At 63.0% G+C, this 57671-nt stretch carries 51 protein-coding genes and 2 pseudogenes (1 of these 53 only partly in view); 11 read left to right on the top strand and 42 right to left on the bottom strand.

Annotated elements, in window-relative coordinates:
* Window positions 1–119: 119 nt before the first annotated feature.
* The 4 genes from AUR_RS19210 to AUR_RS19225 are packed head-to-tail and all read right to left on the bottom strand — an operon-like array spanning window position 120 to window position 4892.
* Window positions 120–1001 (bottom strand): carbohydrate ABC transporter permease, encoded by an 882-nt coding sequence (locus AUR_RS19210; RefSeq protein ID WP_082694591.1) that lies wholly within the window; start codon window positions 999–1001, stop codon window positions 120–122.
* Window positions 991–1947: a carbohydrate ABC transporter permease gene (locus AUR_RS19215; protein WP_062096594.1), complete on the bottom strand. Its 957-nt coding sequence runs from the start codon at window positions 1945–1947 to the stop codon at window positions 991–993. The genes AUR_RS19210 and AUR_RS19215 overlap by 11 nt, the downstream gene beginning before the upstream one ends.
* A gap of 10 nt (window positions 1948–1957) precedes the next feature.
* A complete protein-coding gene (locus AUR_RS19220; protein ID WP_062096596.1) occupies window positions 1958–3256 on the bottom strand; it encodes an ABC transporter substrate-binding protein in 1299 nt (432 codons plus the stop codon).
* Between the two features lie 16 nt (window positions 3257–3272).
* Window positions 3273–4892: an FAD-dependent oxidoreductase gene (locus AUR_RS19225; RefSeq protein ID WP_062096598.1), complete on the bottom strand. Its 1620-nt coding sequence runs from the start codon at window positions 4890–4892 to the stop codon at window positions 3273–3275.
* A 487-nt stretch (window positions 4893–5379) separates the two neighbouring features.
* Here AUR_RS19225 and AUR_RS19230 point away from each other — a divergent pair, with 487 nt between their 5' ends.
* The gene (locus AUR_RS19230; protein WP_164888710.1) at window positions 5380–6231 is read left to right on the top strand and encodes a helix-turn-helix domain-containing protein; all 852 of its coding nucleotides are present in this window, start codon (window positions 5380–5382) and stop codon (window positions 6229–6231) included.
* A gap of 26 nt (window positions 6232–6257) precedes the next feature.
* Here AUR_RS19230 and AUR_RS19235 read toward each other — a convergent pair whose 3' ends face one another.
* The gene (locus AUR_RS19235; RefSeq protein ID WP_128397285.1) at window positions 6258–7397 is read right to left on the bottom strand and encodes an FG-GAP-like repeat-containing protein; all 1140 of its coding nucleotides are present in this window, start codon (window positions 7395–7397) and stop codon (window positions 6258–6260) included.
* 187 nt (window positions 7398–7584) lie between these two features.
* Between AUR_RS19235 and AUR_RS19240 the strand changes: the two genes are divergently transcribed.
* A complete protein-coding gene (locus tag AUR_RS19240) occupies window positions 7585–7749 on the top strand; it encodes a hypothetical protein (protein WP_241650981.1) in 165 nt (54 codons plus the stop codon).
* Window positions 7750–8215: 466 nt separating this feature from the next.
* Here AUR_RS19240 and AUR_RS19245 read toward each other — a convergent pair whose 3' ends face one another.
* The 3 genes from AUR_RS19245 to AUR_RS19255 form a co-directional block, all read right to left on the bottom strand.
* The gene (locus tag AUR_RS19245; protein WP_062096605.1) at window positions 8216–8620 is read right to left on the bottom strand and encodes a hypothetical protein; all 405 of its coding nucleotides are present in this window, start codon (window positions 8618–8620) and stop codon (window positions 8216–8218) included.
* 103 nt (window positions 8621–8723) lie between these two features.
* Window positions 8724–9977, bottom strand: a complete 1254-nt coding sequence (locus AUR_RS19250; protein WP_062096607.1) for an allantoate amidohydrolase — start codon at window positions 9975–9977, stop codon at window positions 8724–8726.
* Window positions 9977–11125 carry an FAD-dependent oxidoreductase gene (locus tag AUR_RS19255; RefSeq protein WP_128397286.1) on the bottom strand — a complete coding sequence of 383 codons (1149 nt, stop codon included), beginning with the start codon at window positions 11123–11125 and terminating at the stop codon, window positions 9977–9979. The genes AUR_RS19250 and AUR_RS19255 overlap by 1 nt, the downstream gene beginning before the upstream one ends.
* 108 nt (window positions 11126–11233) lie before the next feature.
* Between AUR_RS19255 and AUR_RS19260 the strand changes: the two genes are divergently transcribed.
* Window positions 11234–12133, top strand: a complete 900-nt coding sequence (locus AUR_RS19260) for a LysR family transcriptional regulator (protein ID WP_241650982.1) — start codon at window positions 11234–11236, stop codon at window positions 12131–12133.
* Window positions 12134–12315: 182 nt separating this feature from the next.
* Window positions 12316–13185 (top strand): annotated as a pseudogene (locus tag AUR_RS20650) (NAD(P)/FAD-dependent oxidoreductase).
* A gap of 102 nt (window positions 13186–13287) precedes the next feature.
* Here AUR_RS20650 and AUR_RS19275 read toward each other — a convergent pair.
* Window positions 13288–14019 carry a GntR family transcriptional regulator gene (locus tag AUR_RS19275; RefSeq protein WP_062096615.1) on the bottom strand — a complete coding sequence of 244 codons (732 nt, stop codon included), beginning with the start codon at window positions 14017–14019 and terminating at the stop codon, window positions 13288–13290.
* A 146-nt stretch (window positions 14020–14165) separates the two neighbouring features.
* On the opposite strand from AUR_RS19275, the gene AUR_RS19280 reads away from it, so the two are divergent.
* The 4 genes from AUR_RS19280 to AUR_RS19295 all read left to right on the top strand — a co-directional run bounded on the left by AUR_RS19280 (window position 14166) and on the right by AUR_RS19295 (window position 19632).
* Window positions 14166–15440 carry an MFS transporter gene (locus AUR_RS19280; RefSeq protein ID WP_206616290.1) on the top strand — a complete coding sequence of 425 codons (1275 nt, stop codon included), beginning with the start codon at window positions 14166–14168 and terminating at the stop codon, window positions 15438–15440.
* 18 nt (window positions 15441–15458) lie between these two features.
* Window positions 15459–17483: a hydantoinase/oxoprolinase family protein gene (locus tag AUR_RS19285; RefSeq protein WP_062096617.1), complete on the top strand. Its 2025-nt coding sequence runs from the start codon at window positions 15459–15461 to the stop codon at window positions 17481–17483.
* Window positions 17480–19087: a hydantoinase B/oxoprolinase family protein gene (locus AUR_RS19290; RefSeq protein ID WP_062096620.1), complete on the top strand. Its 1608-nt coding sequence runs from the start codon at window positions 17480–17482 to the stop codon at window positions 19085–19087. The genes AUR_RS19285 and AUR_RS19290 overlap by 4 nt, the downstream gene beginning before the upstream one ends.
* A gap of 182 nt (window positions 19088–19269) precedes the next feature.
* On the top strand, window positions 19270–19632 hold the full coding sequence (locus AUR_RS19295; RefSeq protein WP_128397288.1) for a DUF3592 domain-containing protein: 363 nt from the start codon (window positions 19270–19272) through the stop codon (window positions 19630–19632).
* A 165-nt stretch (window positions 19633–19797) separates the two neighbouring features.
* On the opposite strand, the gene AUR_RS19300 is transcribed toward AUR_RS19295, so the two are convergent.
* The 16 genes from AUR_RS19300 to AUR_RS19370 form a co-directional block, all read right to left on the bottom strand.
* Window positions 19798–20745, bottom strand: a complete 948-nt coding sequence (locus tag AUR_RS19300; RefSeq protein WP_128397289.1) for a hypothetical protein — start codon at window positions 20743–20745, stop codon at window positions 19798–19800.
* Between the two features lie 378 nt (window positions 20746–21123).
* On the bottom strand, window positions 21124–22005 hold the full coding sequence (locus AUR_RS19305) for a F510_1955 family glycosylhydrolase (RefSeq protein ID WP_062096628.1): 882 nt from the start codon (window positions 22003–22005) through the stop codon (window positions 21124–21126).
* Between the two features lie 103 nt (window positions 22006–22108).
* The gene (locus AUR_RS19310) at window positions 22109–22735 is read right to left on the bottom strand and encodes a DUF305 domain-containing protein (RefSeq protein ID WP_225740039.1); all 627 of its coding nucleotides are present in this window, start codon (window positions 22733–22735) and stop codon (window positions 22109–22111) included.
* Window positions 22736–22883: 148 nt separating this feature from the next.
* Complete coding sequence (locus AUR_RS20655; protein ID WP_062096630.1) at window positions 22884–23369, bottom strand: hypothetical protein; 486 nt, start codon at window positions 23367–23369, stop codon at window positions 22884–22886.
* Between the two features lie 108 nt (window positions 23370–23477).
* Window positions 23478–25619, bottom strand: a complete 2142-nt coding sequence (locus AUR_RS19315; protein ID WP_062096632.1) for a copper-translocating P-type ATPase — start codon at window positions 25617–25619, stop codon at window positions 23478–23480.
* A gap of 179 nt (window positions 25620–25798) precedes the next feature.
* Window positions 25799–27253: a multicopper oxidase family protein gene (locus tag AUR_RS19320; RefSeq protein ID WP_062096634.1), complete on the bottom strand. Its 1455-nt coding sequence runs from the start codon at window positions 27251–27253 to the stop codon at window positions 25799–25801.
* Window positions 27253–27510: an SHOCT domain-containing protein gene (locus tag AUR_RS19325; RefSeq protein WP_062096635.1), complete on the bottom strand. Its 258-nt coding sequence runs from the start codon at window positions 27508–27510 to the stop codon at window positions 27253–27255. Before AUR_RS19325 ends, AUR_RS19320 begins: the two co-directional genes overlap by 1 nt.
* 124 nt (window positions 27511–27634) lie before the next feature.
* Window positions 27635–29029, bottom strand: coding sequence for a phosphomannomutase/phosphoglucomutase (locus AUR_RS19330; RefSeq protein WP_062096637.1), 1395 nt, complete (start codon window positions 29027–29029; stop codon window positions 27635–27637).
* A gap of 47 nt (window positions 29030–29076) precedes the next feature.
* The gene (locus AUR_RS19335) at window positions 29077–29262 is read right to left on the bottom strand and encodes a hypothetical protein (protein WP_062096639.1); all 186 of its coding nucleotides are present in this window, start codon (window positions 29260–29262) and stop codon (window positions 29077–29079) included.
* A 64-nt stretch (window positions 29263–29326) separates the two neighbouring features.
* On the bottom strand, window positions 29327–30070 hold the full coding sequence (locus tag AUR_RS19340) for a sulfite exporter TauE/SafE family protein (protein WP_062096641.1): 744 nt from the start codon (window positions 30068–30070) through the stop codon (window positions 29327–29329).
* Window positions 30071–31510, bottom strand: a complete 1440-nt coding sequence (locus tag AUR_RS19345) for an NAD-dependent succinate-semialdehyde dehydrogenase (protein ID WP_128397290.1) — start codon at window positions 31508–31510, stop codon at window positions 30071–30073. It abuts the gene before it with no gap.
* 19 nt (window positions 31511–31529) lie between these two features.
* Window positions 31530–32345: a carbohydrate ABC transporter permease gene (locus AUR_RS19350; protein ID WP_062096644.1), complete on the bottom strand. Its 816-nt coding sequence runs from the start codon at window positions 32343–32345 to the stop codon at window positions 31530–31532.
* Window positions 32346–32349: 4 nt separating this feature from the next.
* Window positions 32350–33306, bottom strand: a complete 957-nt coding sequence (locus tag AUR_RS19355) for a carbohydrate ABC transporter permease (RefSeq protein ID WP_021472106.1) — start codon at window positions 33304–33306, stop codon at window positions 32350–32352.
* Window positions 33303–34592, bottom strand: a complete 1290-nt coding sequence (locus tag AUR_RS19360) for an ABC transporter substrate-binding protein (protein WP_062096646.1) — start codon at window positions 34590–34592, stop codon at window positions 33303–33305. Before AUR_RS19360 ends, AUR_RS19355 begins: the two co-directional genes overlap by 4 nt.
* Window positions 34593–34650: 58 nt before the next feature.
* A complete protein-coding gene (locus AUR_RS19365; protein ID WP_021472108.1) occupies window positions 34651–35535 on the bottom strand; it encodes an aldolase in 885 nt (294 codons plus the stop codon).
* A gap of 30 nt (window positions 35536–35565) precedes the next feature.
* On the bottom strand, window positions 35566–36450 hold the full coding sequence (locus tag AUR_RS19370; protein WP_062096648.1) for a PfkB family carbohydrate kinase: 885 nt from the start codon (window positions 36448–36450) through the stop codon (window positions 35566–35568).
* A gap of 139 nt (window positions 36451–36589) precedes the next feature.
* On the opposite strand from AUR_RS19370, the gene AUR_RS19375 reads away from it, so the two are divergent.
* From AUR_RS19375 to AUR_RS19385, 3 genes are all read left to right on the top strand, one after another.
* Window positions 36590–37732, top strand: a complete 1143-nt coding sequence (locus AUR_RS19375; protein WP_062096650.1) for a Gfo/Idh/MocA family protein — start codon at window positions 36590–36592, stop codon at window positions 37730–37732.
* 71 nt (window positions 37733–37803) lie between these two features.
* Window positions 37804–38586 carry a DeoR/GlpR family DNA-binding transcription regulator gene (locus tag AUR_RS19380; RefSeq protein WP_062096653.1) on the top strand — a complete coding sequence of 261 codons (783 nt, stop codon included), beginning with the start codon at window positions 37804–37806 and terminating at the stop codon, window positions 38584–38586.
* Window positions 38587–38817: 231 nt separating this feature from the next.
* Entirely contained in the window at window positions 38818–40077 is a 1260-nt protein-coding gene (locus AUR_RS19385) for an AGE family epimerase/isomerase (RefSeq protein ID WP_062096655.1), read from the top strand.
* A 184-nt stretch (window positions 40078–40261) separates the two neighbouring features.
* Here AUR_RS19385 and AUR_RS19390 read toward each other — a convergent pair whose 3' ends face one another.
* The 17 genes and pseudogenes from AUR_RS19390 to AUR_RS19470 form a co-directional block, all read right to left on the bottom strand.
* The gene (locus AUR_RS19390; RefSeq protein WP_062096657.1) at window positions 40262–40537 is read right to left on the bottom strand and encodes an HPr family phosphocarrier protein; all 276 of its coding nucleotides are present in this window, start codon (window positions 40535–40537) and stop codon (window positions 40262–40264) included.
* Window positions 40538–40579: 42 nt separating this feature from the next.
* Window positions 40580–42283 (bottom strand): annotated as a pseudogene (locus AUR_RS19395) (putative PEP-binding protein).
* 59 nt (window positions 42284–42342) lie between these two features.
* Window positions 42343–43458, bottom strand: a complete 1116-nt coding sequence (gene tal, locus AUR_RS19400; protein ID WP_062096659.1) for a transaldolase — start codon at window positions 43456–43458, stop codon at window positions 42343–42345.
* A gap of 53 nt (window positions 43459–43511) precedes the next feature.
* Window positions 43512–44987, bottom strand: a complete 1476-nt coding sequence (locus AUR_RS19405; protein ID WP_128397291.1) for a PTS ascorbate transporter subunit IIC — start codon at window positions 44985–44987, stop codon at window positions 43512–43514.
* A 32-nt stretch (window positions 44988–45019) separates the two neighbouring features.
* On the bottom strand, window positions 45020–45292 hold the full coding sequence (locus AUR_RS20660; RefSeq protein ID WP_062096663.1) for a PTS sugar transporter subunit IIB: 273 nt from the start codon (window positions 45290–45292) through the stop codon (window positions 45020–45022).
* Between the two features lie 42 nt (window positions 45293–45334).
* Window positions 45335–45787 carry a PTS sugar transporter subunit IIA gene (locus AUR_RS20665; protein WP_062096665.1) on the bottom strand — a complete coding sequence of 151 codons (453 nt, stop codon included), beginning with the start codon at window positions 45785–45787 and terminating at the stop codon, window positions 45335–45337.
* A gap of 108 nt (window positions 45788–45895) precedes the next feature.
* Window positions 45896–46873 (bottom strand): IS481 family transposase, encoded by a 978-nt coding sequence (locus tag AUR_RS19420; RefSeq protein WP_062096667.1) that lies wholly within the window; start codon window positions 46871–46873, stop codon window positions 45896–45898.
* Window positions 46874–47001: 128 nt separating this feature from the next.
* On the bottom strand, window positions 47002–48015 hold the full coding sequence (locus tag AUR_RS19425) for a LacI family DNA-binding transcriptional regulator (RefSeq protein WP_062099159.1): 1014 nt from the start codon (window positions 48013–48015) through the stop codon (window positions 47002–47004).
* A 71-nt stretch (window positions 48016–48086) separates the two neighbouring features.
* Window positions 48087–48746 (bottom strand): nucleoside/nucleotide kinase family protein, encoded by a 660-nt coding sequence (locus AUR_RS19430; protein ID WP_062096669.1) that lies wholly within the window; start codon window positions 48744–48746, stop codon window positions 48087–48089.
* A 60-nt stretch (window positions 48747–48806) separates the two neighbouring features.
* A complete protein-coding gene (locus AUR_RS19435) occupies window positions 48807–49853 on the bottom strand; it encodes a rhamnose ABC transporter substrate-binding protein (protein WP_082694392.1) in 1047 nt (348 codons plus the stop codon).
* Between the two features lie 38 nt (window positions 49854–49891).
* Entirely contained in the window at window positions 49892–50953 is a 1062-nt protein-coding gene (locus tag AUR_RS19440; protein ID WP_062096671.1) for an ABC transporter permease, read from the bottom strand.
* Between the two features lies 1 nt (window position 50954).
* Window positions 50955–53612, bottom strand: a complete 2658-nt coding sequence (locus tag AUR_RS19445) for an ATP-binding cassette domain-containing protein (RefSeq protein ID WP_206616291.1) — start codon at window positions 53610–53612, stop codon at window positions 50955–50957.
* Window positions 53613–53918: 306 nt separating this feature from the next.
* Window positions 53919–55007, bottom strand: coding sequence for a TerC family protein (locus tag AUR_RS19450; RefSeq protein WP_082694474.1), 1089 nt, complete (start codon window positions 55005–55007; stop codon window positions 53919–53921).
* 205 nt (window positions 55008–55212) lie between these two features.
* Entirely contained in the window at window positions 55213–55560 is a 348-nt protein-coding gene (locus AUR_RS19455; protein WP_021472114.1) for a CU044_2847 family protein, read from the bottom strand.
* 91 nt (window positions 55561–55651) lie between these two features.
* Window positions 55652–56521, bottom strand: coding sequence for a universal stress protein (locus AUR_RS19460; protein ID WP_062096673.1), 870 nt, complete (start codon window positions 56519–56521; stop codon window positions 55652–55654).
* A 77-nt stretch (window positions 56522–56598) separates the two neighbouring features.
* Window positions 56599–57102, bottom strand: coding sequence for a GyrI-like domain-containing protein (locus AUR_RS19465; RefSeq protein ID WP_021472116.1), 504 nt, complete (start codon window positions 57100–57102; stop codon window positions 56599–56601).
* Between the two features lie 90 nt (window positions 57103–57192).
* Window positions 57193–57671: the end of an ABC transporter permease gene (locus tag AUR_RS19470; RefSeq protein ID WP_062096675.1), read on the bottom strand. The gene runs 688 nt beyond the window's last position; only the last 479 of its 1167 coding nucleotides appear in the window; its start codon lies beyond the right edge, outside the window — the gene reads right to left on this strand; its stop codon occupies window positions 57193–57195.

A 57671-nucleotide genomic window follows, 5' to 3' on the forward strand; every position in this document is an offset into this window, starting at 1 on the left:
GCGCATCCCGGAAAAGCCGTCAACGGCTGCCGGCTCCGTCTCCTCCTGAGGCGCCTGGGGCCACGGTGACGTGGGAATCTACCGTCCACACTGACACGCGTGGCCCCCGGCAGGCATCGTTAACCTTTGAGGCCGGATTGGGCGAGGCCTTCGACAAATTGGCGCTGGGCGAAGACGAAGACGATGAGAACCGGGACGGCGGTCATTGTCGCCGCTGCCATTTGCACGTTCCACATGGGTCCGCTGTACGCGTCGGTGAATCTTGTCAGTGCTTGGGGGAGCGTGAAGAGTTCCGGCGATGAGAGGTAAACGGTGGGCTCGAGATAGAGGTTCCAGACGTGGAGGAACGTGAAGATTGCGACGGCGGCAAGGGCAGATTTGGCGAGGGGCATTGCGATTTTCCACCAGATGGCTGTCCGTCCAAGTCCGTCGAGCCTGGCGGCTTCTTCCAGTTCTACGGGCAGGGCAATGAAGAACTGGCGCATGATGAAAGTTGCCAGCACGCTTGGGGCTCCGATCGCGGTGACGAGGATCAGGGGCCAGTGCGTATTGATAAGCCCCAGTGAGTTGAACATCTGGAACAGCGGAATGATGGTCACTTCGGTGGGGACGAGCATTCCAGTGAGGACGATGAGGAAGAGTACGTTTTGGCCCCGGAACCGGATTCTTGCGAAGGCGTAGCCCGCCAGCGACGAGGTGATCATCGTGGTTATCGTTACGATGGCGGCGATGTAGAGACTATTGAAGTATTGGCGCGCGAACGGCTGGAACGTAAAGGCCTGGATGTAGGCCTCGATGGTGGGTGTGTTCGGCCATATGGTGGGTGGGAAAGCCAGCAGTTCGTTGACTGTTTTGAATGACGAAATCATCATCCACCAGGTCGGCATAACGAATGGCAGGGCCATGATGGCAAGCCCGGCATATAGGGCGATGCGACTCCACCGCAGTTTCTTGCCGGCTTGCCGGAAGAGGAGACGCGGTACCGTCGGTTTAGTTCTCATGGAAGACCCATTTCTTGCGCATTTGCCACTGGACGACGGTGAGGACAAGGACAATCACGAAGAGGAGGAGTGAAAGTGTTGAACCATATCCAAAATGGTGGAATTCGAATGCCTGCTGGAACACGTAGTAGACCAAGACTGTTGTGGACAATCCTGGCCCGCCCTGAGTGAGCACGGCGATCTGGGCGAAAGCCTGCAGGGAGCCCACGATCGTGATGATGATTGTGAGCAGGAGAGTGGGCGAAATCAGGGGAAGCGTGATGCGGCGTAACAGGACCCATCGTGTCGCGCCGTCGACCTTCGCGGCCTCATATAGCTCGGAGGGAACCCCTTGGAGAGCGGCAAGGAACAGCACCATGTTGAGGCCGACGTTCTTGAAGACGTAGGTGGTGACGACGGCGGCCATTGCGGTTGGGCCGGTGCGCAGCCAGTTCGGTCCCGTGATCCCGAAAGTCTGGAGAATACCGTTGATCCCGCCGTTGTCTTGGAGCATGAAGCCCCAAACGAGGGTCCACGCCACCACTGAGACGACCACGGGGGAGAAGAAGATAGTACGGAAAACCGTAATTCCCTTGCCCTGACGGTTGAGCAGGACGGCCAGCAGAAGGGCCAGAGGGATGTTTATGCCAACGAGGCAGATCGAGAACACCGTGGTGGCCGCAAGGACGGAGGGAAGCTGTGGGTCTGCGAGGAGCTTTTCATAGTTCGCGCCTCCCACGGATTTGAAGGTTCCGGCCAGGACGTTCCACTCGTTGAAGCTGTAGTAGAAGACCAAAGCCAGGGGAAACAGCACGAAGCCAACGATGCCCAGCAGCTGCGGCGTGATGAAGGCGTAACCGGTCAGTGCATCCCGCCGCCTGGAGGTCAGGAAGGGAGCCCGCTTGGGGCCCCTCTCCCCGGCGCGGGTGGTTTCCCGCGCCGGGGAGACTTTATCGATAAGGGACATGGCTTTGGTCCTAGACAGCCAGAATCGGATCGATGGCCGTGCAAACGCTCTTCAGCACGCCGGGGACGTCGGCATTTTCCTGCCACATGGGATCAAGGGCCACCTTGATCTTGCTCGCGAGATCTGCCGAACTCGTGTGCTGGGGTTTGGGCGGCACGTTTTCCAGAGACTTGATCACTGTGTTCTGGATCTGGTCCTTGCTCAGCAGTGGGTTGGTGGCTGTCAGCGTCTCAGCATTCAGCAGCGAGGTCCGCGGCGGCGGGAAGTACTGGGCCAGCTGCCTCGAATTGTCCGGGTTGGTGAAGTAAGCCAGGAACTGCTTCGCTGCCTCGGGATTCTTGCTGTTCTGCAGCGCAGCCATTGCAGCCTGGCCGATCACGGAATAGTCGCCCTTCGGTCCGGACGGCAAAGGCAGCACGTTCCAGCCAAATTGAGCGTTCTTCAACAGCGAAGCCCGGGAAATTTGTGACACGGTTAAGGCCGATCCCCCGGCGAAGAAGTCGGGGCTGGTCCCCGGCCCGGGAAACGCCTTGCTCCCGAAGATCCCTTCGTGCAGGTACTCAAAGGCGCCGGTCATTTCGGGGGAAGCAAACGTGCATTTCTTGCCGTCCTCACTCCATGGAGAAGCACCCCAGCCCTTCCACAGCGATAGAAGCAGCAATGGTTGAGCGTAATTGAAATCGCGGATGATGATGCCGTCTTTGCCGGTCTTTTCATGGACTTGGGCACCGACCTTGGACAGGTCGTTCCAGTTCCATTTGCCCTGGGCTTTGAGTTCTGCGGAGCTGGGCAGGCCTGCGTTCTTGAGGATGTCGTCGTTGGCAAACATGACGAAGGGTGAGGTGGAGAACGGGTATGCGTAGAGCTCGCCATCCCGGGTCCAGAGTTTCGCGAAGTCAGTTTTGAGGTCGTCGTAGTTGTAGCCGGGAGTGGCCTTGAAAGTGTCAGTGAGCGGAGCCAGTGCCCCCGACTCCACGAAGTCCGGTGCGTCGCTTTCCGGAACCCAGGCCAAGTCCGGACCGTTTCCTCCAGCGATCTGGGTGGTCAACGTCTTTGTGTAGTCCGCCGAGGGGAGGGAATCGAAAGTGATGTCCTTGATTTCCGGGTGGGTCGTTTTGTATTCGTCTGCGATGGACTTGAACAGAGCGAGCTGGTTCGCGTCAGCCGTCCAAGTGGTCAAGCGCAGCGACACACTGCCGGGAGCTGCGGACGTTGGGGCTGCTGCGGGGCCGGGACCGCCGCAGGCGGAGAGCGCAAGCGACACCGCTGCCAGCAGTGTTACTCCTGTCAGCGTCTTTGCTGGTTTCATGATCGTGCTCCTCGTTTCAGTAGCCGGTGACGTCGGGCCAGTGCAGCTCGACGCCTTCCCGGGTTAGCAGGTTCTGGAATTCCTCCAGGAGGTGGGGTGTGTTGCGGACGGTGCGGGGGTCAGTGGAATTTGCGAGGCAGAAGGATGCCAGCCAACCGGCAACTTCACCGATGTTCCATTCGACGGGGTGAAGTCGGAAAGCGCCGTTGGTGATGTGGGTCGTGCCAATGTTCTTACCGGCTGGAAGGAGGTTCTCCAGACGGACGGGAATGAATGATCCGAGGGGAATTTCAAAGGGCGCCGAGGCGACGTCTACGTAGTTGTCCCCACCGGTGGAGGGATGCAAATCGATCCGGTACATCCCCACGCCCACACTGTCAGGGAAAGTGGTGGGCGCGCCGTGCCCCCGGACAGCCAGGGAGAGATCGCCTTCCACCACGGTGTACTCGGCCTTGATGCGCCGGGATTCGCGGATATAGGGCGCTTGGGCCAGCCCGTCCCGGGTTCCGGTGATGTCGCCCCGCAGACGCAGTCCTGGCCAGCCCTTCCCCCCATCGGGACGGGGTGCTTCGGTTTGGAGCCAGTAGAACATCGAATACGAGAGCTGACGTGCGGCTTCGAGGTGCTTTTCCGCACCGGGATTATCGATGATCGAACCATCGAGGTAATCGATCATGGGCCAGTTGACCAACACAAGGTCACTGTCGAAGTGCCCTTCCCGGAACAGCTTCCTGGCAAGGATGCGCCGGAAAGTCCATAGCTCACGATCGCCCGGGGGTCTCCCGCTGTTTCCCGGTCCGTGGCAGCCGATTGTTTCCAAGGGCTCGTCGTCGATGTCCGGTGTGAAAGTCCTCGTGAGCGTTTCAAGGGTCTGGGGTCGTGGTCCGGTGAGGGACAGCATTGGTGCGCCCCAGAACTCCGGCTGGTATTTGCGCCAGTACTCGTAATCGCGGGGCTTGTCGATGACGTGGTTTCCCTCGACGTGATCGATGACGAAACACCAGGACAGTGCCTGGACATTGTCAGGATCCGGCGTTTCCGGGGCGCTAGGCTCTCCCGTCTGGTGCCGGGACTCGGCGCCAACGACGTATTCAGCGCCGACGAACGGAAGCAGGTCCCCGGTTTCCGTTGCGTCCAGCACATAGTGCGCGCTGATCACGGTTTCCTCGGATGTGCCCTCGCTGCGGACAGTGACCCGCTTGATCCGGTTCCCGTCCATCTCGGCACCTACCGGCACCGCCGGCTGAATCACCGTCAGCCGGCCCGTCCCCGTAAAGGGTGAGAGCATTGCATCAATCACGGCGACAGCGACGCGCGGTTCTGCACACACGGCGCTTACAGTTCCGGCGCCCGGGTTCAGGTCTTCTCTTCCCCGGGCCTCTTCAGTCAGCGGATACCAGTTCCGGTAATAATCGCGAATCCCATTGCGGAGTTTTCGGTAGGAGGCGGTTACACCAAACTGCTCGACCCAGCGGTGCTCGTCCATCGGCACCGCCTGACTGGTGAGCTGACCACCCAGCCACGGGTACTGCTCCGTGAGGACGACGTGCCGGCCAGCCTTGAGGGCCGCAAGGGCGGCTGCGACACCGCCCAGACCGCCGCCGACAATCAGGACATCGGTTTGAACATCAGTCATTAACATTCTTTCAATCGGCGAGCCGAACGGTTCGGCTCGTAATGGTTCGTGCGCTGCGCGGATGGGCGGAGGCGCAGATTAGCGACTGGCATCCGGGCAGGGGTGATCGGCAGGGCTGGCCTTGCTCCGATTCCCGGGGTAAAGGCATGCTTCCCTGCAGCATCATTGAATGAACTCTGACGGGCTGACGGCGCGAGAATTTCTTTCGTCCAACCCTGGCGATGCTTCCTGGAGAAGCAACCGGTCGCTTACCGCCGCCCAGCAACAACATGGAGTGATCCTGAGACCGTCCAGTCGTTTGGACGTGGATTGGCCTCCGAAGGTCAAGGAACATTCCAAGACGATCTCCGGCGTCGTGGCCTTAAGAGGCGTTTCTAACCTGAATCGTAGGGCCGGCAATCCTCTCTAAGGGATTTACCTGCCATCACAACTGTGACTTTCACCCCTCTAGCCAATCATTGATGCCGCATGACATACCATGGACGAGATGAGCCAGATTGTGTCTGAGATTGATATTGAGTCCAGGCGTCTTCGCATCATCAACGCGGTTGTCGCAAGCGTTGACCAGCCGCCTGGCTCACAAGTCGGTCCCCGACTTCAGCGGCATGTTCAGATGCTTCTCATCCACTCGGGTTCAATGAAGGTGGTCATCGACGAACGTCCGCCCTACGAGGTGCACGCGGGGCACATGTGCATTCTCCTGCCAGGGCACCGTGAAGAAATTTCGTTCCCGCATAAGATGACCCGGCAAACGCTCCTGCGGGGCGACTTCCTCGGACTGACTGCCGGCATGGCAGAGTGGCTGGAGAGTGTTCCACCAGTCCGAAAGCTCTCGTCAGCGCTCACGTACCTTGCACGGGAGGCGCTGACGAGTGAACAGACGCGTTTGACGGCTCAGGGAGCCCTGGTGGACGCCCTTTCCACGGCGCTGTTATGGAGGTTCATCGCGGAGCTTGAAAATTCTCCTGCTGCCCTGCCGGAGCCAATCGAAGCGGCGCGCCTGTTCATCCATCAACTCCTCAGCGAAGAGTTGACCTTGAGTGCGATCGCCAGCGCCGCTAACGTCACGCCCGCATATCTCGTCCGACTTTTCAGGGAACACATGGGCACCACCCCCATTCACTACCTGTGGGAACGACGAGTGACGCATGGGATCGTCCTGTTGACCAGCACTGGCCTTCCGATCGGGACGGTGGCCGCAATGAGCGGTTTCAAGACGAGCTTTCACTTTGCTCGAAAGGTCAAGGAATCCACCGGAATGGCGCCCTCAGAGCTTCGCAGGTCCAACTGGGGAGAATTGTCCGCTCACAGCAGTAGTGACGCCAACCGGAGAATCTGAATGTTTTGCTTGTGGAAACCTAGGCTTCAGATGATGGCGTTCATGACGTTCCAGCCGGTCCCGACCTGAACTCTGGGAAGCCAGCCCAGTTTGCCGTTCCCGGGGTAGAGCCACAGTGTTCCCGCTGAATCACGCGCCAGAAGATCGACGTTGCCGTCGCCATTGAAGTCGCCGGGGGTAGCGATGGCTGTCATGACGTTCCAACCCCACCCAATGGCAGGGCCGTTTCCGATGGTGCCGCTTCCGCCCCAACACAGCCAGAGCGTCCCCACGGCATCCCGGCCAACGAAGTCCTGCGTGCCGTTTCCATTGATATCGCCGATTCCGCCGAGGTAATTCAGGGATTCGAAGCTGTAACCTACGTGCAATTGTCCTGCCCACCCGCCCCTGCCGTTACCCCGGTAGTGGATCAAGGAGCAGTAGCGGTTGGTACGGCCTATGATGTCCGCATTTCCATCAAGGTCAAGGTCACCGATGGGGAACATGGTATCCACAGCGCCCCACCCCCATCCGATTGCGCTGCGCGGGAGCCAGCCGCCTCGCCCGTCTCCGGGATAGAGCCACAGCGTGTCACTGCTGTCGCGGGCCAGAAGGTCATCCCTGCCGTCCCCGGTGAAGTCACCGGGCGCCGCGATTTCGGTCATCACATTCCAGCCTTGACCAACCTGGGCTCGGCTTAACCACCCTCCGCTGCCATTTCCGGGGTACAGCCAAAGTTTTCCCTCGGTGTCGCGCGCCAGCACGTCAGGCTTGCCGTCGCTGTTGTAGTCGCCACGTATGTCTTTTGGGTCGATCGTGATGGTGACAATCGGAGTTATCGCGTCGGGGCTGATGCCGTTCGTAGCTGATACACGAAAACTGTAGACGCCCGCGGCCGTCGGTATGCCGCTGAGTGCGCCGTTAACCAGTGTCACGCCCGGGGGTAGCGATCCGGAGGCAACCTGGATTTTCGGGGTGAGGGATCCAGAAAAATCAAAGCTGCCTGTGTAGAGCGATCCGACACGCCCCTTCGGGGGTATCGGCGGACTGATGAGCTGCGGCGCTTTGTCGGTTCCGTCGATGACGGTGGCGCTGTATCCATTAGTCGCGTAGAGCCTGTTGGTCTTCTCATTAATGGCCAGTTCGTGGAAGCTGGTCGACATCGTCCTCACGAGATCGGAAGTCAAAGCGGTAGGTTTGTAGACACTGATCCCGTCTGACGATGCAACGTACACCTTGTTGGTAGTTGAATTCACCGCAATGTCCCTGGCAGTGTCTTTGGATGGGAAGCTCTTCTGTGCCTCGGTTATTCCATCGACCTGAACCAGCGATTGGCTGTTTGGGTGAAGGGCAAAGATTGTATTGGTTTTTCGTTTGGAGAAGTTGGCGGCCGAGAAGCACACGTCTAAATCCGAGCTGTTGTTGCAGGGGGCAGAGTTGATACTGCAGCGCTATGCCCGGCAGCGGGAGATCTGTGAGGATTTGGATTTCGTCATGAGTCACGACGCTGAACTGCTGACCCGCCTTGAGGGCGCGTGAGCATAGATCTGGATAGCGCGGGCACGGCGTGACGTCTACATAGGGGGCTGCTGAACGCCCGGCGTCAGTGCCCTTCGAGCCGCTTTTCCAGGCGCTTTGCGGGCGCTGGCCAGGGACTGTTTGGTGAGCTTGGTGACGTCCTTGGCCCGCGCTGCTTCCAGAATGGCGGGTTGCGGCGTCCAAAGGCTTTCATCGTTGTGATCGATGGCTTCGGTGGCGCCGATGACCTTGTAGGGGCGGCACTGGAGCTAGAGGTTCTCAATAACTTCCACGAGGACGGGATTTCCACCTGCTGTATAGAGGGTTCGGAGCAATACCTCGTCCTCGTCCAAGGCGTCCCAGACCCTGCGCTCTGCCACTGCTTAGCTGGGAACAATGTTCACGTCGTAAATAAAGGGATCCTGGGCGCGCCTTTGCGCCAGCATGGCCTGGATGAACGACGCCCCGTCTTCAGCAGTGCAGTCATCTACAAGCAGCACCTCAAAATGCGGGCGCCCAACGGTGGACGGGTGTTCAACCGATGCGGAAGCTGGTGCCGGCGCTGGGTCTTGGCGTCGCCGTCGTCGTTTGATGGCGGCGAGTGCTTCACCCAACCCGGCATAGTCCCGTTCATCGGCGAGTAGCCGCAATCCATCGATGGGGCCATACCGGGATGCGCCCAGTAGCCTTCCACTGTCTGGAGTTGGTCCAAGACCCTGACAATGTCCGAGGCCAGGTGCTCGCCGGCGTCGGCTGATAGCTCGTGACCCATCTTTTCAACGGTGTAGGTCAGGTACTCCCACAGGTCCTCTCGGATTCTCCAGACATTGGTGTGGGCGGCAGTTTCGTTGCCGTCTTGGATGGAGTACAGTTCGGGGGCGGCCGGATTCAATGTATTTCCTCTGCTGGATGGGGAATCCCGGGCATCGTCATTGCTGCCCGGGGCGATAGGAAAGCACCCGCGCCTATGGTGGCGCGGGTGCTTGGTTGACGATTCAGTTCAGGAGGCCGGCGAGGGCGTCTGCCAGGGCCTGTGCCCCGGTTTCCGCGTCTTCGTCCACCACGTGTTCTTCGGGGGAGTGGGAGACGCCGCTGGGGTTGCGCACAAACACCATGGCGGTAGGGACAAACGGGGACAGCACGCCCGCGTCGTGACCGGCCCCTGTGTCGAGGATGGGGGCGCCGGGAAGGGAGCGCTGCAGTTGTGCTTGCAGGCCACCATCGAAGTGGACGGTGGGGCTCAGTGATTCTTCGGTCAGGGTCACGGTGCAGCCTTCTTCGGCGGCGATGTACCGGGCTTGCTGGTGGATGGTCTCTACCACCGCGGCGGTGACAGCGTCGTCGGGGTGCCGGACGTCGAGCCAGAAGTCCACGCGGGAGGCGATGACGTTGGTGCCGCCGGGTACGGGTTGGAGCCTGCCGACGGTTGCCCTTGCGTGGGGTTGTTCGCGGGCGGTGTCGCGGATGGCCACCACGGTGCGGGAGGCGGCAACCATGGGGTCGTGCCGGTCTGCCATGAGGGTGGTGCCGGCGTGGTTGCCCTGGCCGTTGATGCTCAGCCGCCAGCGGCCGTGGCCGAGGATGGAGGAGGCGATGGCGATGGGCTGGTTCAGGTCGATCAAGCCGCGGCCTTGCTCGACGTGCAGTTCCACGAACGCGCCGATCTGGCCCAGCAGTTTCTCGTCCTTGCCCACAATGCGCGGGTCCAGGCCGTTGGCGCGGGCTACGTCGGCGAAGGTATTGCCGTCGGGGTCGCGGAGGTTGCGGGCTCTGTCGGGGTCGATGGCACCGGTCATCAGGCGGGAGCCGAGGCACGCGACACCGAAGCGGGAGCCTTCTTCTTCAGGGAAAACCACGACGGCGAGTGGCCGGGTTGGGTTGGTCCCGCGCGCCTTAAGGATGTCCACGGCCACCAGCGCGGAGGCGACGCCGAGGGGTCCGTCGAAGGGGCCACCGCCGGGGACGGAGTCGAGGTGGCTTCCGGTGACCAGGGCATTGGCTCGGTTCCAGCCCGGAGTGTCCCACCAGGCCCAGATGGCGCCGTTGCGGTCGGTTTCCACGGCCAGGCCACGCTGGGTGGCTTGGTCGATAAACCAGCTTCGGAGGTCCAGTTCAGCGGTGGAGTACACGGGGCGTGTGTAGCCGCCGCGGATCGGGTCGGTGCCCAAGGCGGCGATGTCGGACATCAGTCCGGTCACCGTTGCCGGCGTCGTGCTGGTCTGGTTGGTGAGGCTGCCGGTGTTTGGCATTAGTGCGCTCCTGCTGCCGTTGCCTGGGGGGCGAGGCGGAACTGCTCCGGGACGGTTCCGCTGCCGGTGGCGAGGTCGGCACCCAACTGCCCGATGAGCGGGGCGAACTTAGCGCCATGGCCGGAGCAGGGAGAGAGGACTGTGATGCCGCCGGCGCGGTCAATGATGAAGTCCTCGGTGGGGGTGTTCGTGAAGAGGCAGGTGGTCTCGGCGTAGGGTTCAGGCACGAGGCCCGGGAGGTACTTTTCCACGTAGTCAATGACACGGCGGCGGTTGGCGGGGTCGATCAGCCCGTCCTGGTCAGCAGCCGAGGGCAGGATCTTGCCGCCGTTGTACTCGGCCACTTTCTGGCCGCGGAACCCGGCGTCGCGGCCCCCCGGCAACCCATAGGCCTGCCAGCCTTCACGCTTGTGGATGAACGTCGGCCACGTCTCGATTGCCGCTTGGTCGGCGTAGGGGAAGTGGTAGGCCTGTTCCTGCCGGACCTCGATGCGGGGCATGCCCGCCAGGAAGCCGGCGGGCAGGGACAGGGAACCGAGGAGCTGGGGGAGCCAGCCGCCGGCAGCGACAACGACATTGGCGGCCTTGAACGCACGGGCGTCCTCTGAAGTCAGAATGTAGTCACCGGCGGTTCCCTTGATGGAAGCGACGGCCCAGTTGGTGTGCAGTGCCGCGCCGTGGGTCACCGCTTGGTCCACCATCGCCGCGACGGACTCATACGCGTCGATGACGCCGGCTCCGGGGTGCCACAGAACGTCGGTGTCGAAGGCGATCTGGCCCCACCGGTCCTGGGCTTCCTTTGCGGTGACGAGTTCGTGCTCGATCCCATGAGTGGACAGGGCCGCTGCGAGACGCTCAGGCTGGCGGACGGCGCCGTAATCCACGGCTCCGGTCGGGGTGATGAGCTGCTTGCCGGACAGGCGGGCGAGTTCGTCCCAGCCGGCCTTCGCTTCCAAGACCAAGCCGGTGTAGAAGGCGTCCGGATAGGCGTAGCGGAAAATCCGGGCAGAACCGTGGGAGCTTCCGGCGTCATTTGCCGGGGTAGTGCGTTCCAGCAGGGCTACATCATGGCCGCGGGCGGCCAGTTGCCAGGCGGTGGCTGCGCCGGAGAGCCCGGCTCCGACAACGACGTATTCGAACGATTCCATGGGTGGTGCTCCTCTGGAGGGTTGGTTTTTGCTGCGGGTTTGTTCGCTGAATCCAGTTACTCACCCGCGAATGGTCTGCGTCCAATATCATTTATGAACAGATTGTTAATGCTCGTCGAAAGAATCGTCATGGAACTCAGGCAGCTGCGGTATTTCCTCGTCGTCGCGGACGAACTTCACTTTGGCCGGGCTGCCGAGCGGTTGCACCTGACCCAGCCACCCTTGACGGTAGCGATCCGCAGGCTGGAGAAAGAACTTGGCGTCCAGCTGTTTGACCGCACCACCCGGAAGGTCACGCTGACCGCGGCAGGGGAAGCCTTCAAGGGCCGGATCCGAGGCGCGGTGACTGAACTCGACGAGGCCGCAGGCGACGTCGCCAGTGTGGCCGCCGGGCTCAGCGGCCGGCTGCGGGTGGGGTTCGTCAGTTCCGCCAGCTACACCACCATCCCCGAAGCCATCGGCGCTTTCCGGAAACGCCGGCCCCGGGTGGAGTTGGTCCTGAGCCCGCTCACCAGCGGGGAACAGATCGAACAACTGCTCGACGGCGAACTGGACCTTGGCCTCGTTCGCGACCCGGGCGACGTGCCCGGCTTGACCATGGAGTTGGTCGCTGCCGAGGACCTCGTTGCCGTCCTGCCCGAAGCCCACCCCTTGGCAACACGTACCGAAATCCGCCCGCAGGACCTGAAAGGAGAGCCGATGATCCTTTTTCCCTACCGGCTCATGCCGGGCTTCGTCGCCCGCGTCCTGGGTCTGTTCGACCAAGTGGGAACGCCTCCGCGGGTAGTGCAGCAGGCCATCCACCAGGAAACAGTCCTCGGCTTGGTCGCGGCCGGACTCGGACTTTCGATCCTGCCCTCATCCGTCCGCCGCTTCCAGATGCCCGGCCTCATGACCAGGCCCATCACGGGACACCCGCAGACCGCCCTCTACACTGTACGGGGCGGCAGCCCATCACCCGCCGCATACGAATTCCTTGCCTGCCTGCGGGGGCCTGATCGCGGCTAAGTCCGCGAAAGTTATCCAGCAGGCGTCATAAAAAACTTGCCTAGGATTCAGCCTACGTGCGCGGAACCCGACCAGCACAGGCCAAAAAGACTTTCACATCATTCCGGCGGCGCGCTCCGCGCCGCCGGAATTACGACCATTTGACCGGCATCATTGACGAGACGGTGTGCAAGGGAGAACACGTGGGGAACACCCGACTTGGTGCAGACACACGGATCCTCATCATCGGCGCAGGAGTAGTCGGCGCCGCCTTGGCGGACGACCTGACCCGGCACGGCATGAACTCCGTGACAGTCGTTGACCAAGGACCCCTGTACGAAACGGGCGGCTCTTCGTCGCACGCTCCGGGATTTGCTTTCCAGACCACAGGATCGTCGGTCATGACGGAACTCGCCCGTCGCACCTCGGACAAACTGGATGGCCTTGAGCTCGATGGGGAATGGATCCTCAAACGCGTCGGCGGCCTCGAATTGGCATGCGATGACGAGCGCATGGAGTACCTGCACCGCCGCCATAACCTTGCACAGTCCTGGGGGCGTACCCTCCCGCATGGTCACCCCCGGGGAATGTAGTGAGCTGTTCCCGGCGTTGGATCCCAGCTCGATCATGGCGGCCTCCACACTCCGACGGACGGCGTCGTAAAGGCCGTTCGGGCAGTGGAATGGCAGGCCCGTCGCGCGATCGAAAACGGCGCGCTGTTCTATGGACACACCGAAGTGACGGGCTTCCGGACCGAGGCCGGCCGCGTCAGCGGGGTGGACGTACGCACCACTCCTCCCGTCCCCGGCAACCAATCGAAGGGACATTTGCTCCCCGAGGGCACCGACTTCACCGCAGCCGACATCGTCGTGGTCTGTGCCGGGTTGTGGGGGCCGGGCTTGGGCAAGCAGGGGCACGCCTTTCCTGGGCGGCCATGCTGTTCCTTCGTAGCCATCTCAGTCCCGACCATCTCAAATCGCAGATCTTCACTGTCGGCGCCGGCCTCCGCACCACGGCAACTGCCGCCGGTGCGGCCCTTGCCGCCTCGGCTTCCGGCCTCGGGGGTGCGCTGACAGTGGGGTTGATAGGCGTTATTTGGGTCCTGTCGGCCGCCTGGATGACCGCGTTTCCACGGAGCGCGGCAGGTTCTTGAACGACGTTCGAGGGTGTGATTGCTAGCGAACGGCGTTGGAGTCCTCGGAGATCAGGCCCGAAAAGTTCATTTCTGCCAGATCATTTTGGGTGAAGAAGGAAACGATCCGTGACTGGAACAAATGGACATGGCGCGTGGCGACGTCTTCCGCTGCCTTCAGGTCACGGGCTTCTACTGCTTTGAGGTAGTCCCAGTGATCGGCGCACACGTTGCGGTAGTGGTCCGCCAAATGTGCTGAGGGTTCCCCTTCCCCCCTGAAACTCATGTAGGCGAGCCGCTGGGAGTGGGTATAGATCTGCTCAGAGAGCCCGGTGACGTAGCGGTTGCCGCCTAAACGGCTTTCCAAAGTATGAAGCTCGGCGTTCCGTCTTGCGATCAATGCCGGGTCGCCGATATGGACCGCATTGTCGACTGCCTCCGTCGCCTCCCTGAGTAGCCCAAGGCCGGCTTGATCAATGCGGGCGATCAGCAGGTGTGTTGATGCGCGGGCCACCATCATCTGTGCTTCCAGCATCTCCCTGCATGCGGTGAGATCGATGTTGCTGACGTGGTACCCGCCACGCTCGCCTGAGTCGATGAGACCTTCGATCGCAAGTTGTGCCAACGCTTCCCGCACCGGCGTCCGACTGGCTCCGATTTCGGCAGCCAGCGTTTGTTCGTCAACCTTGCTTCCTGGAGCCAGGACCATGGTAAGGATCTGCTCGCGCAGCAATTCGTAGGCGCCGTCACGGGCACTTCTATCGCGCTTGCCCACGGTTTTCCCCTTTGGTTCGGTATGCGTCGCTCCTAGTATTCCACTTGAATTCAAAAAAGTGGGCCAAACCACTGGCCATGGAGATCCGTGCCACATACGATGTATTCGAGTCGAATACAAAGACCAAACCAATAGGAGGTGTTCCCTTGGGAAACGACAATGGCGTTGAAGAGTCCTCGGCGCTTCGGAGCAATCGGCGCAAGGCAATAGGGGCGGCAGGCATCGGGTGGGGATTGGACGGGTTCACCTGGACGATGTACGGGTTTGCCTTGACCGCAGCCCTTCCGGCTCTTGGAATTACGGCCGGGATGTCCGGATGGATCACTGCAGTGAGCATCGTTGCCTCTGCCTTGGGCGGATTGATTTTTGGCAACCTTGCAGACAGGTATGGGCGGGTGCGCGTGCTCTGCTGGGTGATTGTCGGTTACAGCGTGTTCACTGCGCTGACGGCCACTTCACAGGATGGAGTCCAGTTCATGATCTGGCGCATCCTTGAGGGATTGACCTTCGGCGGGGAATGGGCAGTTGGTGCAGCCCTTGTCGCGGAGTATGCCCGTCCTGAACGCCGGGGGCGCGCGTTGGCGTTCGTGCAGAGCTGCTACGCAATCGGTTGGGCACTGTCGACTGTCGGGTACCTCGTGATCTTCTCGGTCGCACCGGCCGAGCTGGCGTGGAGGTTCTTGTTCCTTGTCGGCATCTTGCCTGCCCTCTTCGCGTTTGTGATTCGCCGTACCACCCACGATGCCGTACCGGTGACAGCGAAGACTGTCCAGGAACGCCCAAGGGTGTCCGAACTCTTCGCCCCCGGACAGGTCAAGCTGACGGTATTCGCAACACTATTGGGTGTTGGAGTGCAGGCCATCTACTACTCGGTCTTTATCTTCCTGCCCACCTATCTGCGGGATGAACGGGGACTGAGCGTTGTGGGTACGGCCACGTACACCTGGATTGCCATTGTTGGCTCGTTCCTTGGCTACCTCGCCTCCGGCGTGCTGCTGGACTGGTGGGGCCGGCGTCCCACCTTCCTGTTCTTCTTCCTGGGCTCGGCGGGCAGTGTCGCAATCTTTGTGCTGACGCCCTTGGCCGGCCCCGAAATCGGGGTCCCCGTCATCTTCTTGCTGGGCTTTTTTGCCTCTGGCCAGGCAGGCGGGACCGGAGCATACCTTTCGGAACTTTTCCCAACCCGTATCCGGGCTACCGGGCAGGCATTCTCCTACAACCTGGGTCGGGCCTTGGCTGCCTTCGGCCCCCTGACCGTCGGTATTGCCGCGGCATCCATTGGCTGGGGCAACGCCATCTTGCTGATCGCTTCCTGCGGTGTGGTCATCGGGTGCATTGCCTTGGCGGTATTGCCCGAAACCAAAAACCGAAAGCTCGTAAATCTCGATAACGAAAAAACGCCGCACACCGTTCGCGGCTAGGAAAGGCAAGACACAGTCATGACGACAGGTTTACAGTCGGATCTCCAGGTCGCGGTCGACACGGGAGGAACTTTCACCGACGTAGCGGTGCGCAGGAGCGACGGGTCCCTCTTCGTGTGGAAAGTGCCCTCCACGCCGGATTCCCCGGACGAGGCAGTGGTTCACGGAATCACCAGCGCGATCCAGGAGATACACGCCGACGAATCCTCAATCACGCGCTTTGTGCACGGAACAACAGTCGCAACCAACACCGTCATCACGCGCACCGGCGCAAAGGTGGGGCTGGTGACAACACGCGGATTCCGGGACCTGCTGGCCATCGGGCATCAATCACGTCCGCTCCTTTACGATCAGCATGTACACCGGGCAACATCGTTGGTCCCCACAGAGTTCATTGCCGAGGTTGACGAACGCATTGACTTCACGGGCGCGATCCTGTCCCCGCTCAAGGAAGAGGATCTGCGCGCTGCAGCAGACAAATTGAAGGCTGCGGACTTGGATGTCGTGGTCGTCTCCTTCCTGAGTTCCTACGTCAATTCCGAGCACGAGCAACGTGCGGTGCAATTCCTGCTGGACGCAAAGGCGGCGCCCGCGATTTTTGCAGCATCGGCCGTTTCCGCGGAAATCCGTGAGTATGAACGAACCTCAACCGCCGTCATCAATGGATACGTGCAACCTAAAATTTCCGGGTACGTCAAGCGACTGGAGAAGAGCGTCGCCGCTGCCGGGGTTCCCGCGAAGATGTGGATCATGCAGTCCAACGGAGGATTGCTCAGTCCGCAAACAGCGGCAGAACACAGCGCGCGTACCGTGCTATCAGGACTTGCAGGCGGTGTGGTGGGGGCGGCCAACTGGGCCCGACAGCTCGGTCTTGACCGTGTGGTGAGCTTCGATATCGGAGGGACCAGCACTGATATTGCTCTGATCCGGGACGGCAAACCCGACGAGACTTTCGCTGGCGAAATTGATTCGATGCCCTTGCGGTTGCCCTCGGTGGACGTCCATACCATTGGCGCCGGCGGCGGTTCGATCGCCTGGCTGGATTCCGGCGGGGGACTGCGCGTAGGTCCGCAGAGTGCAGGCGCTGTTCCCGGCCCCATATGCTACAGCCGCGGTGGCACCGAACTAACGGTTACTGACGCCCACGTAGTGCTCGGCAGGCTTGGTACCTCCTTGCTCGGAGGACGGTTCGCCATGGATATCGAGGCGGCTCGGAAACGGATGGAGTCCTGGGGAGAGGCGGTTGGCCTGAGCGCCGAAGATACGGCGGAAGGCATCATCCGCGTCATCAATACCACGATGGCACGCGGTGTGCGCAAGGTGAGCGTTGAACGGGGAGTTGACGTCCGTTCCTGTCACCTCATGGCATTCGGAGGTGCAGGCCCACTGCACGGTACTGACCTGCTGCGTGAACTGGGCATGACATCGGCCGTCATTCCGCCGATCGCCGGGATTGCCTCGGCCGTGGGCATGCTGGATGCTCCCGAAAGACACGATTACTCCGTTGCTGTCCATCTTGACGAATCCGATTCAATGGACTCGGTCGATAGAGCCTTCTCGAAACTCGAGGAACAGGCCCTCTCCGTATCCCCTCAGGCGGATTGCCGACGTTGGGTTGACGCCCGCTACGTAGGGCAGAGCTACGAATTGACCATCCCGTACGTCGGGGACTGGGCCGGACAACGCGCTGCCTTCGACCACGCTCACGCCGAGCGTTACGGCTTCAGTGACGTCGGGGCGGCAGTGGAACTCGTGGTGGCCCGTGTTGTCTCCACCAATGGTGCTCCAACCCCAAGTGTTTCCGCCCAGTCATTGAACCGGGCAGCCGGCATTCCGCAGCCTGTAGAACACCGCGACGTCTACATAGACGGTGCCTGGCGTCGCACGCCGATCTATGAGCGCGCCGACTTCGGCCCAGGCGCTACGCTCGATGGCCCACTGATCATCAACCAATTCGATACCACGGTCTTCGTTCGCCCCGATCAAACATGCACGAGCGACGAGTTTGGATTCCTCCACTTGATCATGAAAGGACAGCAATGAGTATCCAGACATTGAGAGAGCTCAACGCCGTAGAACTGGAGATTGCCCGCAATCGGTTGGAGTCGATTTCCGAAGAAGTGGGCATGGGACTGATTCGAACCTCCTACTCACCGAATATCAAGGATCGCCGGGACTGCTCCGCTGGCATCTATGGGCCCGACGGGGAACTGATCTCCCAAGCTGAGCACATCCCGCTGCACTTGGGCCTTATGCCCACTCTCATCCGGCGTGCGCTGGAAGAATACGGTCGTGAGCGACTTGTACCCGGGGATGTCCTGATCACCAACAACCCGTACCTTGGCGGATCCCATCTGCCCGACATCTGCGTGATCACGCCGATCTTCCGTGCGGGGGAGGTAGTTGCCCACGTCGCCAACATGGCGCACCACGTGGACGTTGGCGGAGCAACTCCTGGGTCCATGTCCACCCATTCGACGGAGATCTTCCAGGAGGGCATCAGGATTCCGCCGATGCGCCTCTTCGCCGCCGGCACTCTGCAGGAAGAGGTACTCGCTCTTCTGCTGATGAACATGCGCACTGCGGATAAGACGCGGGGGGACCTCATGGCGCAGGTCGCTGCCAACCGTCTGGGTGAACGCCGTGTGGGTGAGCTGGTTGACGAATGGGGTGTCGAAGGGTTCCGCGACTCTTGGACCGCACTCATTGACTATTCCGAACGCCGGACACGGGCCGCCATTGCCAATCTTCCTGACGGTACGGGCCGTTTCACCGATTACCTTGAACATAATGGCGTACGTCCGGACCGGTTGCCGATCGTGGCTGAGGTGACCGTATCAGGTGATGAGATCACGGTGGATTTCTCGGAATCTGCCGATCACGCCGCAGGAGCGGTGAACTGTTCCTACGCTGTTGCCGAGGCATGCGTGGCTTATGCGGTGAAGCTGTTGGCCGATCCGACGCTGCCCTCAAACGCCGGCCTTATGGCACCCATCACCGTCAATACCCGTCCCGGCAGCCTCGTCGCTGCAGAGTTCCCGGCACCGGTCGCCAACGGCAACACCCAGACTTCGCAACGCATAGTAGATGCCGTGCTTGGCGCCTTCCATACGTTCTCTCACGGCATCGTGCCCGCAGCCTCGAGCGGCAGCATGAGCATTGTGACCATCGGCGGAATTGACCACCGCACAGGAGGCTACTTCTCTTATGTGGAGACCTACGGCGGCGGACAAGGGGCCATGCCGGACATGGATGGCGCATCGGCCGTGCATACGCACATGACCAACACCCGGAACACGCCTTGTGAAGTGATTGAACGTGAATACCCGCTGCGGGTCCTCACGTACGAAATCGCGCACGGCACCGGTGGCGCCGGGCGCTTCACCGGCGGTAACGGTTTGGTCCGCCAACTCGCCCTGACCGGCGGATCGGCCTCGGTGGTTGCGGCCACCGCGCGCGTGGCCGAAGGGCCGTGGGGGCTTGAAGGAGGTTCCGCTGGCCACCCGGCACGCGTGGTACGCCACGATGAGAATGGCTCCCATGAGCTGGAAGCAATGAGTCGTTTTGAGCTGACCGCAGGGCAGAGCATTCTCATCCAGACGGCTGGCGGTGGGGGTTACGGTCTGCCAGGCTCACCGGCCGCTTGAATGGCGGGCCACCGAAGTGGCTGCCGACGGTAACCTGTGCAGGCCGCCACAAGGCACCGTGAGGGCGCAGATTAGTCATTGATTGTAGGACGCCGGGACCCGTGCCTCCACCTGTGGTTGGGGCACGGGTTCGGTGGCGTTCGTTCCCGGGCTTTCACGGGAAATAGTGGAGAATAGGCGCAGTGACCAGTACGCGAGCCATGTTCAAAAAGCCCAAGTCCGTCCTGCGCCGCGTAGTGAATGTGTTGCTCGCCGCCGTGCTGATGCTGGCGGGGCCCGCCGTGATGATCACCAGCTATCAGCAAGTCCACGCCGACGAAGAGCTCGCCCGCACCGGCGTCCACGTCACCGGGACCATCACCTATTTCAGCGACGCCAGGAAGGCGTCGAACCGGGACATCACGGTGGAATTCGTGGCGGCCGACGGCGTGAACCGCTACGCCCATGCCCCCTTGGATCATGAGCAGCACCCGTACATTGGCGAGCAGGTTACCGTCTCCTATCGCGAACAACAACCAGATCAGGCAGTTGTGCTCGGCTATTGAAGCACCAACAAATTCCTCGGTGGCGTCGGCCTGATCCTGACGGCAGTTCTTACAACGCCTGGCGTCGTCCTGATCCCTTCGAAGGTGTGGAGGAGGCAGCGGGACAAGCCCCGCAGCGGCTCCGGGACTCGACCCTGACCAAGCCTCCCAAAGGCCTGCCGGCAACTATTTGGTTGCGGCCGCGTGTTTCGCCTTGTAGCGGTTCCGTCGTGCCCGGAGGTATAGCGCTCCGATGGCAGCAACGATGACGGGAACTGTAATGCCCAGAGGAGCAGCCCAGTCCTTGGTGACGTCGCTGACGACTTTGAGGATGCTGACGTTGACGTTGATGTTGCGTGTGTAGGTTTCAACTTCGAATTCGCCGTCGACGTTCGGAATGGGGGCGATCAGCCGGAGGGTCAGCGTTTGCGTGCCGGGTTTGTTGGGTGTGATGTACCAGCCCCATTCGCCAACCTCGTCGCTTGGCAAGGCGATAACGCCTGAGGAATCGCCACGCCGTTCGATGTCGAAGCCTTCACCGGTGAGGTCGGCGCGCATGAGGGCGCAGATCCGCGGGTGTTCGGTGGCTACCGGACTGCCGCTGGGGAAGCCTGTGGCCGGGTTCTCTTCCGCGCCGTGCAGGGCGACCCGAAGGATGAATTCTTCGCGGCTCCCCAGTTCCATGGCTGCCGGAGGTGAGTAGGCAACTGTGCCCTTGAGGCATTTCTCCAGATATTCCTGGACATCACTTCCGGGCTCTGCGGAGGACGTTGCCGTGGGGTCCGGCGTCCCGGTGTCGCTGGGGACGGGGCTGCCGGAATTGCTGCCGCTGGCTGTTGGAGTCGTGGAAGGAACAACAGGGGTTCCTGTTGGCTTTGGCGTGCCGGTTTCTGTTGGCGGCGGTTGTGCCTGCTTTATCTGGAGCTCGATGGCTTGTGACTCGCCCTGGGCGTTCGTGATTCGGGCGGTGTAGGCTCCGGGGGCCGGATAGGTGTGGTTCGTGCCGGCGCCGCAGGGGAATGTGATGGGGGCCGTTCCGTCTCCGGCGTCAAATGAGCAAACCGCCGACGGCGGATACGTCACCTTTGGTTTGAAGGTGCATGACGACGTGTTGCACGCGGCCGAGTAACTCACTGACAGCACCCCCGCATTCGTCGGTGCGGGTTTGTCTGGGCCGAAATCCGGACCCACTCCTCCCAGGGCGGACGCCAAGCCAAGCAGCAATGCGCCGGCCCCCCGACTCCAGCGACTTATTCCGCTCCGGCGCTTCGGCAAGTAGAGCATGGCATACCGAACCCATTGAGTATCCGCGACGATGCACGTCCTTTAGGGGCAGTTTGCGCCCTCACGTGGCCGGATTCAACCATCGATTTTATTGTGGGATGAAGTGGGAGAACGCCATCAGCGGGGGCTTTCCAGAGCGCCGGTGATGCCGCAATTCCCGGGATAAGATCCAGCACCCGGAGCGCGGCCCGGACGAAGTCATTCCCGCTCCGGCCTGAACCAACGTGGTCAGTGCGTGTTGGCGGGGCCGAATGTTGCACCGGCGTCGGTGGACACCACGACCTCATCAACGGTGGCCACCCACAGGGACGGACTCCCGCCGGATCCGTTTCCTGCCGCGATGGCCTGGACCTCGGATGCGACGCGGCCTTTCCTGGTCCAGGTAACACCGGCGTCGGCGGAGTGGTACGTGGTCCCGTCCGGAGCCACGCCGAAGGCTTCGGTGGGGTCCGCGAACGCGGCGAACTGGATCACTGGTCCGTCGGGGACCGCTTTCCAGGTCTTCCCGCCGTCGGTGGAGCGCTGGATCCCGTTCTCTGTGGTGGCCAGCACCGTGTCAGAGTCGGCATGTCCGGCCAGGACGGCAGGGGCGAAACCGGCAGCAGCGACCTCCCAGGCTTTCCCGTCAGCACTTCCGCGCAACTGGCCGTCGTAGCCGACAATTCCGGACTTGGTGACTGTCAGGGCGTGGAAGTCTGATTCGCCTTGCCGGGAGAGCGGTTCCCAAGTCTTCCCGCCGTCGGTGGATTTCATCAATCCCAGCGGGTCGGGCAAGGACGATCCGGGCCCGGGATGGCCGGAGGTGTAGAAGACGTTACCGGCGCCAACGGTGAAACCCATGAGGTCGTTCGTGTCACCGATCTTGGTCGCGGGGGTAACAGTAACGTCAAACAAACCCTCGTGGGTGGCGAGCAGGACCTGGCCGGACTCACTGTTGACGGCCAGCGCGTGCACGTGGTTGCCGGGCAGCGCGTTGTCCGTCATCCCATGTGAAGACTCTGCAGGGCCGGAAGACGGAGAGGGCTGGGTGCAGGCAGCCATGGCAGGAAGGAAGGCGAGGAGTGCGGCGACTCCTGCGGCCCGGTATAACGACGGTTTGGCTAAAGGCATGGGAAGCTCCAGGGCTCGATGGCGGGGATGAGTCAAAGACGAAGGGAGTGCCGGCCCTTCCAAGGCCGGCACTCCGCTTGCTGCTAAAGGACGGCGCCGGCCGCTAGAGGCCGGCCAGCAGTTGCTCCATCTCCTTGATCTCTGCCTCCTGCGCGGTGATGATCTCCTTGGCCAACTTCACGGCATCGGTGTTCTTGCCGTCGCGGGTTTCCGTCTCCGCCATCGCCACGGCACCGCGGTGGTGGGCAATCATCTGCGACAGGAACAGTTTGGCAGCCTCGGTACCCTGGGCTGCGTCGAGTTTGGCCATGTCATCGTCACTCATCATGCCGTCCATGCTGTGGCCCGAGGGCATCATCGTGGACTCGTTCCAGCCTTTCAACCAACCGGTCATTGTCTCGATTTCCGGGCCTTGGGCATCCTTGATACGGGTTGCCAACGCGCTCACCTGGGCAGGGATGTCCTGCTTGGCGAGGATCATCCCGCTCATCTCCACGGCTTGGGCATGGTGGGGGATCATTGCCTGCGCGAACATCGCGTCGGCCGCGTTATGGTCCCCCGCGCTCGCGGGCGCAGATGGCGCGGGGGCGCTGGAGGAGCCCATATTTCCGTGGTCCATCCCGGGCATGGACGTCCCCGACGAACCGGGGGTTCCGGTGCTGCATCCTGCGAGTGCCAGGGAAGCGACAAGGGCAACAGCGGAGAGGGGCAAAAGCTTTTTGGTTTTCACAGAACAGTCCTTCAAACGGGTACTCGTGAACGCCAAGGCGCTCACGGCAAAGCGGGATATGTGAATGCCGGACCGGAAGCCCGGGCGCCGCCGAGGGGGCGGCGCAAGACAGAGTGCCCCCCCGGGTAGGCGGGGCGCAGGCCGGTGCCTATGTTCTGCTGATCGACAGTTCGCCCGGGGAAGGACTTCCGGGCAGGTAGGACCATAGCGTGCTGGAACCTGTAGCGACAGGCCGGAATGAAGACGGCACTGTAGTGGAGGTGTCCGGCAGCGGGGCTGCCAGGACGCCGGTTGCGGTTGAGGGGACACAGAAGACGCCCATCGCATGCTCCGTGGAGCAGTTCCCCGAGCAGGCGCATTGTGCCGGTCCACCCGCGGCCGGACCCACGGCCGGACCGGCGTCGGCCTCCGCATCAGTGGTGCCGGCCCCACCGCGGTGGTGGTCGTGGGCGGCGGTGCCATGGTCCACCGTTTCAACGGATATGACCGTTGTTGTTGCTGCGGTGGTCATGGGGTGTTGGGTGTGCAGACCGGTCATGACGTGCATCCCCAATACGCCGGCGATCAATGCCATGACTGTCACCAGCAGCCCGATGCTAAGGAAGGTCCCGGTCATGGTCCGGCGTGCCTGCATGACTGTCTCCTTCCTTTCGTGCGGGTTGCTTGGCTTCTTGTGCTTCCAGCCTATCGGCCCCCGGCGCCGCCCCGATCCGTGGGGTGGGACGCCCGGTGCGTGGTTGGTTTAACGAACCTGGGAGGGGTTCAGTTTCACCCTTCGGAGAAGCTGAGCGTTCAGGGCCACGACGATCGTGGACGCAGACATGAGTACTGCCCCGGCTGCCGGGGACAACACGACCCCCGCGAAGGCCAGGACGCCGGCAGCCAATGGCACGGCGATGATGTTGTAACCGGTGGCCCAGATGAGGTTCTGCCACATCTTGGTATAGCTGGCCCGGGACAGATCAACCATGGACAGCACGGCGCGGGGATCGTTGCCGGCCAGGATGACTCCGGCCGATTCCATGGCGACGTCGGTGCCGGCGCCGATGGCGATGCCGACTTCGGCCCGGGCCAGGGCGGGGGAGTCGTTCACCCCGTCACCGACCATCGCAACTTTCAGCCCGCGGGCCTGCAGTTGCGCGACCTTCTTGTCCTTGTCGGCCGGGAGGACCTCGGCGAAGACCTCGTCGATGCCAAGCTCGGCCCCCACAGCATCCGCAACCTGGCGGGCGTCACCGGTGATCAGAGCCACCTTGATGCCCCGGGCCTGCAGGGCCTTCACTGCCTGCCGTGACTCCGGACGGATCGCATCTTCCAGGCTCACCGCTCCGAGGATCCGGTCACCGTCTACGACGTGCAGCACCGCAGCGCCACGTCCGGCCCATTGCCTGGTGGTGGCGGCCATGGCGTCGGTTTCGGTCAGGTCGAGTTCGCGGAGCAGGGCCGGCCCGCCGACCTGCACTGTCCGGCCATCGATCATCGCCCTCACTCCGCGGCCGGTCATTGAGGAAAATCCGGTCGCGGTTGGCAGGTCCAGGCCTTGGTGGTGCGCGGCGCGGACGATGGCCCGGGCGACGGGGTGTTCACTGTCGGATTCCACGGCTGCGGCCACTGCCAGCAGCTCCCGGGGCGTGGTGCCGTCGACGGCGGTGATGTCTTTGAGCTCAGGTTCGCCTTTGGTCAGGGTGCCGGTCTTATCGAACAGGACGACGTCGACGGTGCGCATCCGTTCAAGGGCCATCCGGTTCTTGATCAGCACCCCGACCCGGGCGGCTTGTTCGGTGGATATGGCGATGACCAAAGGGATGGCCAGGCCCAGTGCGTGAGGGCAGGCGATGACGAGCACTGTGACAGTGCGGGTCACGGCTTCGGGCAGGCTGCCGGGCAGGATCCAGGCGATGAAGGTGACGACGCCGGCGATCGTGGCGAAGTAGAACAAGAACGCCGCCGCCCTGTCGGCCAGGGCCTGGGCTTTGGTCGAGGAAGCCTGCGCTTCCGCGACCAGCCGCTGGATACCCGCCAGGGCTGTGTCCTCTCCGACGGCGGTGACGCGCACCCGGACGGTGTTGTCCGTGGCGACTGTGCCGGCAACCACGGGGTCCCCGGGCCCTCGGGCGACGGTCTTGGACTCGCCGGTGATCATGGATTCGTCGAACTCGGCCTGCCCCTCCACGATCGTCCCGTCCGCGGGCATCCGGGCCCCGGAGCGGACCAGCACTACATCCCCTGGAGCGAGGTCGGTGACCGGGACTGTTTCCGTGCCGTTGGGGGTGACGCGTTCTGCTTCATCAGGCAGTAAAGCGGCCAGGGCATCCAGGGCACCTTGGGCCGAACCAAGGGCGCGCATCTCGATCCAGTGCCCCAGCAGCATGATGGCGACCAGCAGCGCCAGTTCCCACCAGAAGTCCAGATCGAAGTTCCCGATCCGCAGGGTGGTGGCCCACGAGGCGATGAACGCGACGCTGATTGCCATGGCAATCAGCAGCATCATGCCCGGCTTCCTGGTCTTCAGCTCACTGAGTCCTCCTTTGAGGAACGGCATGCCGCCGTAGAAGAAGATCACGGTGCCCAGCGCTGGTGGGATCCAGGCCGAGCCCGGGAACTCCGGCGGCATGTAGCCGAGCAGGTGGGCGAACATCGGGCTGAAGAACACCACCGGGACGGATAATGCCAGGGTCAACCAGAACCGGTCCTTGAACATCGCCGTACTGTGCCCGGCATGCTGCCCATGGCTGTGCACCATATGGTCGTCGTCCGGACCGTGGCCGTGGTGCTGTTTGTGCTGGCCGCCGTGCATTTCAGGGCTGTGCCCGGCGTGGTGTGCGTGGTCCGGTTCGGAGTCCCTGACCGGTGAGTGGGAGTTGTGCTGCGTGTGCTCTGTCATGACGTGCTCTTCCAGTAAACGGCCGCTTCAACGCCGCAGGAGGCGGCGCTGGAGGTGCGATGGATGCTGGGGATGAACGGCTGTGAAAGAGGGCGGACCCTCCGGGACATACCACTTCACTGACAACACCATCAATATACCCCTAGGGGGTATGCGCGGCAAGGTGCTCGCGGCTGGAGCTACGTGACTTCAATGGACCCCATCATTCCCAAGTCTTCGTGGTCCAGGATGTGGCAGTGATAGACGGACCGCCCGCGGAAGTCTTTGAACGCCACCCTGACCTTCACCCGCCCGTTGGCGGGTACATTGACCACGTCCTGCCAGATGGCATCGTCCACGGACTGACCGTTCTCCTCGATGATCTGCATGGGCCAGACATGAAGGTGGAACGGGTGATCCATGGGACTGGCGTTGGTCAGCGTCCATTCCTCCACGGATCCGGAAGCCACCCTTGTGTCTATCCGCGCTTCCTGGAATTCCTTGCCGTTGATCGTGAAGCGCATCATGCCTCTGCCCATGCCGGCGGCCAGTACGATCCGCCGGCGTGCCGCCACTGCCGCTGACCGCAGGTCTTCAGGTACGTCCTGGATGGGCACCGTCGGCAGTTGCGGGACCGGTTCGCCGGCCACGCGGAGAGTTGCCAGTGCCGTACCGTCCGGCTGGTCGGCCGGGCCTCGTTCTCCGGGCATCTGCCCCATCATCCCCGGCATACTTCCCCGGTCCTGGTAGAGCGCGCGCAGGACCGATCCGCCGTCGGAAGTGGTCACAAGAAGGTCAGCGCGGTTTCCTGGCGTCAGGAGAACTTCATTGACTGGCTTGGGCGCCGGGAACCGGCCGGAGTCCATGCCCAGCAGTTGCATTTGCTGACCGTCGAGCCGCAACCGCAGGTAGCGGGCCACGCAGGTGTTGACGATGCGCCACCTTTCGCGCTGGCCCGGGCGGGCATCGAAGTGTGGGTTGCTTTTACCGTTGACAAGGAGCAGTTCACCCTGCCGGCCCATCATCCGTTCCATCATGGGCACTTGTGCAACGTTCCCTTGCCCATCAAGGGTGGTGTCCGAAATAAGCAGCACACGTTCCAGGGCTGACTCAATCGGTTTCCGGTCCTCGACGATGATTGCTCCGAAGAGTCCGGCGAAGATCTGGTCGGCTACCGTGCCGTGATGGTGGGGGTGATACCAATAAACGCCCGGGGGATGGTCCGCAGGGAGTTTGTAGCCGTAGGAAAAGGCGTCGCCGGGGTTCACCGAAACAAAAACGTTGTCGCCGTTGCCTTCCGGTGAAACATGGAGCCCGTGCACATGCAGGTTGGTGGCTTGGGCAAGGTTGTTGACGAGTTCCACGCGGAGCACATCGCCTGGAAACAAACGAAGCGTTGGGCCGGGAATACCGCCGTTGTAGCCCAGTGCCGCGGCTTGCCGTCCTCCCAACACCATCGGTCCTGGTGCTGCTTGGAGGCGGACCTGCAACTGGCCGTTCGTGCTCCGCACTTCCGCGGGCTGGACCAGTTCGCCGCCCGGCACGGCCGTCGTCCGCGAGGCCAGGGTCCTGGCCAACCCGCCCCCGCCGGCCGCAGTTGCCGCTATGCCCAGCCCGCCCAGGAGCAACGCCCGACGGCGACTGAGCGGCTTCATTACGGGCCCTCACCAAGCACTTTGAGATGTTCGCGGTACTGGTCCGCCGTGAGTTCTCCTCTGGCAAAGCGCTCATCAAGGATCCGGCGGGCCGTGCTCCGTCCCGTGGGCGGGATGCCCCCCGGAATCTGTGGGCCGGCGGGTCCGTGTCCGCCAAAGACCTTGACTGCCAGAAGTACCAGGATCGCGACGCCGACCAGCAGCAGGGGGACCCACAGCCACATCCACATCATGCCTTGTCCGTAACCCCACATCATGACCGGTCCTTCCGCTTTGGAGGTTTATTCCAGTCATAGCGCGGAGCCATGGCGGCTGGTAGGGTCCGAGGTCCCGGGACGGCATGCTGCCGTCCCGGCAGTGGGAGTTCTGCCCCCTTCGGATTCAGTTCCGGATGAGATCCAGGACGGCATCCCGAACGGACTGCATGGTTGCGGCATCATTGGCCTCAACGTTCAGGCGGAGCAGCTCCTCGGTGTTCGATGCCCTGACGTTGAACCACCAGTGACCTGATTCCGCGGCTATGGTCAGCCCGTCCGACTCGTCAAAGGCAACTCCGGGTGCCGGTTCGTAGGAGTTCCGAACCGCCGCGATGGCTTGATCGGCATCGGTGACAGCGGAATTGATTTCGCCGCTGGCAGAGTACGGCTCGAACTTGCCGGCAAGCGTGGAGAGGGGCGCATCCTGTTCGCCAAGGGCAGCGAGGACATGCATCGCGGCCAGCAATCCCGTGTCCGCGTTGTAGAAGTCGCGGAAGTAGTAATGGGCCGAATGCTCGCCTCCGAAGACAGCGTTTTCCTCAGCCATGCGTGCCTTGATGAAGGAATGGCCAACGCGCGTGCGGACGGGCCGTCCACCGGCCTGTTCGACGAATTCAGGCACTGCCCGGGACGTAATGAGGTTGTGGATGACGGTCGGGGCGGCCTCGCCCTGCGCCTGGGCCCGGGCAATTTCGCGGACGGCTATCATCGCGGTTATTGCCGACGGCGATACCGCCCGCCCTGTCTCGTCGACGACGAAGCAGCGGTCCGCGTCGCCGTCGAAGGCCAAACCAATATCGGCACCGTGCTCCAGGACGGCTGCCCGCAGGTCCAGCAGGTTCTCCGGCTCCAAGGGGTTGGCGGGGTGGTTCGGGAACGTCCCGTCCAGTTCGAAGTACAGGGGGACAATGGTGAGGGGCAGGCCGTCCAGCAATTCGTTGCCCAAGACGGCCGGAACCGTCAAACCTGCCATGCCGTTCCCTGCGTCGACAACAACCTTGAGGGGTCGCACGGTGTCCAGATCGATGAGTGTACGCAGCTTCGCGGCGTAGTCGCCAAGGACATCAAGCGGGGCGATATTCCCTGCCCTTTGCGCCGTGGGGTAACCCCCGTCCAGGTAGCGTTGCGCAAGATCGCGTATGGCGAGCAGCCCCGTGTCGGATGAAATGGGAACGGCCCCGGCTTTGGCCATCTTGATTCCGTTGTACTGGGAGGGATTGTGACTTGCCGTGAAAATGGCACCTGCGGCGTCGAGCGCACCGCTGGCAAAGTAGAGCTCATCGGTGGAAATCAGCCCGAGGTCGTACACCTCGGCACCCCGGCGGGACGCCCCGAGGGAGAACGCCGAGACGAATCCCCAGGATGACGGGCGCATGTCGCCTCCGCAGAGAACCTTCCGGCCGGCGAGGCCCAGGACGTCGACGAAGGCGGCGCCTATGGCTTCGGCGGCTTCGTCAGTGAGTGAATCACCTACGATGCCCCGCACGTCGTAGGCCTTGAACGCGGATGAAAGATCCATGTGACTCCTAAAAAGCACCCGTGGTGACAGCTTGCGGTTTTTGGGCCCTAGCGTGTGCCGAAGTCGGTATCGGTATAGGAACCTACGTGCCGGGCGTGGCCGGCACCGCACGTGCAGGTGTTCTCCACTTCAACGCGCACGGCCAAGGGGGCGTCGCCCTCGATGGTGAGGGAGAGGGGTTCGTGGTTCGGGGTCGATACCTGGAGGGTGCCGTGGGGTGAAATGACAGACATGACGGTCCTTTGCTTGATTGGTTGATTGGTTTTGGGATGAATGGTTTGGGGTGGGCTGCCGGTGTCAGCCCATGGCATCCAGCACGCCGCGCACAATCGTGGCAGCCGCGCCAAGATAGGCCAGGATGATCAGCAAAATCTGCGCTGCGCGGGCCGAAACGCGTTTGGCAGCCAGGTCACCCAGCACCAGTCCGGCCAGGCAGGCAGCCGCGACGGCGAGCCACATCGTCATGGGTAGAACCGGAAATGACGCGGGGGCGGTGATGGCTTTGGAGAGGAGGGAAAACGAGCCGATGGTGAAGAAGTAGGGCTGCATGGTGGCGGCGAAGGACTTGTGCTGCCACCGGGTTGCGATGGAATACATGCTGACCGCCGGTCCGCCCACTCCTGCTGCGGTATTCATGAAGCCGCTGAGTCCGCCTGCCGCGAAGAGGTACCGACGACGGCGGGGGAGGACTGCCGATTTCATCACCAGCAGGACTGTCAGCCCGATGGCGAGGATGACTCCGATCGAGATCTCAAGGACCGGAGGCGGCAGGTACCGGATGAGGATGGCCGCCGGCACGATTCCCGCCAGCGCCGACGCAGCCAACGCCAGGTACTGTTTCCAGTCAATATCCCGAACGACGCGGAAGATAATCGCTCCCGCGGTCACGGCTCCGCAGACGTTGACCAGCACCACGCCCTCCACCGGGCCCAAAAGCAGGACCAGGAACGGGGCCGCCACCAAAGCAAACCCCATCCCGGTGACACGCTGCATGCCGGCGCCCATGACGACGGCGCCCAGGACCAGCCCGGTGGTCAGCATCTAGGCCCTCCACGCCACGTACTGGACCTCCTCAAACTCCTCCAGGCCAAGGCTGGACCCTTCCCTGCCGAGGCCGGACTGCTTGGCACCGCCCATGGGGGCGAAGGCTACTGAGGGGAGGGGGTCGTTGACTCCGACGATGCCTGCCTCCAGCTGCTCAGGTACTTCCCAGCCCCGCCTGGCGTCCTTGCTCCACACGTAGGCAGCAAGCCCCATTTCAGTGGCGTTTGCCTTGCTGATGGCTTCGTCCTCCGAGGCGAAGGTGACAACACCGGCCGCAGGTCCGAAGACCTCGTCGCTGACCAACGGCGCGTCCGCGGGAACGTCGACGAGGAGGGTGGGTGCCATGAAGGAACCCTGGCCGGGGACCTGGGTACGTTCGGTGACGCGGCGTGCGCCGCGGTCCAGGGCATCATCGACCAACGCCTGCACGGCGCGCACCCGGTCGTCGTCGATCACGGGTCCCAGATCGGGGACTGCCGAGTCACCTTCGGGAACGCCGTGGCCGATCGTCAACGCATCGAATTTCGCCGCCAGTTTCCGGGCGAACTCGTCCGCGATGCTGTCCTGAACCAGGAAGCGGTTTGCGGCTACGCAGGATTGGCCGGTGTTCCGGAGCCTGCCAAGAACCGCCCCTTCCACGGCCGCGTCAAGGTCGGCATCCTCGAACACAATGAACGGGGCGTTGCCGCCCAGTTCAAGCAGCGGCCTCACAATGCGGTCCGAGGCGGACGCCATGATCTGGCGGCCAACCCCGGTGGAGCCGGTGAAGCTGACAGCGCGCACGGCGGGGTGCTTGAGCAGCGCTGCGGTCGTTTCGCGGGACGGGCCGTGGACCAGGTTCACGACGCCGGCAGGGAAGCCGGCGTCATGAAGGACTTCGAAGAGCCCGGTGGCGGCCAGAGGCGCCTTGTCAGAGACGCGGCCCACGACGGTGCATCCGGCGGCGAGCATGGCCGCCAGCTTTCGGGCCTGGATGGAGACCGGGAAGTTCCACGGGGTCAGGCTCAAAGCCACACCTATTGGCTTGCGCGTGCTGAGATGGCGCCGGCCCCTGAGCTCGGGTGGGCTGACCGTTCCGGTGCTGCGGCGTACTTCCTCCGCGAACCAGCGGAAGTATTCCACGGAGAAGTCCACTTCGCCTTGGGCTTCCGGTAGCCGCTTGCCGGCCTCCAACGCCAACGTGTGGGCGAGTTCGTTGCGTCGCTCGGCCAACAGGGCGGCCGCATTTTGAAGGAGGTCTGCCCGGGTCCGGACGGTGGTCCGGGACCAGCTGCCAAAAGCCTCCGCTGCTGCATCGGCCGCCCGTGTTGCGTCCGCGGCATCGCCCCACGCGACCTCCCCGACTGTGCTGCCATTGCCTGGATCCAGCACATCCTTGGAGGAGTCGGACGAATGCCAGGTCCCATTAATCAGGTGGTGTGCTGATTTCAGGTTCACGATGTTGCCTTTCGGATGCTCATCCCTTGCTGGCGCCTGCGGTGATGCCCGCTACAAAGTAGCGCTGCAGGAAGATGTAGGCGACGACGACTGGCAGGGATGCCAGGATGACGCCGGCGAACAGCAGGGGATAGTTGGTTTGGAATTCACCTTGGAAACTGAGCAGTGCCAGTGGCAGTGTGCGGTTTCCGGGGGACTGGATGAACAGGAGCGGATACAGCAGTTCATTCCAGTGGATGACGAACAGGAAGATGGCCGCGGCCGCGATGGATGGTGTCGAGAGCGGCAGGGCGATGGAGGCGTAGGTCTTCCACGGGCCGGTGCCATCGATCGAGGACGCTTCGTAGAGTTCCTTGGGCAGGGTGCGCATGAAGCCACCCAGGATGAACACGGCGATCGGCAGGGTTGAGACGACGTTTGCCAGGATCAGTCCCGTGAGGCTGTCCAGGAGTCCGAGCCGACCGAAGAGCACATAGAGCGGGACCATATTGGCTTGGGCCGGGATTGCCATGCCCAGGACCAGGAATCCGAAGATGGCCCACGACACGAATCCCCTGAGCCGTGACACTGCATAGCCGGCCAGGCTGGCGATGAACAGAGTGAGCGGAACGGATATCGCGGTGACGATCACGCTGTTCAAGAATGACGAGCCGAGGTTCTGGCCACCAATGACTTCGGCATAGTTGGACGGGGAGAGGGATTGCGGCAGGCTGAAGGGGCCTTCGAACAATTCCTGTGTTGATTTGAAGCTGCCAAACCCCACCACAGTCAGTGGGACGATGATGATCAGCGCGTAGATGCCGAGGATGGCGCGGCGGCTTATTGAGGCGAGCATGCTGTTATTCCCCCTTCGGGGTCAGCCGGAGCAAGCGACGCTGAAGCCAGGTGACCAGAGCGATCATCGCCATGAAGATGATCGATTGGGCGGCCGCATAGCCGAACTCCGAGTTGGCGAAGGTGCTGTAGATGCGTGTGGAGAGGATGTCCAGGGAGCTCTTGGGCGGATTGCCCGCGATGCCGAGGATCAGGTCGAACGCCTTGAACGATTGCACGGTGGTGTAAGCGACCACGATGGACGTTGCGGGTGCCACGAAGGGCCAGGTAATGGACTTGAACTGCTGCCACTTGTTTGCGCCATCCATCTCCGCGGCCTCGTAGAGTTCCCTCGGTATGGCCTGCAGTCCCGCAATGTAGACCACCATCATCTGCCCGGCGTGGAACCAGACCTGCGTCACAGCTACCCAGTACAAGGCCTGGTTGTTGTCGCCCAGGTATGAGCCTTGGAGTCCTTCCAGGCCCACTGCACCCAGGACCGAGTTCGCCAGGCCGAAGTTGGGATCGTAGATGAACTTCCAGATGAACGCCACGGAGACGGAGGACAGGATGGTAGGAAAGAAGAACAGGGCTCGAAGCACGATGCTGCCGCGGGAGTTCTTTGTCAGGAGCAGCGCCAGCAGAAGCGAGAATACTGTCTGGGCGATGACGACCAGGAGCACGAACTTCAGGTTGTTCGTCAGCGCGTTGGTAAACAACGAGTCCTTGGTGAACGCCCGGACGAAGTTGTCCACGCCCACGTAGTTGAACGCCGCCGAGAAGCCGTTCCAGTCAGTCACCGCGTACTGGAATGCCTGGAGGGTCGGCATCACCAGGAAGAAAGCGATGATGGCCACTGCCGGCAACGGAAACAGGTAGAGCGCAGGATTCACGCGCGTGGGGGACCGGCGCTTCTTCACCGGAGCCCCCGCTCTGCTGTCGGGTGCTTGCCGCTTGGCAGCCATTCCGGTGTGGGTGCTCATAGCCGTTCGTCCACGATCTTCTGTGCAGCTTCGGCCGCTTGCTGCGGGCTGGTGCCGGAGATGACGGCGGTGGCGCTGGCCTCCACGGCATTGCGGACATCCAGGTTCTGGAATTGGAACCGGGCGGCCAGCGCCGTCTTCTTGTCCAGCCACGGGCTCAGGCGCTTCAGGTCCGGGTTGGTGTAGTCAACATCCTTGACGGCAACGTGCTGGGCCGTCTCATTGGCGTAATAGGCCGCGTTTTCGGGTTCGGACAGGAAATCGATCCAGGCTGCGGCTGCCGCCTGGTGCTTGCTGGCCGAGTTGACGCCGAGGATGAAGGTGGCGTTGTAGACGCCCTCGTATTTGCCGTTGCCGCCCTTGGAAGTGTTGGGGAAGACCAGTTCGATGGGGAACGACGCGCCCAGGTTTCGGACGGCGGCGAGGTGGTAGGACCCAGTGGCCAGCATGGCTGCCTTCCCCTGGGAAAAGAGGTTTTGCGCCGGTTCCACAGCAGTACCTGTGGCGTTGGCCTGCAGGAACGGGACCAGGTCCTTGTACTGGTTCAGCATGGTGATGAACCAGTCGTCCGTGCATTTGAGCTTGCCCTGTTCGATCTGGGCACACATGTCGTCCACGGGAGCGTTGTTGGCGATCATGCAGTTGAACAGCTGTCCGCCGTTACCGACGTCACCGCCGGGCCAGGAGATCGGCGTGACGCCGGAGGATGCGAGCTTCTCGCACATGGCAAGGAAGGCATCCCAATCCTTCGGGGCCAGATCGGCGCCGGCCTTATCGAAAAGGTCAGTGTTCGCCATGGGCATCGGGAAAACTACCTGGTACGGCAAACCCAGCTGGTTCTCGCCCGACTGCCCGGCCGACAGCAAGCCCTTTTGGTAGTTGCCGACCGCCTTGCTGTTCTTGAGCTCCGTATAGATGCCGGCCTCTGAGAAGTTGGTGAACTGCGCCCCGCGGAAGGTGGCGAACGCATCACCGATTGCTGCGCCGCGGACCTTCTGCAGGCCCTGTGCGTTGTAGTCGTTGGAGGTCGAGATGTCCTGGACGACTTCCGCGCCGCTGTTCTTGGCAACGAAGCGCTTGATGAGCTCGTCGAACACTGCTTTGTCTTCGCCACGCCAGTGTGCGAATGAGACCTTGCCGGTGATGTCGCCGGTGGCCGGAGCTGAAGGGCCGGTGGCGCCACCCGGAGCTGTGGAACCGCCGGGGCCCGCGCATGCGGCGGCGGTGGCGGTGAGGCCGAGGGCACCGAGAACGGCCATGGCTTGCCTGCGTGAAATCTGACTCACAATATTCTCCTCGTTGAGTGTTTGCTGTGCCTGGTTGGTGTTTGGGGGGACGTCGGTATCAGGCGTTGGTTCGCTGGGCGGTTACCACTTCATCGACGACGGCGCAGAGCCGCTGCAGCCTCTGGACGGCGTCGGTGGACAGGGATTCAATGACATCGGGTGAGCCAATGCACGAGGCCCAGACCGCCCGTCCGGCCAGGAATCCACTGGCGCCTTCAAGGCAGGCCCAGCGGACGGCCTCCGGGAAGACGTCTTCGGGGACGCCCGATGAGAGCACCACCCACGGGCCGTCGATGGCTTTGCTGAGTTCGGCGCAGGCTGCGCGGACTTCGGCTTCGGAGGCCTGGCCCTTGAACGGGACCTCAGCCTTATAAAGGTCTGCGCCCAAGCTGCCCAGTTCCTTGGCTGCGGCCAGGATGCCGGCGTTCCAGTCGAAATCGCCACCTGCCAGCGGTTTGCGGGAGACGGGTTCGATGATGCTGATCAGCCCGGCGGACTTGCAGCTGTCCACGAATTCACGGACCATTTCCACGCGTCCTTCGGCGGGCTCGTCCGGGCGGTAGAGGACCAGCAGTTTCAGCGCTTTCGCGCCCAAGGCAGCGTACTTCCCGGGGTCCACCAGCTTGTCGATGGTTACTTCGCCCACCAGCTCATCGTGTGCGGACTCGAAGTGGTCGGCTGAAGCGATGAGCCCGCAGCCGGGGTCCACCACCTTTGCTTCGATGGCCTGGTCCAGGGCGAACTGGCGGTCAATGAGGACGCCCGAGGCATAAGGGGTGAGGATTCGTGCGGCCGCAAGCTTGAAGTCCCGCAGGTCCTCGTCGGTCACGGGCTGGTCCGTGTGCTCGGCGAACATGTTGCGCATCGCCTCGCGCTGGTCAACGGCGAGCATGGCGAACGCGCCTGAGGGGCGTTGGAGGGCGGAAAGGTCGGTAGTGCTCATGGGCTGCTTCTTTCAGCTAGGGAGTTGAACTTAGGTAAGTACTGGGGTGATGGTTTGGCGGGGAATCATGGAGCGTCCGTCCAGTCCGGCGCAGGATGCGGACGCGGTGCGTCCTGCGAACGCAGCTGCTTCGGGGAGCGGAAGCCCTGCGGCGACAGCCGCGAGGATTGCTCCGTGGTAGACGTCGCCGGCGCCCAGAGTAGAGACGATGTCGGCGGGAGTTGCCGGCACGTGGAACGGCACGCCGCCCTTTTCAAGTCCCCAGGCGCCCTCGGAACCGGCTGTCGCGACGACGGCGGTGGCGCCGTCGTCGACGGCTTTTTGCAGGAGGGCTTCCGGCGAAAGGCCGTCGCCGTATTCGGCCTGCAGCCGCTCGATCGTCGGCACATACAGTGCTACGCCTTGCGGGCTGAAGGAGGGGATGGGGTTCCCGGCGTCGACACTGATGCGCAGGCCCGGCACGTGTGCGACGGCGCTCCAGCCCAAGTGATCGACGTGGACCCAGGAAGCTGTTCCCAGAAGTTCATGGAACCGGCCGCCCTCGGGAAAGCGGACAGGAGGAACAGGCCGCGTGACGATTGCCCGGCTTTCGGTGGCTTTGCTGACCACAATCACGCTGGCGCCCGTCCTGGCATCCGGATTCCGGATGACCGCAGAGGTGTCAACACCCTCGGCTTCCAGGCCACTGATGATGCGGTCGCCCTCTTCGTCGGCGCCAACAACTCCTGCGAAAGCTGCACTGGCTCCGGCGCGGGCCGCGGCGACGGCCGCTGTGGCCGCGGGGCCGCCACCTGCCGTAGCAAAGTCGCTGGCAACGGTCCGGCTGTCGGCTGCGGGGTAGTCCTGCACCAGGGCGATGGAGTCCAATGTGGCACACCCGACGAAAAGCAGGGTCTCGGATGACAGTTGGGGCACGTTCCACCTCGTTGTAGTTGGGCTGGTGTGAAAAAATATACACACGCTATGTGTGAAAAACAACACATTCTGTATAGTGATGTTTGGGATGCAACGCCCGCCCCCAACGACCTCAACGCAGAGAAAACGGAGCAGATCAATGTCATTGCCCTCTGGAGAAGCAGCGCAGACCATCCGCTATGGCCTCATCGGTGCCGGCCACATGGCGCGCGAACACGTTCGAAACCTGGCTTTGATCCCGGGAAGCGTTATCACCGCGGTTGCGGACCCGACGCCGTCGTCCCTGGAAGAAACCGCGCGGGAAATCGGCTACGACGTACAGACCTTCTCCGCCCATAAGGACTTGTTGGCTTCAGGCCTGGTGGATGCGCTAGTGATCGCCAGTCCAAACGACACGCACTTGGAAATCCTGAAGGACATCTTCGCCAGCGGGACAAACCTGCCTGTGCTGGTGGAGAAGCCGGTGTGCACCAGCGCGGAGCAAGCGGACGAGCTTGAAGAACTTGCGGCCACCTACACGGCTCCGGTGTGGGTGGCGATGGAGTACCGCTACATGCCGCCCGTTCAGGAGATCATCCAGGCCGCGCACAACGGCAAGCTTGGCAATATCCACATGCTCTCGATCGTCGAGCACCGCTTCCCGTTCCTGCACAAGGTGGATGCCTGGAACCGCTTCGCAGAGCGCACCGGAGGGACCCTGGTGGAAAAGTGCTGCCACTTCTTCGATCTCATGCGCTTGATCCTGCAGGACGAGCCCACCCGCATCTACGCCAGTGGCGGCCACGACGTCAATCACATGGATGAGGTCTACGACGGCCGGATCTCCGACATGGTGGACAACGCCTACGTCATTGTTGACTTCAAGGGTGGCCGCCGGGCCATGCTTGAACTCTCGATGTTCGCCGAGGGCTCCAAGTTCCAGGAACGCATTTCGATTGTGGGCGACGCTGCCAAGATCGAGACCCTTATTCCGGTCGCAGCCAATCACTGGATCGAAGGCGACGAAACCGAAGCCACCGTCGAATTCAGCCCCCGCTCCCCGCTGGGCCCGGAGAAGCATGAGGTCCCCGTGGATGAAGCGGTGCTGGCCGCGGGCGCGCATCACGGCTCCACCTATTACGAACACCTCGGATACCGCAAGGCCATCCTCGGGGAGGGACCCGTTGATGTCACGGTGGCTGATGGCCTCCAGTCGGTGCGGATGGGCCTGGCTGCAGAGCAGTCCATCATTGAAGGACGCGCCGTAGAGCTCCACGCGCCGAGTGTTGCTGTGCAGAAGTAGCTAGGATTGTGTTGGAATTACAACACTCTGCCGCGCCGACCGTCGGTTTACGGGGCAGGAGAGGAGGAGCCATGAGCGTCACACGGGAAGAGGCCGCGCTGACCCCGCGTCAGCGGACCATTCTGGACGAGCTCGGGCGGCGGGGGTTCCTTTCCACCACCGACCTGGCGGGGACTTTCGACGTGTCGGATATGACCATCCGCCGCGATACGCGCGCACTCTCCAAGATGGGGCTGGTCAAGGTGGTCCACGGCGGCGTGAGTGCCGTTGAAGGGCACGGCCAGAACGCTGACTTCGCCGCCCGCGCCCGGGAGGATGCTGCCGCGAAACGGCGCGTGGCCCGGACATGCGTGGATCTCATCGCCGAACGCGACGCGATCATCCTGGACGCGGGAACAACCACGTACCAGATCGCGCAGGAACTGCCCGCGACCTTCACGGGCACGATCATCACCCATTCGGCTCCCGCAATCCAGAGATGCCTGCAGCTGACGTCTGCCCGGACGATCTGCCTTGGGGGAGAGCTGCTCCTCGACAGCCAGGCCTTCAACGGTGCCATCACCGTCAGTGCCGCCGAGGGCCTGCATGCCAAAACAGCGTTCATTGGGGTCAGCGGGATCCATGACGAGGCTTTCTATATCGAACGGGACGTCGAACGTGCCACAAAGCTCGCCTTGATGGCGTCCGCGGAGCAAGTCGTGGTGGTTGCGACGCACCAGAAAATGCTCCGTTACGCCTTGGCGCGGCTGGCAGCGTTCGACGCCGTCGACATCCTGGTCACGGATGCGCCACCGCCTGCGGAGATCATGACTGCGTTGGAGGCAGCAGGAGTGAGGCTGATAGTAGCCGCGTGACGGCTGCCTATCGGGTTGCTTGCTGACCTGGGGAGCTGCTCTCCGTATGCTCCGAAAACCGGGCCTGGTCCTGGTCCGGACCCGTTCCCGGTATGGGCTGTGCCCATGCGTTGATTTCCCACATCCTTTGAATGTCGGAAAATAAACTTTCTCTGGTGGATTTCCACCATCAAGCGTTAAGATCGAAGCAGGCCCTCGCTCAGTGGCCGCTAACTTATTGAGGAGATGCACATGACGTGGCTGAACAGCGCCGCTCACGCACGTTGGCTTGAAACAGAAACAGACCGGCTCATCAACTTCGCTGCCGGTTCCAAGGTCTCCACCGGTTTCGGTTGGCTGGACAACTACGGCAAGGTTCAGGCCGACAAGCCGACCCACCTCTGGATCACGGCACGCATGGTGCACAGTTTTGCCATCGCCGCGCTGATGGGGCGCCCGGGAGCCGGTTCGTTGGCGGACCACGGCATTGCCGCGCTCAACGGGGCCTTCCATGATGAGGAGTTTGGCGGCTGGTACGCCGAGGTGGATGAGAACGGTCCCGTAGATGACACCAAATCCGGCTACCAGCACTCGTTCGTCCTCCTGGCCGCCGCCAGCGCTGTTGCAGCCGGCCGCCCGGGAGCGCAGGAGCTCCTCGAAGAAGCCCTGCGGATTGCCGACTCGAAATTCTGGGATCACGAATCCAACATGTGCTTCGACTCCTGGAACCGCGACTTCACGGAAACCGAGGCCTACCGGGGCGGAAACGCCAGCATGCATTCCGTTGAGGCCTACCTCATCGTCGCTGACGTGACCGGCGAAAACCGCTGGATCGAACGCGCCCTGCACATCGCCGAGGTGTTGATCCACCAGTTCGCACGCAACAACAACTACCGCGTCTTTGAACACTTCGACCCGGAATGGAATCCGATTCCGGACTACAACACCGACGATCGGGCCAGCCAGTTCCGCGCCTACGGCGGAACCCCGGGCCACTGGGTCGAGTGGGCCCGTTTGCTCCTCCACCTTCGTGCCGGCCTGGAGGCACGCGGCCTCAGCGTTCCGGACTGGCTTCTGGACGATGCCAAAGGCCTGTTCGACGCAGCCATCCGCGACGCTTGGCAGCCCGATGGCAACCCCGGGTTCGTGTACTCCGTGGACTGGGAAGGCAAGCCGGTTGTTACCTCCCGCATTCGCTGGGTCCCCGTAGAAGCCATTGGGGGCGCGGCAGCACTTTACATGGCCACCGGAGACCGGACTTACGCGGACTGGTACGAGCGGATCTGGGACCACGCCCGGGACTGGTTCATCGACTATGAGCACGGTTCCTGGAAGCAGGAATTGGACGAGCACGGCAACGTCGCCTCCACGGTCTGGTCCGGCAAGGCAGACGTATACCACTTGTGGCACTGCCTGGTGGTCCCGCGTCTTCCGCTGGCACCCGGTTTGGCGCCGGCGCTGGCGGCAGGGCTGCTGGACTCGGGCCTCCGTTTCGGCAAAGCGGATAGCTGACCCGATTCCGGGAATCCAACGGGACCCGGCAAAGGCTGCTGCGTCAACCCCCGGCACCAGACATCACAGTGGGGAAGGCGGACCGGGGGATCATTTTGACTTTCCCCTGCCAAGGGACCGTCCTGCGCAGCTGGGCCGGGATGCCAGGCATCGCCTGGCATCCCGGCGACCCGGCCGCTGTCATCTATTCGGCGTCGTGGTCGGTCTCGAGGATCCTCGCCAAGCTGTCCAAGGCAGCGTCCGCGCCTTCGCCCTCGGCACGGAGGACCACTACATCGCCTTGGGCCGCCCCAAGGCTCATGAGGGACAGGATACTGCCGGCATCGGCCTGATCATCGGGAGTGCTGAGGCGGGCTATGGTGACATCGATGCCGAGTTCGGCGACGGCGTCCACAAAGATGGCGGCAGGCCGCGCGTGCAGGCCGACGCTGCCGGCAATGGTGGCGGTACGTTCGGGCATGGTTTTCCTTCTTTCGCTGGTCTTGGTTGATGCTTCGCGGGTTTAGAGCCCGAGTTCCGCCAGGACGGGGAGCCTGTTGCGGGCAGCCTTGCGGGCTGCGGCCGCGGACGGCGCCGCCAGGGCTTCCATGGCTATGCGTTGGGCTTGGACGAGGGTCACCGTCGGGAAGCGCGCGTGCGCTCATGGACAGTGACGCGGCACCGAGGCCAACCAGCACGACGGCGAGGGCGGGGTCCGCCGCTGCCTCGCCGCAGACTCCTACCGGTTTGGGTGCTCCCGTCATGGCGCTTGCCTGCGCCGCGCCGTCTGCAGCCAACTGGATGAGTTGCAGGACCGCCGGCTGCCATGGGTCGTTGAGTGTCGCGAGCGGACCGAGCTGCCGGTCAGCTGCCATCGCGTACTGGGTGAGGTCGTTGGTACCCAGCGAAGCGAAGATGACTTCCCGCAATATGGCGGACGCTGTCAGGGCCGCCGACGGCACCTCGACCATGACTCCGGGCGTCCTGAGTCCGGCAGAAGCGCACAGTGAGGCAAAACGGCGCGCCTCCTCCGCCGTCGAAATCATGGGGGCCATGACCTGTACGTCGGAACTGTGGGCTTCTGCTGCGGCGGCGATGGCCCTGAGCTGACGCTCAAGCACGCCCGGAGTGGTGGCGTCGGTGCGGTAGCCGCGGACGCCCAAGGCCGGATTGGGTTCTTCGAGGTTACTGAGGAACGGCAAGGGCTTGTCCGCCCCTGCATCCAATGTTCGAACCACTACCTTCTTGCGGGGAAGGCCGCGAACACGGCACCATACGCAGTGACCTGTTCGTCGAACGACGGCTCGGTGTCCCGGTCCAGGAAGCAGAACTCCGTCCTCAGGAGTCCCACGCCTTCGGCGCCCGCCCGGGCTGCCGCCCCGGCATCGGCTCCGTGACCCACGTTGGCGAGCAGCGGGACCGGCAGGCCATCGGCCAGGGTGTTGTTGCCGCCGAACGCAGGCAGGGAGTTTGCCTTGGTGGTCCATTGTTCGGCCGCTTGCAGCAGCTCGCCGTCCGGGTTGGTGCACACTGTACCCTCAGCACCGTCGACGTAGACGACCGTGCCTTCGGGGATGGACTCCACGCCCGGGGCGGCAACAACCGCCGGCAAGCCAAGTGCCCGGGCCAGGATGGCTGTGTGCGATTGCGGGCCTCCGCCGGAGGTGATGAGCGCCAGTATTTTGGCCGGATCCAACGTGGCGGTGTCTGCCGGTGCGAGGTCATGCGCGACGAGGATGAAGGGGACCTCGCATGTGGGAATGCCGGGCGCCGCCAGGCCTTGGAGCCCGGCTACGATTCGTGCCCGCACGTCCAGGACGTCCGCTGCGCGTTCGGCCATGTAACCGCCCAGGGCTCGTAGGGTTTCCGCCACCTCTGCGCCCGCTTCCCATACCGCCCGTTCGGCGCTGCGGGCACCGCCCGGGTTCGCGGGGGAGAGCCTGGCCACCGCCGACTTCAGGAGCAGGGGGTCCGTGGCCATCCGTGCTGTGGACAGAAGGACTTCCTTGGCGTCGCCGTCGGTGGTGTCCGCACGAAGCCGAAGCTGGCCCTGTACGGATGCGGCGGCAGCCCTGATCCGCTCTCCTTCCGACTCCACCGTGGTTCCGGGAGGCATGCCGGCGTGCTCCGTCGGTTCGGCCACAGGCGAGGGCATGTGCTTGACCACGGCAACGACGCGTCCGGGTGCCACGCCAACACCCTTGATGGTCCGGGTCAGCGGCAACATCCGTTGATGGTGGTTGATGTCGGGCGTTGCGGTGGTGGTGGGTGCGGTGTCCAGTGGCTTCAGCATGAACGTGCCTTGTCGAGGGCGGATCGGGTGGAGGCCAGGAGGTCATTCCAGCTGGCGGCGAATTTTTCCAGGCCATCGCGCTCGAGGTGCGTTACGACGTCGTGGTAGGAAACGCCCGCCGCCTCGAGGTCTTCGAAGACAGTGCGCGGTTCGTGATACCTGCCGGTGAGTGTGTCCCCGGTGATGACGCCGTGGTCGAAGGTTGCCTCGAGGGTCTTCTCCGGCATGGTGTTCACGACGCCTGCGGCCACAAGTTCGGTGACGTAGAGCGTGTCGGGATACGCCGGGTCCTTGACGCCGGTGGAGGCCCAGAGGGGTCGCTGCCTTCGGGCGCCTGCGTCGGCCAAGGCCTTCCAACGTTCGGTGGAGAACAATTCCACGTAGGCCTGGTAGGCAAGACGCGCGTTGGCCACACCGGCACGTCCTTTGAGGGACAGCGCCTGCGGCGAGCCGATGGACTCGAGCCGTTTGTCGATTTCGGTGTCCACCCGGGAGACAAAGAATGATGCAACGGAGTGGATCGTGGAGAGGTCGTGGCCGTTGTCCCGGGCTTGTTCCAATCCGGTTTGAAACGCGTTGACCACTGCGTGGTAGCACTCGAGGGAGAAGATCAGAGTCACGTTGACGCTGATTCCCTCCGCCAGCACAGTCTTGACGGCCTCAAGGCCGGCGAGGGTTGCCGGGATCTTGATCAGGACGTTGTTCCTGTTGATCTTCTTGTACAGCTCCGTCGCTTCGGCGATTGTGCCTTCGGTGTCCCACGCCAAGCGGGGGTCGACTTCGATGGATACCCGACCGTCCACGCCATCAGTGGCGGCGGCGATCGGAGCCAGGAGGTCGCACGCCTCCACGACGTCCGACGTCGTGAGCTCCATAACAGTCTCTTCGGCGCTGGCGCCGGCTGCTGCGTGCGCCGCTATTGCGTCGTCGTAGCCGGTGCCGGAGGTGATGGCGGCCTGGAAGATCGAAGGGTTGGTGGTGACGCCGACGACGTTCCTGCGGTCCATGAGCTTCTGCAGATTGCCCGACCGTAGTTGCCTGCGGGAGAGATCATCGAGCCAGATGGAAACGCCGGCGTCTGCCAGTTGCTGAGTGGGTGTTGTGGTCATGGGGGTCCTAGCAAAGATTGAACGGTTATTGGGTTTGGCCTGGTGTCCGGGCATCATGCCTTCTGGTTGTCCTTGGCCCCGTCAAGCTCGGCCAGCCACGAATCGCGTGCAGTCCCGGGAGTCCACCCGGTGTTCACCACCTTCTTCTGGAAGATGATGGCTGCGGTCACCAGGACGGCGGCGATCACGATGGTCAGGACCGCTCCGAGTGCGGTACCACCCTTGAGGCTCACGCCGATGAGTGTTCCGAACCACCCGAAGTCAGCGTCGCCGAACGTGCTGTTGGACAACCCGAACTGGCCCAGCACCAAGAGGAGGACGGCGGGAAGGAGCGTGATGATGATGCCGTTGACCAGACCACCCACCACGGCTCCCTTGCGGCCGCCTACGGCGTTGCCGTAGACGCCGGCTCCGCCGCCGGTGAAGAAGTGCGGAACCATGCCCGGCAGGATCAGGGCCAGGCCGAACATGGGGTTCAGCCAGGCTGCCAGGATGCCGAGCGCGAGGAGGCCCCCAGTGAAGGATGAGAGGAATCCGATCAGGACGGCGTTGGCGCCGTACGGGAAGACAATGGGGATGTCCAGGGCGGCCTTGGCGCCGGGAACCACCTTGTCCGCAATGCCTTGGAAAGCCGGAACGAGTTCGCCGAGGACCGTACGGACTCCGTAGAGGATGACCGCGACGCCGACTCCGAACTGCAGGGCCTGGGCGAAGGCCGCCATGACGAACGCGCCGGCGTCGGCGGACCCAAAGATGGGAAGGGCAGTTTCCAGGGGAAGGGCGATCAGGCCCCACACCGTGAAGACCATGTAGATCAACACCATGGACAGCGAGGTGGCCACCATGGAATCGCGGAGGAACTTCAGGCTTTGGGGGAACTCGATTTCTTCAGTGGATTTGCTGCGGCGGCCTACTGCTGCTCCGGCAATTCCGGCAGCGAGGTAACCCAAGGATCCGAAATGGCCAATGGCAATCGCGTCGTTGCCGGTGATCTTCTTGGTCCACGGGTGGATGAACGCCGGCATGACGACCATGATGACGCCCAGAAGGATGGCGCCGATGAGGACCACCAGCCATCCGCTGTCCTGCCCGAAACCGACAGAGAGGACCACCGTGATCATGGTTGCCATGAACACCATGTGGTGTCCGGTCAGGAAGACGTACTTGAGCGGGGTGAACCTTGCCAGGACCAGCATGAAGATGAAGCCGAGCGTCAGGACGTAGGCGCTTTGCGCCCCGAACTGTTCCTGGGCCATGGCGGTGATGACCTCGTTGGTGGGGATAACGCCCTGGGCGCCCGTGACGGCCAGGATCAATTCGCCCAGCGGCTTGAGCGATCCGACGACGACGGTTGCGCCGGCGCCGAGGATCAGGAAGCCGACGGCGGCTTTGAGGCCTCCGCCGATGACCTGCCCCGCATTGCGCCTCAGCGCGATCAGGCCCAGGGCGGTGATGATGCCGATGAGGTAGGCGGGCACGTTCAGGACCTGCTGCCCGATGAAGTTGAGGATGACGACGAGCCATTCCATGGTGTTGCTCCTTTCCTGGTGTGGGCAGCCGGCTACTGGACCGCGTCGGAGATCTTGGCGGTGATCTCGCCGAGGTCGAAGAAGTTGTTGATGATGATGACCTTGGCCGGGACATCGCCCAGCTCGCCGGCGAGCTCATCGGATGTGAGCACGATGTTTGCCGATTGGGCGGCGCCGCGGGCCACTCCAATATCGGCGGCCTCGACGTCGGCCTCGATTCCCAACTGGTTGAGGACCTTCTCTGCGTTCATCTTCAGCAGTACCGATGTGCCGATACCCATGCCGCAAACTGCAACGATTTTCATGTGTGGTGCCTTTCGGGTGGTTGTTGGTGGTGGGGTGAAGGCCTAGGCCGTGGCCTGGCTGAGGATTGCACGGACGTCTTCAGGGGTCTGTGCCTCACTAAGCCGCGCCCTGATGGCGTCGTTTCCGAGGACTCCGGCCATGGCCTTGAGCGCCTCGATGTGGGCGGTGTGGTCCAGGGCCGCGAGCCCGATGACCAAAGTGACCGGATCATTCCGGGGGTTGCCGAACTCAACCGGCGATTCGAGGCTGACCCAGCTCATGCCGCCGTGGAGGACGGCGTCCGAGGGCCGGGCATGGGCCAGGGCGATGCCGGGGGCAATGACGATGTAGGGTCCGTGTTCTTCAACGGCTGTGATCATTTGCTCCGTGTACTCGGCGGTGGCGGCGCCCCCGTTCACCAGTCCGTCCCCGGCAAGTCGGATGGCGGCACGCCAGTCCCGGGCCGGGGCGTTGGTCGAAATGGAGCAGAGGGATTCGGCAAGGCTAAGAGACATGAAACTGTTCTTTCAGATATTTTGGGCGCGGGGCATCACGGTGATGGCCTGCTGGTGAAAATGGACGTGCGGAAGTACTCCGCAGTGTCCCGGCGGGTGCCGGGAGCTCTAGGTGTAATTCCCACTGAGGTTGTGAACGCGGCTGATGGGGGTTTTGCCTCCGATGCCGGTATGGGTTCGGTGATGATTGTAATGGTGGAGCCATGCCGGGTAGGTGGCGGCGCGCTCGGTTTCTGAGGTGTAGGGCCGGGCGTAGGCCCATTCGGTGGCGAGGGTGCGGTTGAAGCGTTCCACCTTGCCGTTGGTTTGGGGTCGGTAGGGGCGGGTGCGCCGGTGTTTGAGGTGCGGTCCCAGGGCTGCTGCGAAGGTCCGGGAGCGGTAGCAGGACCCGTTGTCCGTGAGCACCGCTTTGACGGTGATGCCGTGGGCGGCGAAGAATGCGGCGGCTCGCAGCCAGAAGGCGGCGGCCGTTTCCTTCTTTTCGTCGTTGAGGATTTCGGAGTACGCGAGCCGGGTGTGGTCATCGACGGCATGATGCAGGTAGGCATAACCGGTCCCGGCACGGCGGTTCCGCTGCCCCTTGGCGCGTCCGAGGGCGCGGTGTCCGCCGCCGTCGGGGATGCGCCCAAGCTTCTTGATGTCCACGTGGATCAGGTCTCCGGGGTTCTCGTGCTCGTAGCGCTGCGGTGCAGGTGTGCGAACGGGCAGACCGGTGCCCTGATCCAGGCAGGCCAGCCGGGGCATCCGGTACCGGGTCAGGACCTTGCCGACGGTGGAGCGGGCCAAGCCCAGGTGGGCCGCTATCCGGTGCGGTCCCCACCGCCGATTGAACCTCAACCCCACAATGCGGCGTTCGGTGCGTACGGGGGTGCGTTTCGGGCTCCGCCGCGGGCGGGAGGACGCGTCAGCCATGCCGTCCTCACCACGGACCCTGTAGCGGTCCACCCACTTCTTGGCCGTCGCTGGTGAGCATTGAAAACGTTCCGCGGCCCGGCGCAACGTCCAGCCCTCCTCAACGACCAAACGGGCCAGCTTCGCCCTGGCCTTAGGTGTCAGATCGGCGTTGGCATGGGTAACGTAGGACAACGAGAGCCTCCTGGCGTCGAGATGAGTGTGGTAACCCAAATCGATACCGGAGGCTTTCGCCTTTTACATCACGCCACGCTGTTCACAACCTCCATGGGAACTACATCTAGGAGGAGGTGGTGAGGGGGCTAGTTACGGGAGCCGCCGGAGTCACGGACGATCAGCCGGGGCGCCAGGCGCACTTCCCTCGGTTTGAGTTCGGGTTGTTCCAGCCGCTGGATCAGCATTTCGGCGGCCAGGGTTCCGAGTTCTTCCACGGGTTGTGCCATGACGGTCAACCGGGGGTCGAAAAGGTCGGCCCATTCAAAGTCGTCGAAGGCTGCCAGCCCAATATCGGCCGGAACACGGAGGCCCAGTTCCCTGAGGCCCCGCATGGCCCCGATGGTCATTTGGTTGTTGGCGGTAATCAAGGCGGTTGGCGGCGAAGGCAGTGCCAAGAGCTCTTTGATGGCCTGGGCTGCCGGGCCGGCTTCCGAGTGTCCATCGCGGATGAGGTCCTCATCCGGCTGGATCCCGGATCGTTCCAGTCCCAGGAGGTATCCTTCGGTGCGTTCTATGGATGTCCGCAACCCGCTGCGTCCGGAGATCAGTGCGATGCGGCGGTGTCCTCGCCCGGCAAGGTGCTGCACCAGCTGGGACATCGCTTCGGTGTTCTCCACCCCCACGGCATCGATGGGCTGCGTGGGATCCAGCTGTTCCGGTACACGGTCCAGCAGGACAGTGGCGATGCCCCTGCGGGAGATTTGCCGCAAAGCCTCGTGCGGGTCGGCGGAGGGAGCAAGGATGATCCCTGCCGGCCGTTGGGCCAGGAGGTCCCGGACAGCCCGCAATTCGCGCTCGGGATCGTCGTGGGTGTCGGCCAGCACCAGGCTGTAGCCAAGATCCGACAGGTGCTTCTCAATGGAGTGGACGACCTCCCCGAAGTACGGGTTGGACATCGCGGAGATGGCCAACCCGATGGAGTTGGTCTTGCCCGTGCGGAGGGACTTGGCGATCCCGTCGTTGACGTAGCCTGTGGCTTCGATGGCCGCCTTGACAGCCTTCTCCGTCTCCGGGGCGATGCGTCGGGTCTTGTTGACCACATGGGAAACCGTGCTTTGTGAAACGCCCGCCACACGGGCTACTTCGCTCATGGTCACCATGTGCTCTCCTTCCGCCGCCTCCATTGTTCCATCCGGCCTGTAGTTCGCCATCACGACGCTCTGTCCCACCGTCACGCGAAACGAATGATCAGGTCGGCGGACTCCATGGTGGTCCTGATGAAGTCCGCATTTGATTCATCCGAACCATGGACCCATTCAAGGGCCTTGGACCTGGCTTTGCCGAAGTGGACGTGGCGGTCGATGAGCCGCGCAACCCGAACCTCGTGGGGGATCTCCAGGTACCAGACTTCATCCAGCAACGCCCGCGCATCCTGCCACTGCGGAACCGGAGCGAGGAGGTAGTTGCCTTCGGTGATAACCACCGGGACGCTCCTTGGCACAGCGATCGAGGCGGCGATCGGCTCTTCCAGTCCCCGCCGGTAGGCGGGGGCGTAGACGACCTCTTCGTTCCGGGAACGAAGCCGCTGCAGCAGGGAATGGAACCCACCGATATCGAACGTATCAATGGCGCCCTTTCGTTCAAGCTTCGGCGAATCCTTGATGACCTCGTGGCCTAGGTGGAACCCGTCCATGGGAACCACCACGGCCGTATCACTGCCCAGTTTTGCGGCCAGTTGTTCGGCGAGGGTGGACTTGCCTGCCCCGGGTGCGCCGCACACGCCCAGAATGAACCTGCGGCCGGGGACCAAGCTGCCGAGTATGCGCTGCGACAGCAGTCCAACATCGGCCTCCAGGGTCTCCGGAAACGGCCGCTGCTTACTCAGCTCCATGGAAAGTACTCCTCGATGGATAGTGCCGGGCCGGCCGGCAGGACCAACCGGCCCGGGGGATTAGAACGCGAATTCGCTGACGTTTGCCGGCGTGACGGTCTTGGCTGGTCCGAGGATCACCACGTTCTGTTCTCCCACCGTGTAGGAGCCCAGGGTTCCGGCGTCGAAGGTCTCGCCCGCCTTGCCCGTGACGCTGCAGCCGGCAACGGCCTTGGCTGCGTAGAAGGACAGGTAGCCGAGGTCGGAGACGTTCCACCAGATGTCCTGGACGTTGCCTGTTTCGATGTGCTTCCTGATCAGGGAGGCGGGCGCGAGGCCCGTGAGCTTCACTTTGCCCAGCGCGCCAATCTCGTCCAAGGCAGTAGCGGCAGCGGGCAGGGAGATTCCGGCGGGGACAATGATGCCCTTGAGGTTCGGGTGGGTGGTCACCAGTTCCTTGGCGCGGTTGGCGCTGACGTCCGCTTTCTCCTCGCCATAGACGACGTCCACGAGTTTCATGCCGCTGAACTTCGACTCGGACTCAAGCCGCTTCTTGATATCGGCGATCCAGGCATTCTGGTTGACGGCTGTCTGGGTGGAGGACAGGATGGCAAATTCACCCTGGCCGCCCAGCAGATCGCTCATGCTGTCCAGCATCCCTGTGCCCAGTTCTTCGGTCTTGGCCTGGTTCACGAACAATGACCGGGCTTCCGGCGCCACATCCGAGTCAAAGGTGATGACCTTGATGCCCTGGGCCTGCGCCTTTTTCAATTCGGCCGCTGCGCCATTGAGGTCGCTGCCCGAGATGGCTATGACATCCACCTTCTGCGAGATCAGCTGCTGCACGAACGGAATCTGGGCTGCACCGGTCGCTTCGCTGGGTGAGGTGTAGACGACCTTGTTGCTGCCACCCAGTTCCGCCGCCGCTCTTTGGGCGCCGTCCCGGACTGTGGTCATGTAGGGATCGTCACCGAGCTTGGGAATGTACCCCACGGTGATGTTGTCCTTGGGGGTGCACTCGCCGGCATTGGCGGCGCCGCCTCCGGCGGGTGTACAGGCGGTCAGGGCAAGGCTTGCCAAACCGATGGCAGCTACTCCGGACAGGGCAGCCCTGGTGGTTGTACGCATTGAAGTCCTCCTGGGGATTGTTGGGGCTTGCAGGTGTGTCATTTGCTGGATGGAACGGATGGGGAAACTGGTTGCCCGCTGCCTGGACCGAGCTTTTGGGCCCTGGTTCTGCGGGCTGCCAGCGCTGAGGAGACGGTATTGGTGATGTTGGCCATGAGCAACGAGAGGATCAGGACGAGGCCGACCACTGCTGCTTGGCCGTAGGCGCCGAAGTTTTGTAGCTGGAGCATGCTCCGGATGGCGATGACCACTACCAGGGCCCAGAAAACGCCGGTCATGCGGCCTTTTCCGCCCAGGAAGCTGATCCCACCGAGGAAGACGACCGTTACGACGTCCAGTTCGTAGCCCAGCGCGCCGTCGGGAGACGCTGATGAGGTGATTCCCACGTGGATGACGCCGGCGAGGGCGGCGACCAATCCCGAGGTGACGAACAGCTCGAAGATGATCTTCCGGTTCTTGACTCCTGAATAGGAAGCGGTGGCCGGGTTGCCGCCGATGGCAAAGACGCGGCGGCCGAACGGGGTCTTGTGAAGCACGACGAGGAAGACCGGGGCCAGCAACAGGAACGGTACGATTGCCGCCGGGATGTAGGTGCCGAGGATAGAATCGTTGCCCAGGGAGATGATTTCCGGGGGCATGTTGCTGATGGGAGTGCCGCCCACCAGGACGTAGCACAGACCGCGGAACAGGGCCAGGGTACCCAGCGTGACTACCAGCGAGGGGAGGCCGAGGACGGCCACAAGGAAACCGTTGAGGACCCCGCAGGCCAGGCCCACCGCCAAAGCGGCCACTGCGGCCACGGGCGTGCTTCCTCCGGACTGGATCACCATGCCGAACGTGATTCCGGTCAGTCCGGCGATGCTTGCCACGGAGATGTCGATCTCCCGGGCAATGATCAGGAACACCAGGGGCAGGACCATGAGTGCCTTGGCTGCCATGCGGGCCACCGACGATCCAAGGTTGTAACCGTCAGCGAAGCCGGGCGTAGTGAGGACCGCCGTGAGGATCAAGAGGATGGCGAAAGCCCCGAGGAGCCCTTCCCAGGTCAGCAGCCGCGCTTGCAGGCGGTGCAGGGGAGCAGCGGTTGATGCGATGGACATGTCAGTTTCCCTTCGCCTTCTTGTGGCGGTTATGGAGGATGACGTCGACGGCGACTGCCGCGATGATGGCCGCACCGTAGACGGCCTGCAAGTACTGGTCAGGGACGCCTGCGATGGTGAGGACCTTTCGGATGGCCAGGAGGCCCAGGGTGCCGATGAGGACTCCGACCACTGTTCCCGAACCGCCACGGAGGGCCACTCCGCCGACCACCACTCCGGCGATGACGGCGGTCTCCAGTCCGAAGGCCACCTGCCCGTCAACGTAGGGGTAGTACGAGGCCCACATGGCTCCGACTGCTCCGGCCAGCAGCCCGGAGATGGTGAATGCGCTCAGGGTTCGCCGCTTTGCCGGAATGCCGATCAGCTCTGCGCCCGCAGGATTGGATCCGGCGAAGTAGGTCTCCCTGCCTTTCGAGGTCCACCACAGCAGGAAACCTGCTGCACCGAAAACAACGACGGCGGTCAACAAGACCGGAGAGATCCCGAGGATTTCCGACTTGGTCATGGCGAGCCAGTCTGAGGGGACCTGTTCCGGTTTCACGCGGTCACCGGATGAAATGATGCTGAGGATCCCGCGATAGAGGGCCAGGGTTCCAAGCGTGACAACGATTGACGGCACTCCGCCGTAGGCAATGACAAGGCCGTTCAGGAGGCCGCACAGCAGGCCGACCAGCAGGGCAACTGCAATGCCCAACAGGATCGGGGCGTCAGGTACCGCCCGCATTGTGGCGGCCGAGACGTACGCAGCGAGTCCAAGGGTGGAGGCAACGGAAAGATCGATGTTCCGCGTCAGGATCACCAGCATCTGTCCGATGCCGATGATTCCGAGCATCGCCGAATAGTCCGCGAGATCGTGCAGGTTGTCGCCGGAATAGAAGTTGGTGTTCAACAGGCTCAGGGGCGCCACTACGGCAGCAAGGGCCAGGAACAGCCCCACCTCCCGTCGTCCAAGCGCTTGTTTCAGCCACCATCCGACGCCGTTTCGTGAAGGGGGCGTCGGCTCCTGGGGGCGGGTGGCCGGGGGAGGGGTGGACGGGGCGTTACTCTTGCTCTGCGCCGCTGCCGTCAGTCCAGCAGCTGGGGTGTCCCCGCTCCGTGCGGAGGAGTGGACTCCCGTGGCAGCCAGGCCGATGTCGTACTGGTTGGCATGTTCGCGGTCGAACTCGGCGACCAGGTTGCCGTGCTTCATAACGTAAATTCGGTCACAGGCGCCCAGGAGCTCGGGCATGTCGGAGGAGATCATGAGGATGGCGATCCCTTGGGCTGCCAGTTCGCGGATGATGCGGTGCACCTCGGCCTTGGCCTGGACGTCGATGCCCTGGGTGGGCTCGTCCAGGATCAGGAGCCGCGGGTTGGTGGCCAACCATTTTGCGAGAACAACTTTTTGCTGGTTTCCACCTGAGAGGTTGCCGATGGGCTGGCTATAGCCGGCGAATTTGAGCTTCATGCGCTGGAGGGGGCCCTGGACCATGGCCAGTTCGGCCTTGGTGCTGATCAGCCCCCAGCGGGTGGTCTTCGTAATGACCGGCAGGGTGGCGTTGTCCAGGATCGAGAAATCTTCCACGATGCTCTGGCCGCGCCGGTCCTCGGAAACATAGGCAATGCCTTCTGCGATGGCGCGGGCGGCGGACTTGATCGACACCTTGTGGCCGTCCAGGAGGATTGTCCCGGATGTTGGCCGTTCGATGCCGAAGACCGCCCGCGCGACTTCCGTGCGGCCGCTGCCGATGAGCCCGGCCATGCCCACGACCTCGCCGGCCCGGACAGTGAGGTCGATATTGTGAAACTGGCCCTGGTGCGTCAGTCCCTGGAGTTCAAGAACCGTGCCACCCAAGACTGCAGCCGACCGTTCGTAGAGGTCTCCGAGTTCGCGGCCGACCATGAGTTTGACGATTTCGCGCTCGGTGATGTCGGAGGCGCGGACCGTGTCCACCAGGGCGCCATCACGCAGGACGGTCAAACGGTCCGCGATCCGGAAGATTTCCTCCAGGCGATGACCGACGAACATCATGGCAACGCCCTGTTCCTTCAGCCGGTCGATCACGTCGAAGAGACGGTCGACCTCTGCCGTGGTGAGGGACGCAGTGGGCTCGTCCAAAATCAGGACTTTGGCTTCGGAGACCAAGGCGCGGGCAATTTCCACGAGCTGCTGCTCTGAGACCCGCAGTGAACCGACTGGCATGCTGACGTCGCGGTTAAGCCCCAGCGTGTGCAGGACCTTCTGTGCTTGGACTTTCATCCCGGCGTGGTCGAGGAGGCCCGCACGGGTCTTCAGCGGTTGTCCGGCGAAGACGTTCTCCGCGATCGACAGGTCGCCGAACAATCCCGGGTGTTGGTGGACGACGGCCACGCCGTGGCGGTGTGCGTCCATGGCAGTGGCGAAGTGAACATCCCCGCCTGCGATGCGGACCGTGCCGGCATCGGGGTGGTAGACGCCGCCGAGCATCTTGACGCAGGTGCTCTTGCCTGCGCCGTTTTCTCCGACGAGCGCCAGTACCTCGCCCGTGAACAGCGAGAAAGAAACATTCGAGACGGCGACCGTTGATCCAAAGATCTTGGAGACGCCGGACAGCTCGGCGGCGGGCGCAGGCGCATAGGTGCCTGGCGCCAGGTTCCCCCCTTCTTTGGTTGAGGTGAGTTGGGCTTGTGATACATCCACGATGATGTCCTCCGTGCGGTAGGGGCAACCGAATCAAATCGGGAAGCATTCGTATGCGCATTCGTATGCGCATGTGATGCAAATGACAAGTACCTACTGTGAGGAGGAGGCTCACCGCTCGGACGGTGTCATATGTGGACGCCAAAAAGGGGTGCCGCCGGGCTGATGACAACCCGGCGGCACCCCGACTGTAGTTGGGGCCCAGTGGTCTTAGGGGACTCGCTGATCGCTGGAACCTTCGTACGCTGGGGCCCTCGTTAGTCGCCCGGGCTGGTGCCGTCAGCCGAGAGCAGTCCCGTACTTCACTTACTTCGTGCCGGCCGCGCCGCTCGTCGTCTGGTCGCCGTCGTACTCCGCGGACTCAAGGGCCTCGCCCACCGCGACCCCGTCCACGGCGGCCGCGCCGTCCGGCAGCCGGGGGTTGTCCCGCTCCGCAGTACGGCGGGTCTTGAGCAGGCTCGCCAAGGTGGCGACGGCGATGGTGCTGCCGATGAAGAGCAGCGAGAATCCGATGGGGATCTCAGGTACCCAGAGGAGCGGCTCGCCACCGTTGATGAAGGGCAGCTCATTGACGTGCAGGGCGTGGAAGACGAGCTTCACGCCGATGAACGCAAGGATCACGGCAAGCCCCTGGGCGAGGTAGATCAAGCGTTCGAGCAACCCGCCGATGAGGAAGAACAGCTGCCGCAGGCCCATCAACGCGAAGGCGTTGGCCGTAAAGACGATGTACGCCTCGCTCGTCAGGCCGTAGATCGCGGGGATGGAATCGACGGCAAAAATGAGGTCTACGAAGCCGATGGCAATGATCGTCAGCAGCATCGGAGTGATGAAGCGCGTCCCGCCCTTCTTCACGGTGAGCCGGTCCCCGTGGTACTCGTTGGTCACGGGCAGGACACGGCGCACCAGGCCCATGAACTTGCCGTTGGCCGGGTTGGAGTCATGTCCGCCGAACGCCTGCCGGTAGGCCAGGACAAGCAAGAGCGCGCCGAAAATGTAGAAAATCCACGAGAAGTTCTCGATCAGTCCGGCGCCGATGGCGATGAACGCCCCCCGCAAAATCAAGGCAATGATGATCCCGATCATCAGCACTTTCTGCTGGTACATCTTCGGTACGGCGAAACCGGTCATCACGATGAGGAACACGAAGAGGTTGTCGATCGACAGGGCCTTCTCGGTGAGATAACCCGCGAAGTACTCGCCGCCGAACGTCCAGCCCGAGACGACGCCGATGCCGACACCGAACAGGACGGCCAGGATGATGTAGAACGCGGACCAACGTGCGGATTCGGCGATGCCCGGTTCGTGGGGTTTGCGCACATGGGCAAAAAACTCGTAGACGAAGAAGAGGATCGTCACGCCGATGGTGATAAGCCAGATCAGGGGTGTGACTTGCATGGGAGCTCCAAAGGGTAGGCGTCGGATACAGGCGCCAAGGTCTCCTCCGCCCGGATGGAACCGGGACCGATGACCCGGGATGCATTGCTGCATCCGTAATGACGGATCAATCGCTAATGGGAGTACTCCCCTTGATGGAAAAAATAGTAGCGCCCCGCAGCGTGCCCTCTCAACCCAAGGCATCCTGCGAGGCGCTGTGCCCGGCTTAGTGCACGTCCACAGGCGCTTCGTGTCCGGTGTGTTGGACCGCCGGGTTCCAGGTCATCCGCACAATGAAGTGGCCTTCGGCGGTTGACTTGGCGACGAGCGCTCCTGCGTCGCCGGCGAGCTTGATGCCGAATTCGATTTCCAGGGTTTCCGGAGCGAGCTCCTGCATCGAATCCAGTGCGGCCGTGGCGGCCGGACGAACGCTGGCGAGGGCGTCTTCCAGGCGCCGGCCGACATCCAGGATGCCTTGTTCGTTGCGCCCGGGGTGGTCCACTCCGAAGCTGCCGTCTTCAACCTCCACCAGCACTGTTCCGGCGCCAACTTCATATCTCAGTACGTCCGTCACGGCTACTCCTGCTGTGAATTAAAGCGGTGGCCCACAATGTCCCTCCCATGATCAGTTACGGCCTGCCGGTGCAACAGGGACAAAGGACCTATTAATCCGTAGAGCTGCCATCCTGGCTGGGAGGTACGACGACGGTCGGGCACGGAAGGTGGGTCAGTACACCATGGGTTGTGGAGCCAAGGACCAGGCGGGCGAAGCCGCCCCGGCCATGGCTGCCCATGACCAGCATCCGGGCACCAGAGGCAGCATCGGTGAGGGCACGGACCGGTTCCTTGCCGGGTTCGAGCACTTTGTGAACAACCAGGTCCGGGTAGGTGCTGCGGAGGCCCGCAACCGTTTCGGACAAGATGACGCGTTCCTGCTCATCCATCAGTTCCGCCAGCTCGGCCGGTGCCAGCCCCGCGTCGCTGACCGGGTCCGGAGCCTGATAGGCGTGGAGGACGGTGAGTTCCTCCCCTTCCCTGTCCGCCTCCGCGGCGGCGAACTCGACCGCACGCAGCGAAAGTTCGGAGCCGTCGGCGCCCACCACGATGCCGCTCCCGCCATCCGCGTCAGCAGTACCGACCACTGCGAGAGGAGCCGGTGTAACTCCTGCGATCTGCAGGGCCCTGTCGGTAAGGGTGCCGCCAAGATGCGGACTTCCGGAACCGACCACCACGAGCCCGACGTTCGGGCCGTAATGGCCCAGTGCGCCGGCGACGCTGCCGGTCAGCAGCTCGGTGGTGGCATCGATACCGAATTGCCCGCTCACCCGGGAGGCGGCCGACGCCAGCAGCTCCTCTCCGGCCTTCCGGAGCTGTTTGTTCCACGTAGCGGGGTTCAACGACCAGTGGTCGTCGGCCACATGGAGGATGACCAACGGCACATGGTGCTTGCGGGCCCGTGAAGCGGCCCACCCAAGGGCCGCTTCACTTTGTGGAGAATCCTTGACGGCCACAACGATTGGGTTGGTGGTGCTCATGGCGATGCTTCTTTCTTCTGTCCGGCCGCGCCCGGCCGCGCCCGGCCGCGTCCTGCCGCGTTAGGAATGCATGGACCTCACGAGGCAGGTGCCTGCCGACCCATAGTGTCCTGGGCTACAGGCCACACCACCCGCGTTTGCCACGTGGCGGGGTCCGGTTCCCTGACCGGATCGCTGAGGTAGAACTCCCACATGGTGTCTGAAGGCGTCTTGCCCTCTGCGCTCATTCGCTCAACGATGAGCGCGTAGGTTTTTTCGAGGGTGTCGTACGGGCCCCGATGGATGGCCTCGAAAGCTTCGGACTCAGGCAGTTTGCTGGCTGCCACGTCGCTGGTACCCGTGAAGTTGGGGGTGATCGGAAACCCGGCTTCCACATCAACGGTGTCCGTCGGCATGCCGTGATACATGGCAAAAGGCGGGCCAACAGGGCTTGCATGCTGGGCCTGCGCCGCTGCCATGACGGCACCGAAGGCCCGGCCGAAAAAGTCGGTAAGTCCGGTCATTGCCACGCGCTCGCGGACCACTGCAGTGTGCTGCTCCGGGGACGTGATGGGCCGGGGCTGGGGTTCGATGGTAGCCATAACACCAGAATCGCCTCACAGCCTGCCCGGCGGCAGGGCCAAAGGACCCTAAGCCACGGGTAGGGAGCCCCGGTGCCGTGGCGCTGGTGCTCACAACGCCCTGGCCAGGCTTCGCCGGAGCAGCCAGGTTCCCAGGACCAACAGACCCGCAGCCATCGCTGCCAGGACTCCCAGGTGCGGAAGGATGTCCTGCAAGGCCGCTTCGTGCCGCTGGACCTCAGCGATGGCATCGTAGGCCCAGCGGTGCGGAGTGAAGCGTGACACCGCAGCCATCGGTTCGGAAAAGAACTCAGGCGGCACCATGCAACCGCCCAAGCCGGCCACCACCAATCCCAAACCTATGCCCACACCGGTTGCGGCGCCGTCGTGGTCCAGCATCGAGCCGACCACCATCGCAGCTGCCGCGGCCACAAGGCTGAAGACGCCGACCACCAGCATCGCGAGCCACAAGTTCCCCCAGTCAACTCCGAACAGCAGGGCGGTACCCAGCAGGATATAGACGCCTTGGACCCCTGCGATGGCGAATCTGCCCAAGGCCAGTCCCGTCATGGTCCGGGCGGCGGTCACCG

This window comes from Paenarthrobacter ureafaciens, from assembly GCF_004028095.1.
Classification (GTDB): Bacteria; Actinomycetota; Actinomycetes; order Actinomycetales; family Micrococcaceae; genus Arthrobacter; species Arthrobacter ureafaciens.

Excerpts from the sequence above, each read along its gene's own strand:
- AUR_RS19210 (WP_082694591.1), bottom strand. The coding sequence starts at position 1,001 with ATGAGAACTAAACCGACGGTACCGCGTCTCCTCTTCCGGCAAGCCGGC.
- AUR_RS19215 (WP_062096594.1), bottom strand. The coding sequence starts at position 1,947 with ATGTCCCTTATCGATAAAGTCTCCCCGGCGCGGGAAACCACCCGCGCC.
- AUR_RS19220 (WP_062096596.1), bottom strand. The coding sequence starts at position 3,256 with ATGAAACCAGCAAAGACGCTGACAGGAGTAACACTGCTGGCAGCGGTG.
- AUR_RS19225 (WP_062096598.1), bottom strand. The coding sequence starts at position 4,892 with ATGACTGATGTTCAAACCGATGTCCTGATTGTCGGCGGCGGTCTGGGC.
- AUR_RS19230 (WP_164888710.1), top strand. The coding sequence starts at position 5,380 with ATGAGCCAGATTGTGTCTGAGATTGATATTGAGTCCAGGCGTCTTCGC.
- AUR_RS19250 (WP_062096607.1), bottom strand. The coding sequence starts at position 9,977 with ATGCCAAACACCGGCAGCCTCACCAACCAGACCAGCACGACGCCGGCA.
- AUR_RS19255 (WP_128397286.1), bottom strand. The coding sequence starts at position 11,125 with ATGGAATCGTTCGAATACGTCGTTGTCGGAGCCGGGCTCTCCGGCGCA.
- AUR_RS19260 (WP_241650982.1), top strand. The coding sequence starts at position 11,234 with ATGCTCGTCGAAAGAATCGTCATGGAACTCAGGCAGCTGCGGTATTTC.
- AUR_RS19285 (WP_062096617.1), top strand. The coding sequence starts at position 15,459 with ATGACGACAGGTTTACAGTCGGATCTCCAGGTCGCGGTCGACACGGGA.
- AUR_RS19290 (WP_062096620.1), top strand. The coding sequence starts at position 17,480 with ATGAGTATCCAGACATTGAGAGAGCTCAACGCCGTAGAACTGGAGATT.
- AUR_RS19305 (WP_062096628.1), bottom strand. The coding sequence starts at position 22,005 with ATGCCTTTAGCCAAACCGTCGTTATACCGGGCCGCAGGAGTCGCCGCA.
- AUR_RS20655 (WP_062096630.1), bottom strand. The coding sequence starts at position 23,369 with ATGCAGGCACGCCGGACCATGACCGGGACCTTCCTTAGCATCGGGCTG.
- AUR_RS19315 (WP_062096632.1), bottom strand. The coding sequence starts at position 25,619 with ATGACAGAGCACACGCAGCACAACTCCCACTCACCGGTCAGGGACTCC.
- AUR_RS19320 (WP_062096634.1), bottom strand. The coding sequence starts at position 27,253 with ATGAAGCCGCTCAGTCGCCGTCGGGCGTTGCTCCTGGGCGGGCTGGGC.
- AUR_RS19325 (WP_062096635.1), bottom strand. The coding sequence starts at position 27,510 with ATGATGTGGGGTTACGGACAAGGCATGATGTGGATGTGGCTGTGGGTC.
- AUR_RS19330 (WP_062096637.1), bottom strand. The coding sequence starts at position 29,029 with ATGGATCTTTCATCCGCGTTCAAGGCCTACGACGTGCGGGGCATCGTA.
- AUR_RS19335 (WP_062096639.1), bottom strand. The coding sequence starts at position 29,262 with ATGTCTGTCATTTCACCCCACGGCACCCTCCAGGTATCGACCCCGAAC.
- AUR_RS19340 (WP_062096641.1), bottom strand. The coding sequence starts at position 30,070 with ATGCTGACCACCGGGCTGGTCCTGGGCGCCGTCGTCATGGGCGCCGGC.
- AUR_RS19350 (WP_062096644.1), bottom strand. The coding sequence starts at position 32,345 with ATGCTCGCCTCAATAAGCCGCCGCGCCATCCTCGGCATCTACGCGCTG.
- AUR_RS19355 (WP_021472106.1), bottom strand. The coding sequence starts at position 33,306 with ATGAGCACCCACACCGGAATGGCTGCCAAGCGGCAAGCACCCGACAGC.
- AUR_RS19365 (WP_021472108.1), bottom strand. The coding sequence starts at position 35,535 with ATGAGCACTACCGACCTTTCCGCCCTCCAACGCCCCTCAGGCGCGTTC.
- AUR_RS19375 (WP_062096650.1), top strand. The coding sequence starts at position 36,590 with ATGTCATTGCCCTCTGGAGAAGCAGCGCAGACCATCCGCTATGGCCTC.
- AUR_RS19380 (WP_062096653.1), top strand. The coding sequence starts at position 37,804 with ATGAGCGTCACACGGGAAGAGGCCGCGCTGACCCCGCGTCAGCGGACC.
- AUR_RS19385 (WP_062096655.1), top strand. The coding sequence starts at position 38,818 with ATGACGTGGCTGAACAGCGCCGCTCACGCACGTTGGCTTGAAACAGAA.
- AUR_RS19390 (WP_062096657.1), bottom strand. The coding sequence starts at position 40,537 with ATGCCCGAACGTACCGCCACCATTGCCGGCAGCGTCGGCCTGCACGCG.
- tal (WP_062096659.1), bottom strand. The coding sequence starts at position 43,458 with ATGACCACAACACCCACTCAGCAACTGGCAGACGCCGGCGTTTCCATC.
- AUR_RS19405 (WP_128397291.1), bottom strand. The coding sequence starts at position 44,987 with ATGGAATGGCTCGTCGTCATCCTCAACTTCATCGGGCAGCAGGTCCTG.
- AUR_RS20660 (WP_062096663.1), bottom strand. The coding sequence starts at position 45,292 with ATGAAAATCGTTGCAGTTTGCGGCATGGGTATCGGCACATCGGTACTG.
- AUR_RS20665 (WP_062096665.1), bottom strand. The coding sequence starts at position 45,787 with ATGTCTCTTAGCCTTGCCGAATCCCTCTGCTCCATTTCGACCAACGCC.
- AUR_RS19425 (WP_062099159.1), bottom strand. The coding sequence starts at position 48,015 with ATGGTGACCATGAGCGAAGTAGCCCGTGTGGCGGGCGTTTCACAAAGC.
- AUR_RS19430 (WP_062096669.1), bottom strand. The coding sequence starts at position 48,746 with ATGGAGCTGAGTAAGCAGCGGCCGTTTCCGGAGACCCTGGAGGCCGAT.
- AUR_RS19435 (WP_082694392.1), bottom strand. The coding sequence starts at position 49,853 with ATGCGTACAACCACCAGGGCTGCCCTGTCCGGAGTAGCTGCCATCGGT.
- AUR_RS19440 (WP_062096671.1), bottom strand. The coding sequence starts at position 50,953 with ATGTCCATCGCATCAACCGCTGCTCCCCTGCACCGCCTGCAAGCGCGG.
- AUR_RS19450 (WP_082694474.1), bottom strand. The coding sequence starts at position 55,007 with ATGCAAGTCACACCCCTGATCTGGCTTATCACCATCGGCGTGACGATC.
- AUR_RS19460 (WP_062096673.1), bottom strand. The coding sequence starts at position 56,521 with ATGAGCACCACCAACCCAATCGTTGTGGCCGTCAAGGATTCTCCACAA.
- AUR_RS19465 (WP_021472116.1), bottom strand. The coding sequence starts at position 57,102 with ATGGCTACCATCGAACCCCAGCCCCGGCCCATCACGTCCCCGGAGCAG.